The organism is Bacillus canaveralius (genome assembly GCF_002860125.1).
GTDB classification, from domain to species: domain Bacteria; phylum Bacillota; class Bacilli; order Bacillales; family Cytobacillaceae; genus Bacillus_BJ; species Bacillus_BJ canaveralius.
Genome location: NZ_PGVA01000011.1, coordinates 1 through 55920, shown reverse-complemented (window position 1 = coordinate 55920; position 55920 = coordinate 1). Strand labels below are relative to the sequence as shown.

Here is a 55920-nt window from a genome sequence, read left to right as displayed (position 1 = left end):
AAAACACATTGTATTATAATGTTTTTTGTTATGAATATATGAATACATTTGTACCGCAGACAGCAGGTGCCTGGATGGGCTTAATTTCCTGCCGAGGTCATACGATAGATTTTAAAAGACGTTTTTGAAACGGCTATTGTATACTTCCTCCATGTCTGCTTAAGGGACATGGAGTTTTTTTATTTGCCCGGTATGAATGCAAATGATAATACAGGAGGTGTAAGGATGAACAGAGTTATTGAACAAAAGAAACAAATCGTTGAAGAAATTACTGATAAACTTAAAACAAGTAAATCAACAATTGTCGTTGACTACCGTGGTTTATCTGTTGCTGAAGTAACTGAACTTCGCAAGCAACTTCGTGAAGCGGGCGTTGACTTTAAAGTTTACAAAAACAGCATGACGCGCCGTGCCGCTGAATTTGCAGAGCTTGCAGGCTTGAACGAAGCTCTTACAGGTCCTAACGCGATCGCGTTCAGTAACGAAGATGTAGTTGCGCCAGCAAAAATTTTAAATGAGTTTGCCAAAAAACATGAAGCTCTTGAAATCAAAGCAGGTGTAATTGAAGGAACAATCGCAACAGTTGAAGATGTAAAAGCTCTTGCGGATCTACCATCTCGCGAAGGCTTGCTTTCTATGCTACTCAGCGTTCTTCAAGCACCTATCCGCAATTTTGCTCTTGCAACAAAAGCTGTTGCAGACCAGAAGGAAGAGCAAGGCGCGTAAGTTAGCATTCTCGTTTTAGTGTAACAAAAGCAGAGGCGGCTAAACATGGGCCGGAACTGGAAAATAGATTAACCAAAAATAAGGAGGCAACAAATCATGACAAAAGAACAAATCATTGAAGCAGTTAAAAGCATGACTGTTTTAGAACTAAACGACTTAGTAAAAGCAATCGAAGAAGAATTTGGTGTAACTGCTGCAGCACCTGTAGCTGTTGCGGGTGGAGCTGTCGGCGGCGACGCAGCAGCTGAGAAAACTGAATTTGATGTTATCCTTGCTTCTGCAGGCGACCAAAAAATCAAAGTTATCAAAGTTGTTCGTGAAATCACAGGCCTTGGTCTTAAAGAAGCGAAAGAACTTGTTGACAACACTCCAAGAGCTGTTAAAGAAGGCGTTTCTAAAGAAGAAGCTGAAGAAGTTAAAGCTAAGCTTGAAGAAGTTGGAGCTGGCGTTGAAGTTAAGTAATGAAACTATAAAAAAGCTCGCTGTTTAAAGCGGGCTTTTTTTCCTCTTAAATGTTAACAAAAATAGCCGAACTAAAAATGAGCTGGATTTTTGCTTTTTATATTTCTATCCTTTATAATTCGGTTCGAATCAATAAGGCCTCATTTCCCTTCAAGACATTTCTCCGCTGGAGGTGATCTTCTTGTCAGAGCATTACTATTCTAAAACACAAAAGGTAGAAAGTGACCCGAATTACTGGGACTATAACCTTAAAGGCTACTCATTCCGCTTTAAGACAGATAATGGAGTGTTTTCAAAAAAAGATGTGGATTTTGGATCGCGACTGTTGATTGAAACATTTGTGATGCCAAAGCCGGAAGGTCTTGTATTGGATGTGGGCTGCGGCTATGGTCCAATTGGGTTATCAATCGCGAAAAGTTTCCCTGATAGAACGGTCCATATGGTAGACGTCAATGAACGCGCGCTTGCGCTGGCAAAAGAAAATGCAGCGGCCAACAGTGTAAACAATGTTTCTATTTATGAGAGTGACCGGCTCTTAAATGTTGCAGATCTCGGCTTTGCAGCTATTTTAACCAATCCGCCCATCCGTGCAGGAAAAACAGTCGTTCACGACATCTTTGAGCAAAGCTTTAGCCTGCTCGTTTCCGGAGGGGAACTGTGGGTAGTAATTCAAAAGAAGCAGGGGGCACCGTCAGCGATTGATAAATTGAAGGAATTGTACGCTGAAGTTGAGACAGTCGAAAAGAAAAAGGGTTACTGTATAATAAAAGCAAAAAAAACATTGACGTAAATTTTTGACTATGTTAATATTATAAAATGCCAATATATTATATTCAGGATATTAGCTAAATTAAACAATCGTTGTATAAATTTGGTTGTTTAAGGAGAAAATAACAAAATAATAGTTCGTAATATGAAAATGTGGTTTTTGAGTTAAAAACCCTTTTTCTTTTTGTCTTACGGAAGGGACTTGTACCCGGTAAGACGGTATAGATCCAATTATAACGCTTGATTTGAGGGGTGAATCAGTTGACAGGTCAACTAGTTCAGTATGGACGACACCGCCAACGGAGAAGTTATGCACGAATCAGTGAAGTTTTAGAATTACCAAACTTAATTGAGATCCAAACCTCTTCATATCAATGGTTTCTTGATGAAGGTTTGCGTGAAATGTTCCAGGATATTTCACCGATTGAGGACTTTACTGGTAACCTATCGCTTGAATTTATTGACTACAGTCTTGGCGAACCAAAGTATTCAGTTGAAGATTCAAAAGAACGAGATGTAACATATTCAGCACCTTTGCGTGTTAAAGTTCGTCTTGTAAACAAAGAAACAGGCGAAGTAAAAGACCAGGACGTCTTTATGGGTGACTTCCCGCTTATGACTGAAACAGGCACATTTGTGATTAATGGCGCAGAGCGTGTCATTGTTTCCCAGTTAGTCCGCTCTCCGAGTGTTTACTATAGCGGAAAGCTCGATAAAAATGGAAAAAAAGGTTTTACTGCAACAGTAATTCCGAATCGCGGCGCTTGGCTTGAGTATGAAACAGATGCCAAGGACGTCGTATATGTAAGAATAGATCGTACGAGGAAGCTGCCCGTTACGGTTCTTTTGCGTGCTCTCGGGTTTGGCTCCGATCAAGAGATCATCGATTTAATTGGTGATAACGAGTATATTCGCAACACGCTTGAAAAGGATAACACAGAAAGCACAGACAAAGCTCTATTAGAAATATATGAGCGTCTGCGCCCGGGCGAGCCGCCAACAGTCGAAAACGCAAAAAGTTTGCTTGTGTCCCGATTCTTTGACCCAAAACGCTACGATTTGGCAAATGTAGGGCGCTATAAGATTAATAAGAAACTTCATATTAAAAACCGGTTATTTGGGCAGCGTCTTGCGGAAACGCTTGTAGACCCTGAAACTGGTGAAATTATTGCTGAAAAAGGGACGACTTTAGACCGGCGTACACTGGATCGGGTCCTTCCTCATTTAGAAAAGAATATTGGTTTTAAAACTTTCGCTGCTACTGACGGTGTAGTGGATCATGACATTGTGATGCAAACGATTAAGATTTATGCACCGAATGATGAAGGGGAAAAAGAAATCAATGTTTTAGGTAATGCTTATGTTGAAGAGACGGTGAAGAATATTACACCTTCAGATATTTTTGCTTCAATAAGCTATTTCTTTAATCTTCTGCATGGAGTAGGCGATACAGACGATATTGACCATCTCGGCAACAGGCGTTTGCGCTCTGTCGGAGAATTGCTGCAAAATCAATTCCGAATCGGATTGTCCCGTATGGAACGCGTCGTGCGCGAAAGAATGTCGATCCAGGACACAAATACGATCACGCCTCAGCAGCTGATTAATATTCGTCCTGTTATTGCTTCGATCAAAGAATTCTTTGGAAGCTCACAGCTGTCTCAGTTTATGGACCAAACAAACCCGCTTGCAGAATTAACGCATAAAAGGCGTTTGTCTGCATTGGGACCTGGTGGTTTAACGCGTGAGCGTGCAGGCTTTGAAGTCCGCGATGTCCACTATTCGCACTATGGCCGCATGTGTCCAATTGAGACGCCGGAGGGCCCGAATATTGGATTGATTAACTCTTTATCATCGTTTGCAAAAGTAAATCGATTCGGCTTTATTGAAACTCCATATCGCCGTGTTAACCCGGAAACAGGAAAAGTAACCGGGCAGATCGATTACATGACCGCTGATGAAGAAGATAATTATGTAGTTGCCCAGGCGAATGTCCCTCTTGGTGAAGACGGTGCTTTCCTTGATGAGGAAGTCATTGCCCGTTTCCGTGGAGAAAATACAGTCGTTCCAAGAGACCGCGTCGATTATATGGATGTGTCTCCAAAGCAGGTGGTATCTGCTGCAACAGCTTGTATACCGTTCCTGGAAAACGACGACTCTAACCGTGCATTAATGGGTGCAAACATGCAGCGTCAGGCAGTTCCGCTTATGCAGCCGGAAGCGCCACGAGTAGGTACTGGTATGGAATACGTATCGGCAAAAGATTCTGGTGCTGCGGTTATCTGCAAGCATGAAGGAATTGTTGAACATGTTGAAGCCCGCGAGGTTTGGGTGCGCCGAATCAAGGAAGTTGATGGCCAGGAAGTCAAAGGTGACTTTGATAAATATCGGATGTTAAAATTCATCCGTTCAAACCAGGGTACATGTTATAACCAGCGTCCGATTGTCAGTGTCGGCGACCGTGTCGTAAAAGGAGAAATCCTTGCAGACGGCCCTTCGATGGAAAAAGGTGAGCTTGCGCTTGGCCGTAATGTTCTCGTCGCTTTCATGACATGGGATGGCTATAACTATGAAGATGCAATCATTATGAGTGAACGTCTTGTAAAAGACGATGTATATACATCTATCCATATTGAAGAATATGAATCAGAGTCTCGTGACACGAAGCTTGGGCCGGAAGAAATTACCCGTGATATCCCGAACGTCGGGGAAGATGCCCTTCGCAACCTGGATGAGCGTGGAATTATTCGGATTGGTGCTGAAGTGAAAGACGGCGACTTGCTTGTTGGAAAGGTTACTCCTAAAGGTGTAACTGAACTGACTGCCGAAGAACGCCTCCTTCATGCTATTTTTGGCGAAAAAGCCCGTGAAGTAAGAGATACATCCCTTCGTGTGCCACACGGCGGCGGCGGAATTGTTCTCGATGTTAAAGTGTTTAACCGTGAAGATGGCGATGAATTACCACCTGGTGTTAACCAGCTCGTCCGTGCTTATATTGTCCAAAAACGGAAAATTTCCGAGGGTGACAAAATGGCGGGACGCCATGGAAACAAAGGGGTTATCTCAAGAATTCTTCCAGAAGAAAACATGCCGTTCCTTCCAGACGGTACACCTGTCGATATTATGTTAAATCCGCTCGGGGTACCATCAAGGATGAACATCGGACAGGTACTTGAGCTTCATCTTGGCATGGCGGCAAGAAGCCTTGGCATTCACGTTGCTTCTCCAGTATTTGACGGAGCGCGTGAGGAGGACGTTTGGTCAACGATCGAAGAAGCCGGAATGGCCCGTGATGCGAAAACCATTTTATATGATGGACGTACAGGTGAACCATTTGATAACCGCGTTTCTGTCGGTGTTATGTATATGATCAAGCTTGCCCACATGGTTGACGATAAGCTGCATGCCCGTTCAACTGGACCTTACTCACTTGTTACCCAGCAGCCGCTTGGAGGTAAAGCTCAATTCGGCGGACAGCGTTTTGGTGAGATGGAAGTTTGGGCGTTAGAAGCATACGGTGCTGCGTACACATTGCAAGAAATTTTAACCGTTAAATCAGATGATGTCGTTGGCCGTGTGAAAACGTACGAAGCAATTGTCAAAGGTGAAAATGTTCCGGAACCAGGTGTTCCAGAATCATTCAAAGTATTAATGAAAGAACTTCAAAGTTTGGGTATGGATGTTAAAATCCTTTCAGGTGATGAAGAAGAAATAGAAATGCGTGACACGGAAGATGATGAGGAGCTCGGGCAGGCTGAATCATTAACGATCGCACCGGAACCAGAGGACTCTGTATCGGAAAAAGTTGGAATCAAAGAATAATCCCGATTCAGCAATAAGGGTAAAACCTAGAGATCGAAAGGGAGGTAGGCCCCTTGCTAGATGTAAATAATTTTGAGTATATGAAGATTGGTCTTGCGTCACCGGACAAAATCCGTTCATGGTCTTTCGGTGAGGTTAAGAAGCCAGAAACGATTAACTATCGTACATTAAAACCAGAAAAAGACGGCTTGTTTTGTGAGCGTATTTTCGGTCCACAAAAGGATTGGGAATGTCATTGCGGCAAATATAAGCGTGTCCGTTACAAAGGGGTAGTTTGTGACCGATGTGGCGTTGAAGTAACCCGAGCGAAGGTTCGCCGTGAGCGCATGGGCCATATTGAGCTTGCTGCACCTGTATCTCATATTTGGTATTTTAAAGGGATTCCAAGCCGGATGGGACTTGTTCTTGACATGTCCCCCCGGGCACTTGAAGAAGTCATCTACTTTGCCTCTTACGTGGTGACGGAAACTGGCGATACTGCTCTTGAAAAGAAACAGCTCCTTTCTGAAAAAGAATACCGGGCATATCGTGATAAATACGGAAATAAGTTCCAGGCTTCGATGGGTGCTGAAGCGATTAAAAAGCTTCTTTCCGACATTGATTTGGATAAAGATGTCGATACGCTTAAAGAAGAACTGAGAACAGCCCAGGGCCAGCGCCGTACTCGTGCGATTAAACGCCTTGAAGTACTGGAAGCTTTCCGTGGTTCAGGAAATGAACCGTCATGGATGATTTTAGACGTTCTTCCTGTAATTCCGCCTGAGCTTCGTCCAATGGTGCAATTAGATGGAGGCCGTTTTGCAACTTCGGATTTAAACGACCTTTACCGCCGTGTAATCAATCGTAACAACCGTTTAAAGCGCTTGTTGGATTTAGGCGCTCCAAGCATCATTGTTCAAAATGAAAAGCGGATGCTCCAGGAGGCGGTTGATGCACTCATCGATAACGGCCGCCGCGGCCGTCCGGTAACAGGACCTGGTAACCGTCCGTTAAAATCTCTCTCTCACATGCTTAAAGGTAAACAGGGACGGTTCCGCCAAAACCTTTTGGGAAAACGTGTTGACTATTCTGGCCGTTCTGTAATCGTCGTAGGCCCGAATTTAAAGATGTATCAATGTGGATTGCCGAAGGAAATGGCTCTTGAACTGTTTAAACCGTTTGTGATGAAAGAGCTTGTAGAAAAAGGTTTAGCCCATAACATCAAATCGGCTAAGCGCAAAATTGAAAGAGTGTCACCAGAAATCTGGGATGTGCTTGAAGACGTCATTAAAGAGCACCCTGTATTGCTTAACCGGGCCCCAACTCTTCATAGACTTGGTATCCAGGCGTTTGAACCGACATTGGTGGAAGGCCGTGCAATCCGTCTTCATCCGCTTGTATGTACAGCATACAATGCCGACTTTGACGGTGACCAAATGGCAGTTCACGTTCCATTGTCTGCAGAAGCGCAAGCAGAAGCAAGACTTCTCATGCTCGCTGCTCAAAACATCCTGAACCCTAAAGACGGTAAGCCGGTTGTTACTCCATCACAGGATATGGTATTAGGTAACTACTACCTAACGGTCGAGCGCGAAGGTTCTGTCGGGGAAGGCATGATTTTTAAAGATACAAACGAAGCACTGATTGCTTACCAAAACGGCTATGTCCATTTGCATACAAGAGTTGCGGTTCATGCCGGATCGTTAAACAACCAGACATTTACAGAAGAACAAAACAAAAAGCTGATGATTACAACTGTAGGAAAGCTTATCTTTAATGAGATTTTGCCTTCGACATTCCCGTATATTAATGAGCCTACTAAACAAAATCTTGAGGAGAAAACTCCAGAAAGATACTTTGTAGAGCCGGGTTCTGACGTTAAATCAGTCATTAGCGGAATGCCGCTTGTCGATCCGTTTAAAAAGAAAATCCTTGGAAACATTATCGCTGAAGTGTTTAAACGTTTCAAAATCACAGAAACGTCGAAAATGCTTGACCGCATGAAAGACCTTGGATTCAGGCACTCTACCAGAGCTGGAATTACAGTTGGTGTCGCGGATATCGTTGTATTAAAAGAAAAGCAGGAGATTATTCAAGAAGCGCAAGGCAAGGTTGATAATGTCTTAAAGCAGTTCAGACGCGGTCTCATTACTGAAGATGAGCGCTATGACCGGGTTATTTCAATCTGGAGTGCTGCGAAAGATAACATTCAAGCGAAGCTGATGAAATCTCTTGATAAAACGAATCCGATCTTTATGATGAGTGATTCAGGTGCCCGTGGTAACGCGTCTAACTTTACCCAGTTAGCCGGGATGCGCGGTCTGATGGCCAACCCGGCCGGCCGGATTATCGAATTACCGATCAAGTCCAGCTTCCGTGAAGGCTTAACAGTACTGGAGTACTTTATTTCCACACACGGTGCCCGTAAAGGTCTTGCTGATACAGCCCTTAAAACAGCTGACTCAGGTTACTTGACTCGTCGCCTTGTTGATGTCGCCCAGGATGTGATTGTTCGTGAGGATGATTGCGGAACGGACCGAGGCTTGTTGATCAGAGCGCTTAAAGACGGCACGGAAGTAATCGAATCTCTTGAGGAACGATTAATTGGCCGTCATGTAAGAAATGCGATCAGGCATCCTGAAACAAACAATGTGATTGTTGAAGCAAACGGCTTAATTTCCGAAGATATTGCTACAGAGATCGTTGCAGCTAATATTGAAGAAGTAAATATCCGGTCTGCTTTCACATGTAATACCCGCCATGGTGTATGTAAAAAATGTTACGGCCGCAACCTGGCAACCGGCCAAGAGGTTGAAGTTGGCGAAGCAGTTGGTATCATTGCTGCTCAATCAATTGGTGAACCGGGTACCCAGTTAACGATGCGTACTTTCCATACAGGCGGAGTTGCTGGTGACGATATTACGCAGGGTCTGCCTCGTATCCAGGAGCTGTTTGAAGCACGGAATCCTAAAGGGCAAGCGGTTATCTCAGAGCTTGCGGGAACGGTTGTCGGAATTAACGAAGGAAAAGACCGCCAGCATGAGATCGTCGTTCAAGGTGAAGTGGAATCCCGTACGTATAATGCTCCGTACACTGCCCGCTTAAAAGTGGCTGTGAACGATCGAGTCGAGCGCGGAGAGGAACTTACGGAAGGTTCTATTGATCCGAAAGAATTGCTCAAAGTTAGAGATGTTAGAGCTGTTCAGGAATACTTGCTTCGCGAAGTGCAAAAGGTATACCGGATGCAGGGCGTTGAAATCGGCGATAAGCACATCGAAGTAATGGTCCGCCAGATGCTTCGGAAAGTGCGCGTGATCGATGCTGGAGAAACCGATGTTCTTCCAGGAACGCTTCTCGAGATCCATCAGTTTACCGATGCAAACGAAAAAGCACTTCTCTCTGGAAAACTTCCGGCGACAGGAAGACCGGTATTGCTTGGAATCACAAAAGCATCGCTTGAAACAGATTCATTCCTTTCAGCGGCTTCCTTCCAGGAAACAACAAGGGTTCTTACCGATGCTGCGATCAAAGGCAAGCGCGATGAACTTCTAGGCCTGAAAGAGAACGTTATTATCGGCAAGCTTGTACCAGCCGGAACCGGCATGCAGCGGTATCGAAAAGCGGAGCCGCTTCTTAAAGAAGATACGCTTGAAGATGCTATAACGGTTGAGTAAAAAAGCTTAATAATTAAGCGGTACTTGCACGGTCGAACACACCGTAAGTACCGCTTTTATTTCTAAAAAAAGAATTATGATATATAACTTTTTAAAAAAACCTTTTACAATGTTGACATCCTTATAGCAAAATGTTAATATAGCAAAGGTGCTCCTATTTACCTGGTGCTTTGGAGGATATGATAAATGTCTTATGAAAAAGTAATTCAGGCTAAGAAAATTATCGTAGGAACAAAACAGACGGTTAAGGCGCTTCAATCCGGTAAAGCCATTGAACTAGTTGTTGCTGACGATGCTGACCCAAGGGTAATAGCAAAGATCAAGCAAACAGCCACGGAAATGGACATACCGATTTCCCATGTGTGTTCCATGAAAAAACTTGGTAAGGCATGCGGTATTGAAGTGGGTGCCTCAGCGGTCGCAATAATCGTTTAAAAACTGTTTTTGCAGTATGATACATGCAAGAACTTTGTTTTTTGTTTTAAAATGAACCACCTGGATGTGTGGGCTTTAAATGTAGAAATGAAGGGAGGAAAAAATCAATGCCTACAATTAATCAATTAGTGCGCAAACCTCGTAAAACTAAAGAGGAAAAGTCAAAATCTCCTGCGCTTAATAAAGGGTACAACAGCTTCAGGAAAGCACAAACAAATGTATCTTCACCACAAAAACGCGGGGTTTGTACTCGTGTTGGTACTATGACACCGAAAAAGCCGAACTCAGCATTGCGTAAATATGCGCGTGTTCGTTTAACAAACGGTATCGAGGTTACTGCTTACATCCCTGGCATCGGGCATAACCTGCAAGAGCACAGTGTTGTATTGATCCGTGGCGGACGTGTAAAAGACTTACCTGGTGTACGTTATCACATCGTTCGTGGCGCACTTGACACTGCTGGAGTAACTAACCGTATGCAAGGCCGTTCTAAATATGGAACGAAAAAGCCTAAAGCTGCTAAAAAATAATCTATTAAATCTAAGCTTTTTTTGAAAGGAGGAACATCCATGCCTCGTAAAGGACCTGTTGCAAAGAGAGACGTATTACCGGATCCGATTTACAACTCAAAGCTGGTATCTCGCCTGATCAATAAAATGATGGTAGACGGCAAGAGAGGTAAATCACAAGCAATTCTTTATTCTGCATTTGATATTATTAGCGAACGTTCTGGCAAAGAGCCGATGGAAGTGTTTGAACAAGCACTGAAAAACATCATGCCAGTACTTGAGGTTAAAGCTCGCCGTGTAGGTGGTTCTAACTACCAAGTACCGATTGAGGTGCGTCCAGAACGCCGGACAACTCTTGGTCTTCGCTGGTTAGTAAACTACTCACGCCTTCGTGGAGAAAAGACGATGGAAGAGCGTTTAGCTAATGAAATTCTTGATGCTGCCAACAACACTGGAGCATCAGTGAAGAAGCGTGAAGACACACACAAGATGGCTGAAGCAAACAAAGCATTTGCTCACTATCGCTGGTAGAATTATTTGCACTCTAATTAAAACATTGATACTAGGAAGGAGAAAGACCAAATGGCAAGAGAGTTCTCCTTGGACAATACACGTAATATCGGCATCATGGCACACATCGATGCCGGTAAAACAACTACAACTGAGCGCGTGCTTTATTATACTGGCCGTATCCATAAGATCGGTGAAACTCATGAAGGCGCGTCTCAAATGGACTGGATGGAGCAAGAGCAGGAGCGCGGGATTACAATTACTTCTGCTGCAACAACTGCTCAATGGAAAGGCCATCGTGTAAACATTATCGATACACCGGGACACGTAGACTTTACAGTTGAAGTTGAACGTTCCCTCCGTGTACTTGATGGTGCGGTAGCTGTTCTTGATGCCCAATCCGGTGTAGAACCGCAAACAGAAACTGTTTGGCGCCAGGCTACAACATACGGAGTTCCGCGTGTTGTGTTCGTTAATAAAATGGACAAAATCGGTGCGGACTTCTTATACTCTTTGAAAACTTTGCATGACCGTTTGCAGGCAAATGCAGCTGCTATTCAATTGCCAATCGGTGCTGAAGATGCATTCGAAGGCATCATTGACTTAGTTGAAATGAAAGCTACATTCTACGGCAACGATCTGGGCACAGAAGTCGAAGAGCGTGATATCCCTGCAGAATACATGGATCAAGCTGAAGAGTACCGCGAAAAGTTAATTGAAGCGGTAGCTGAGTTTGACGAAGACTTAATGGAGAAATACCTTGGTGGAGAGGAAATCTCTAACGAAGAGCTGAAAGCGGCAATTCGTAAAGGTACAGTAAACGTTGAATTCTACCCGGTAATCTGTGGATCAGCTTTCAAAAACAAAGGTGTTCAACCGATGCTTGATGCCGTAATCGACTATCTTCCATCTCCGCTCGATGTACCAGCAATTAAAGGTACACTTCCTGATTCGGAAGAAGTGATTGAACGCCATTCAAGCGATGAAGAGCCATTTTCAGCTCTTGCATTTAAAGTAATGACAGACCCTTATGTTGGAAAGCTTACATTCTTCCGTGTATACTCTGGTACATTGAGCTCAGGTTCTTATGTACAGAACTCTACTAAAGGCAAGCGTGAGCGTGTAGGACGTATCCTGCAAATGCATGCGAACAGCCGTGAAGAGATTTCACAAGTATATGCAGGGGATATCGCTGCCGCAGTTGGTCTTAAAGATACAACTACTGGTGATACTCTGTGTGATGAAAAGAATCTTGTCATTCTTGAATCTATGGAATTCCCAGAGCCTGTTATCTCGCTTTCAATTGAACCTAAATCAAAAGCGGACCAGGACAAGATGACTACAGCTCTTCAAAAGCTGCAAGAAGAAGATCCAACATTCAGAGCACATACAGATCAAGAAACTGGCCAAGTAATCATCGCCGGTATGGGTGAACTTCACCTTGATATTCTTGTTGACCGTATGCGCCGTGAATTCAAAGTAGAAGCTAATGTTGGTGCACCTCAGGTTGCTTACCGCGAAACTTTCCGCAGTTCAGCACAAGTTGAAGGGAAATTCGCGCGCCAATCTGGTGGACGCGGGCAATACGGACACGTTTGGATTGAATTTGCTCCAAACGAAGAAGGTAAAGGCTTTGAATTCGAAAATGGAATCGTTGGTGGTGTAGTTCCTCGTGAATACATCCCGGCTGTACAAGCAGGTCTTGAAGATGCTCTTGGCAGAGGTGTTCTTGCCGGATATCCATTAGTAGATATTAAAGCAAGATTGTTTGATGGTTCTTACCATGATGTTGACTCCAGTGAAATGGCGTTTAAGATCGCTGCATCAATGGCTCTTAGAAACGCAGCTTCCAAATGTAACCCTGTTATCCTTGAACCTGTCATGAAGGTTGAAGTTGTCATTCCAGAGGAATACATGGGAGATATCATGGGAGATGTTACTTCCCGTCGTGGACGTGTAGAAGGTATGGAAGCACGCGGAAACGCTCAAGTTGTTCGCGCAATGGTTCCACTTTCTGAAATGTTCGGCTATGCAACATCATTGCGTTCAAATACGCAAGGACGTGGAACATTCTCAATGCACTTTGACCATTACGAAGAAGTACCAAAATCAATTTCTGAAGAAATCATCAAAAAAAATAAAGGTGAATAATTGATTTTCACCCTTTAATAAAGTATAACTACTATGTAAGCATGGAGCTGTGACTAAAGCCTAAACTTATTCACAGCCCATAAATATACTTAATTTTAATATCCAAAGGAGGATTTTCCTAATGGCAAAAGCTAAATTCGATCGCTCAAAGCCACACGTTAACATCGGTACAATTGGTCACGTTGACCATGGTAAAACAACTTTAACTGCTGCAATCACTACTGTTCTTGCTAAAGCTGGTGGTGCAGAAGCTCGTGCATACGATCAAATCGACGCAGCTCCTGAAGAGCGTGAGCGTGGAATCACAATCTCAACTGCACACGTTGAGTATGAAACAGCTAGCCGTCACTATGCACACGTTGACTGCCCGGGACATGCTGACTATGTTAAGAACATGATCACTGGTGCTGCTCAAATGGACGGCGGAATTCTTGTTGTTTCTGCTGCTGATGGCCCAATGCCACAAACTCGTGAGCACATCCTTCTTTCTCGTCAAGTAGGTGTACCTTTCCTTGTTGTTTTCATGAACAAGTGTGACATGGTTGACGACGAAGAGCTACTTGAATTAGTAGAAATGGAAGTTCGTGACCTTCTTTCTGAATATGATTTCCCTGGTGACGATATTCCTGTAATCAAAGGTTCTGCCCTTAAAGCTCTTGAAGGAGATGCTGCTTGGGAAGAAAAAATCGTTGAACTTATGGCTGCTGTTGACGAATACATCCCAACTCCAACCCGTGACACTGACAAGCCTTTCATGATGCCTGTTGAGGACGTTTTCTCAATCACAGGACGTGGAACTGTTGCGACAGGTCGTGTTGAGCGCGGACAAGTTAAAGTTGGTGACGTTATCGACATCATCGGTTTAACTGAAGAGCCAAAATCAACTACGGTAACTGGAGTTGAAATGTTCCGTAAGCTTCTTGACTTCGCTGAAGCTGGTGACAACATTGGTGCCCTTCTTCGTGGTGTTGCACGTGAAGAAATCCAACGTGGCCAAGTATTAGCAAAGCCAGGTTCAATCACTCCACACGTAAAATTCAAAGCTGAAGTTTACGTTTTATCAAAAGAAGAAGGTGGACGTCATACTCCATTCTTCACAAACTACCGTCCTCAGTTTTACTTCCGTACAACTGACGTAACTGGTATTTGTAACCTTCCTGAAGGCGTAGAAATGGTTATGCCTGGCGACAACATCGAAATGACAGTTGAGCTTATCGCTCCTATCGCAATCGAAGAAGGAACTAAGTTCTCTATTCGTGAAGGTGGACGTACAGTAGGCGCTGGCGTTGTTGCTACAATCACAGAATAATTTTCGTTTATAAAAAGCAGATGGGTGACGACCCATCTGCTTTTTTGGTGTATCGGAATATAAATACTGCTGATAGGCCTATTTTAAAACATTAAAGTAGCGTGCCTCCGGGTGTGCAAACACGATGGCTGTTACAGAAGCTTCCGGCTCCATCATAAATCCGTCTGTTAAATGAATACCGATCTCTTCTGGACGTATAAGCTTAAACAACTTTGCTTGATCCTCAAGATTTGGGCAGGCCGGATATCCAAAAGAAAAACGTTGCCCCTGATACTTTGCTGAAAATCGATCTTTCATTGTCATTTCTGTCGGATCAGGAAAACCCCAGCGATCGCGCATCTGCCGGTGAATCAACTCTGCCAGACCTTCGGCAGTTTCCAAAGCGAGTGCTTGCAGTGCATGGCTTTCCAGGAAACGGCCTTCCTTCTTTAACCTTTCGGCTGCTTCGCGAATTCCTCTGCCAGCTGTTACCGCAAAAAAACCAACATAGTCGATTTCCGGGCTTTCGGACGATTTTAAATAGTCTGCTAAACAAAGGTAAGGATCAGCTTCCTGTCTAGGGAAGTCAAATACGTCGAGCACCTCGCTATGCTGCTCAGGGCTGTAAACAACAACGCGGTTACCATCTGACTTTGCCGGAAAAAATTGATAAACAGCCGCAGGCTGAATCCAATCTTTTTCCAGCGACTCCTGTATCAAACTATCCACCACTGCTTTAACTTTTAACGCTTTTTCATCTTGTTCCTCAAGCAGTCTGGAGACCTTTCCTTTAACCCCTAAATGGTGGCCAATCAGCATTTGTTGATTTATATAAGGAAGAACATAGGACAGGGAATAGTTTTTCAATATATGCCTCTTTGTATCCTTGGGGATAAAAACCGGCTCTGGCTTAACGGTTACTTCAGGAATCGACTTGATGGCAGTGGAAACGGAGGCTTGAGTTCGCCAATCCTCCACCATGGCCGTTATCTTTTCCTGTTTGTCGGCCAACAACTTATCATAACTATCAGGAGTTTGCAGCTGATTGGCAAGAGTTAGTCCGGTCATCGCATCCTTAGCGTACAGGACGATTCCGTCATATTCTCTGGAAATTTTTGTATCTGTAAATTTACGCGATAAGGCAGCGCCGCCTACTAAAATTGGCACAGAAATCCCGGCTTGCTTCATATCATGGGCAGTTAACACCATTTGCTGGGCAGACTTAACAAGCAGACCAGACAGCCCGACTATATCGGGTTGTTCGGTTCGAATCGCCGCGACAAGATCCGTTGGTGACACTTTTATGCCAAGATCAACAACGTGAAAACCGTTATTGCTCAAAATAATCTCAACCAGGTTTTTGCCAATATCATGAACATCACCTTTAACGGTCGCTAATATTATTTTACCTTTCGAAGAGGAAACGGCGCCCTTTTCCATAAACGGCTCCAGAAAAGCTACAGATGCTTTCATCACTTCAGCGCTTTGGAGGACTTCTGCAACGATTAATTGATTATCGTTGAAAAGGCGGCCGACTTCCTTCATTCCCTCCATTAACGGGCCATTAATAATATCAAGCGGTGCCGGATAATTACTGAGGGCCTTTTCCAGATCAGGCAGCAGTCCTTCTTTCGTTCCCTCAACAATGTAATAGGACAGTCGTTCAGCTAAGCTCATTGCTGGTAATTTGCTTTTCGACTCCTTCTTTTTACCACGATAAAATTCAGTAAATTTTGCTAAAGATTTGTCATCAGTTTTGAATAAAAGTGATTCTGCCAATGCGACTTCCTGCTTTGGAATCGACGGGAATCTCTCGAGTTTTTCCGTGTTCACAAGCGCGTAATCAAGCCCGGCCTGTGTACAATGGTACAGAAACACAGAATTCAGAATTTCCCTGCCGACGGGAGGCAGGCCAAAAGATATATTGCTGATTCCCAAAATGGTCTGTGTGTCCGGAAGCTGCTCTTTTATTAAACGGATCCCTTCAACGGTAGCCTTAGCTGAACCAATATATTGTTCATCTCCCGTACCGACTGGGAAGACGAGTGGATCAAAAATTATATCCTCCGCGCGAATCTGGTATTTGTGAACAAGCAAGTCATAAGAGCGCTTCGCGATTTCAAGCTTGCGTTCAGCTGTTACGCCCATTCCTTTTTCGTCAATCGTGCCAACCACTACTGAAGCACCATATTTATGAATGAGCGGACAGATCGCTTCAAAACGTTCCTCACCGTCTTCAAGATTAATTGAATTAATGATCGCTTTCCCTTGCGAGTAGGTTAACGCCTTTTCGATTACTTTTTCATCGGTTGAATCAATTACTAACGGGACCTTTACCTTTTTAACAGCTTCGATAATAAATTGTTCCATATCGAACAGCTCATCCCGGTCCGGGTCGGCGAGGCATATATCAATGACATGAGCACCGCCCTTGACCTGGGCTCTGGCAATTTCAGATGCTTCTTCATATTTGCCTTCGCTGATTAACCTTTTGAACTTTCGGGAGCCAATCACATTGGAACGTTCACCGACCATGATCGGACGAAGTGACGGGTCATCATAGATTAATGGTTCAATTCCGGAAACCTTATGGCTGTGGTCCTGGTTTATAGTTCTTGGTTTAAAATCCTTCATCGCAGCAGCAATCGCTCTTATATGGTCGGGTGTCGTACCACAGCAGCCACCGACTATATTCAGCCAGCCCTGCTCGGCAAAACCGGCGAGCTTCTTTGCGAGCGTTTCAGGTGTTTCATGATATTGTCCTTCTTCGTCAGGCAAACCGGCATTCGGGTAACAGCTGACTGCGGTTGAAGACAGGTTGGCAAGCGACCTGATATGATCCTGCATAAATTCCGGACCTGTCGCACAATTCAACCCAACAGCGGCTGGTTTCATATGCTCGACTGAAATATAAAATGCCTCAATTGTTTGGCCGGCGAGGGTCGTTCCCATTGGCTCAATCGTACCGGATATCATTAACGGAAGCGTCGTGCCGGTTTTCGCAAATGCTCTTTCAATACCGATGTATCCTGCCTTGACATTGAGAAGATCCTGGCTTGTTTCAAGGAGCAGAAGATCAACACCACCATCAATTAAACCAATTGCTTGTTCTTCGTATGTTTCGATTAATGCAGCAAACGTCGTCCCGCCGGTGACGCTTAACGTTTTTGTTGTCGGCCCCATTGATCCGGCAACATAACGCGGCCGGCCTGTCGCAGAAGCTCTGTCTGCGGCCTTTTTGGCAATTTGCGCAGCAACTTTGTTAAGTTCATAGGCTTTATGGCCAAGTTGATACTCATTGAGGACCAGGCTTGTTGCGCCAAACGTATTTGTTTCAATAATATCTGCTCCTGCCTCCAAGTATTCATAATGGATTTGCTCAATAACATCGGGGACAGTTAAATTTAAATATTCATTGCAGCCGTCATACTGCTCACCGCCAAAATCTTCCGCTGTAAGGCCAGCTCTTTGCAGCATCGTTCCCATGGCCCCATCCATAATAAGGATTCGCTCTTTGATTTGATCAGAGAATATTGGTTTGGACATGGTCGTTCCTCCCAGTTAAGGCGTTGTGATGGCGCCGGGCATAATACGATAATTCTACTGTCAATTCATACCGTAGAAATGGCGTGATTAAATAAATGCCATTAAATAACTCAAGAGCAGCATCAATTAAAGATTTTGAAATCTCGAGCCCCTCCCTGGAAGCGTCAGCAGGAAGGTCTTTAAAACGAGCCATTCTTTCCCTGATACTTTCTGATATTTTGATACCGGGGACTTCGTTATGCAGGTATTCAGCATTTTTACTGCTGATTAGGGGCATGATTCCAATATAAATCGGTGCTTCAATATGTTCAGTTGCGTCATGGATTTCAATCAGTTTTTCTTCAGAAAAAACGGGCTGCGAAATAAAATAATCGGCTCCGCACGCGATTTTCTTTTCAAGGCGTTTAACGGCTTTATCCAATGAGCGAACATGGGGATTAAAAGCACCGCCAACGGAAAAAGCAGTTTTTTGTCCCAGTTCCTTTCCGGAAATGGATAGCCCTTCATTTAATTGCTTAATCATTTGAATCAATTCAAACGATGACATATCGTATACCGAAGATGCACCGGGAAAATCACCGACTCTGGCCGGGTCTCCGGTTACGGCTAACACATCGTGTAAACCGAGTGTATAAAGTCCCATAAGGTGGGACTGCAGCCCGATGATATTGCGGTCCCGGCATGTAATGTGAATGAGCGGCCTCAGGCCCAGTTTCTGTTTCACGAGATGCCCTAATGCTTCATTCGCGATTCTTGGAGTAGCAAGTGAATTATCGGCCAGTGTTATGGCGTCGATCCCGGCATCCTGAAGGGCCTTAGCTCCCTCGAAAAATTTCCCCGTATTAAGCTTTCTCGGCGGATCCAGCTCGACGATCACCGAACGTCTTTGTTTGACGACGTGATCGAGGGGAGGCTCCTCCCTTTTTACTATAGCTGTTTCTACGATAATTTTCTTTTCTTTTAATTTAACGATTTTGTTTGTTACAGGGGCTTTATCTTTCAGTTCTTCAGCAAAGGCGCGGACATGCTCCGGCGTTGTCCCACAGCAGCCGCCGAGCAGCCTGACTCCCTGTTCCCGGAAAGGTTGTGCCGATTTTCTGAAATATTCTGCATCTCCTTCGTAATGAAATTTGCCATCGACATAGGCAGGAAGACTGGCGTTTGGATAGGCAGAAAGATAGGCATGCTTTGGCAGCGCCACCTGTTCGAGCGTCAACAACATATGATGTGGGCCAAGCCGGCAGTTAAGCCCGATAATATCAGCACCTGCTAGCTCTAATCTTTCAAAAGCTTCATTGATTGGTGTCCGGTCCTGCAGTATTCCTGTTTCTTGAAGGGATACCTGGGCAATGATTGGGAGAGCAGTTTCTCTCCTGGCAATCGACAAAACGGTCTCAAGCTCTTTCAGGTCATAATACGTTTCAAGGAGCAGGCCGTCTACCCCTGCCAAAAGAAGACAGTATAATTGTTCACGAAAACTCCTTTTTATTTCTTCAATCGAAATCGAATGGGGCTTTATCCCGCGGTTCCCGCCGATTGTTCCGAGTACGTATGCTTTGTCCTGTGCTGCATTCCTGGCAACTTTCACAGCAGCACTATTAATTTCCTTAACTGAATCCTCCAGTCCATATCGCTGCAGCTTCAAGTAGTTGGCTGCATAAGTATTCGTTTGGATAAGGTCCGCGCCTGCATTGATATACGCTTTGTGAATATTTAGGATCTGTTCCGGCTCGGAAAGGTTCAGTTCCTCAAAACAGCAGTCCGTGCCATAAGAGTACAAAAGTGTACCCATCGCACCATCTGCTATCAATATTTGATTTTCCATTTTTTTAAGAAAGCTCATAGTTTCACTCCTTGGTGAGCGAAATGTTGCATCGTTGTTTCCAACGCAGCTGAAAAGTCTTTAATGATGTCTGCAGGATTTTCGAGACCGACTGATAAGCGCAGCAGACTATCGCTGATTCCTCGTTTTTTCCTTTCTTCAATCGGCATCGATGCATGCGACATTTTTGCCGGATAGGATAAAATTGACTCGACTGCGCCGAGACTGACAGCAAAAACAGGGATTTCAACATTCGAGACAAATTGGTAAAGTGCCTCTTTTCCGGCTAATTCAAACGAGAGAATCGCCCCTGCTCCGTTTGCCTGCCTGTGCTGGAGATCATACTGTGGATGGTCCTCAAATCCCGGGAAATACACCTTATGAATGGCAGGGTGAGTTCTTAAAAAACAGGCAATTTGGGCTGCACTTTTTAAAGATTGTTCCAGCCTGACATGAAGCGTTTTTAACCCTCTCAATACCAGCCAGGCGTCCTGGACACCAAGAACGGCACCAATCGTATTTTGCAGGAAATAAAGTCGCCCGGCCAATTCCTCATCTTTGACGACAGCGAGTCCGGCGACAACATCACTATGGCCGGATAAAAATTTTGTTGCACTGTGCAGGACGACGTCGGCTCCCAATAACAAAGGTTTCTGCAGAGCCGGGGTCAGGAACGTATTGTCGACAAAAATTAATGCGTTGTGCTCTTTTGCCAGTTCACTGACCGCTCGTATATCGGTAACTTTTAAGAGGGGATTTGAAGGTGTCTCAACATAAAAAACCTTTGTATTAGTCTGAACGGCCTCCCGGACGGCGTGAAGATCTGTCATATCGGCAAACGTATATTCAATTCCCATTCTCGAAAGAACTTCTGTAACCATGCGGTATGTTCCTCCGTAAACATCCTCGGAAATCACGACATGGTCACCAGAAGACAAAAGAAGGAAGGCTGTCGAGATTGCTGCCATTCCGGATGAAAAGGCAAAGCCTCTTGTGCCTTCTTCCAGAGCGGCGATTGCCTGCTCAAGAGCTTCGCGTGTCGGGTTGGAACTCCGGCTATAATCGTATTTTCCGAAGTTTTCAATATCGAATTGATGAAAAGTGGAGGCATGGTGAATCGGAACACTTACAGCACCAGTTGCCTGATCCGTTTTCTGGCTATTATGCAGAAGCCTCGTTTCAAAATGTATTTCCCTGCTCACTTTCATAAGGTAGCCTCCTCAACGACGGAAGTGAATGCTTGCTCAAGGTCATCAATTAAATCATCCACAGCTTCTATGCCAACGGAAAATCTTAATAAACGGTTGCAGACCCCGGTTTCGATTCTGATTTCCTCCGGGATATCCGCATGTGTTTGCGTTGCGGGATAAGTAATAAAGCTTTCGACACCGCCAAGGCTTTCAGCAAATGTGATCAAGGATAATCCTTTTAAAAAAGGGTTCACCCATGTCTCATCCTTGATTCTGAAAGAAATCATCCCGCCTCTCCCGGGGTAAAGGACATCTGTTACACTTTCATGGATTGAAAGGTACTGAACAAGCTTCTTTGCATTCTCCTCGTGTTTTTCAATCCGGAGCGCTAAAGTTTTCATGCCGCGGATTAACAGCCATGAATCAAAAGGGCTGAGCACTGCGCCCACTGCATTATGGTGGAATTCAAGAGCTTCACATAAATCGTTACCTTTGGCAACAATCAACCCGGCCAGCACATCATTATGACCGCCGAGGTACTTGGTTGCGCTATGTATGACAATGTCAGCGCCGAGAAGGAGGGGCTGCTGGAGAATGGGTGTATAAAATGTGTTATCGACAATCAGCAATAATCCATGCTTTTTGGCCAGCTCTGAAATAGCGCCAATATCGGTTTGCTCCATTAGGGGATTGGTTGGGGTTTCAATAAAAATGGCTTTCGTTTTTAGAGTTATTTTTTTATCCAACTCCTCAACACAGCTTGTGTTGAGATATTGACACGTTAATCCCCACTTCCTGAAACCGTGTTCAAGCAATCGATATGTGCCACCGTATAAATCTTTGCTGACAATCCACTCATCGCCTGATTGAAACAATGATAGCAATGTGGCAATCGCTGCCATGCCCGAACTGCAGGCAAAACCCTGGTCACCATGTTCAAGGTCTGCGATCGCTTTTTCGAGGAGCTGGCGGGTTGGGTTGCCTGTTCGGATATAGTCATAGCCGGATGATTCGCCGATCCCTTCATGCATGTATGCCGTAGAGAAGTAAACAGGCGGACTTACCGATCCTGTAATATCGCTCCTGTTGCCGATTTGGGCCAGCTTCGTATCAATTTTGTACATTGCCACCACTCCTTTAAGAAATAAAAAAAGCCTTCAAGAAGAAGACTTTGTATGCTGGACGCAGCCGTTCTTCTCATCTTTCAAGTTCATAAAAAACTTGCAGGATTTAGCACCTTTTCAATGCGTTTAAGGGCATTGATGGTTGCTGAGGTGTCTTCGGGCCATTCCCTCAACCTCTCTCGATAAGAAATCGTTTGTATTCAATTGACTAAAATTTACAACATCCAAATACTTGTGTCAACCATTTTTTAAAAATTAAGAAAATCACTCTTTTTTAAAATAGGGTGGACGTAGAGAATTGAGATAGTCTTTCAGGACGGTTTACGAGCCGCTAAAAATGTCAAATCATCAGATTTTGAAAAAAATTTAAATTGTATGTATTGCATCATATGTACGCACCGGGGAAAGAGAAACTTAAAAATTACGATTGACAACTAAACTGGTATCCTGTTAATTTAAATAGAACTCATCGGAATTATAGGATTTAATCTTTTTCGTAGCTTTGCTCGGTTCTACCGGACTAAATTCCTATTTTTCATTTCAGTACTTTAAAGTATTGACATGGAATTCCTTTGTGTTAAAATTTAGAAAAAATAAACTTATCCAGAGCGGCGGAGGGAATTGGCCCGATGAAGTCCGGCAACCTGCTGAACAAGCAAGGTGCTAAATCCAACAAAATGTGAAACCATTTTGGAAGATAAGGTAAACATATTCTTACCTGATGAGTCTTTCCGAAGTGGAAAGGTTTTTTTATTTAGAAGGAGGGGCTTGCTTGGGAAAGAAAGTAAATCAGTTCGATGAAATTTATTCGCATTTGCAGGAAATCCTGGCGGGGATGAAGTACGGTTCAATCACACTGGTTGTTCAGGACGGTGTAGTCGTGCAAATTGAAAAAAATGAAAAACTTAGAATTAAGTGAGCTTGCTGACTAGATAAACTAGAGGCAGTTTTAACCTTACCGGTTAGAACTGTCTCTTTTTTTGGAATTTGGAGGGATTGATTTGGCGCAATTAATCACGTATCAAAATTTTGATACAGTTTCGGCACTGGACTTTTCGTATGATAACGAGACAAAAGGGGCCTTAGACGTTCTTAAGTGGGCGTATTCGCATTATGGAGAGGGAAACCTTGTTTATGCCTGCAGTTTTGGGATTGAAGGGATTGTCTTAATCGATTTGATCTCCAAAGTGAATGAAACAGCAAGAATCGTTTTTCTCGATACAGAACTTCATTTCGCGGAGACTTACAAGTTAATTGACCAAGTGAAGGAGAAATATCCGCAATTAGTCATTGAATTGAACAAACCCGATTTGTCTCTGGAAGAACAGGCGCACACATACGGAGATGAACTATGGAAGAGCGACCCGAACAAATGCTGTGAACTTCGAAAAGTTATTCCGCTTAACAGCGTGCTCTCAGGAACAGCGGCCTGGCTGTCGGGATTAAGAAGAGAACAATCCGAAACAAGGAAACATACACAATTTATCAACAAGGACCACCGCTTTCAATCGGTGAAGATTTGCCCGCTCATCCATTGGACGTGGAAGGATATTTGGCGTTACGCCCACAAAAACAATTTGCCGTATAACATTCTCCATGATCATGGTTACCCAAGTATCGGCTGCAAGACGTGCACTGCACCTGTTTTCAACAGTGGGGACTTAAGGTCAGGCCGATGGACCGGCCAGAATAAAATTGAATGCGGACTTCACCAATAAGAGGTAATCAATATGATCCTAACTTATATAACTTGTATCGTCGCCCTGTTTTTTGCGATGAATATTGGAGCGAGCGGGGCAGCGGCTTCGATTAGCATCGCATACGGTTCGGGCGCTATTCCAAGCAGGAGAAAGGCATTGGTATTGTGCGGAATTGCTATTTTTGCCGGGGCTGCCGTGGGCGGGAGTGAAGTGGTCAAAACGATTGGAACAGACATTATTCCGCAGTCGCTGCTGACCGTAAAAGTGGTGTTGATTATCCTATCCTCAGCAGCCATATCTTTATTTATCGCCAACCTGATGGGGATACCGCTCTCGACCAGTGAAATTACCGTTGGATCTGTTGTCGGTGTGGGAATTGCCTATCAGGCTTTGTACATCAATAATATTTTGGTCATCGTCAGCTTTTGGATTATCGTTCCTGCTGCAGGGTTTGCGATTGCACTTCTGTTAGGAAAGTTTATAAAAAAGCTGGAGAAGCACTATCCGGGCTTGAAAAATGAAAAGATGCAAAAAACGCTCGCTGTATTTGTGATCATTGTTGGATTCTTTGAAGCTTTTTCAGCGGGCATGAACAATGTTGCCAATGCGGTTGGGCCGTTGGTAGGCGCTGGAATCGTACCGATTCATACAGGTATTCTCATTGGCGGCTTATTTATCGCCCTCGGTGCGATATTTATGGGCGGGGGTGTCTTGCAAACAAATGGGAAAAAGATTACTAACTTCTCCTTGCTGGAAGGAGGCGCGATTTCAGGAACCGGGGCATTCCTGGTTATCCTTGCTTCCATTTACGGCCTGCCCGTTCCGCTGACACAGGTAACCAGCACAGCTATTATTGGAATCGGCGCATCGCAAAATGGATGGGGTATTTTGAAAAAGAAAATCATCAACAAAATTCTTAAAGTATGGATCGTTTCGCCAATCGTCTCGCTGGTGGTTTCATACAGCTTTGTGAAGATATTTGTCGAGAGTGACCTATATTCTGTGATTGTTTTATTCAGTGTTTGTGCTGCAACGCTTGGAACGCTTAGCTTGGCGAAAACAATAAGAGAAGACGGCAGGATTATTTATGAAAAAGGCGGAGGCATCTAGCTGAAAAACCTATTTTTCCTATAAGGATACTTGATTTTGAAAAGGACAGGAGGAAATTAATATGACATTAAGCTTTCCGCATGGGGGAACATTAATCAATCGCTGGAATCCTTCATTTGATTATAAAAAAATTGCCAAACAGATTGAGCTGGATGGAATCGCATTAAGTGATCTTGAATTGATTGGTACAGGCGCGTACAGTCCGTTAGATGGGTTTATGAGAAAGGAAGATTACGAATCTGTTTTACATAGAATGCGCCTCTCGGATGGTACAGTGTGGAGTATTCCCATTACGCTGCCGGTTACGGAACAAGAAGCAATCAAGCTTTCACTCGGCGATGAAGTGCGGCTGGTCAGCAAGGACGAGACATACGGAATCATGACGATCTCCGATATCTATTATTCGGATAAGCATGAAGAAGCGCAATCTGTCTACCGGACACGAGAGCTTAAACATCCAGGGGTAAACAAACTTTTCCAAAGAGGTGATGTCTATATCGGCGGGCAGATTACCCTTATAAAACGGATCGAGCGGAACGATTTTCAGTCATTCTACTTAGATCCGCAGGAAACGAGAGAAATATTTGCGGATAAGGGCTGGAAAACCGTCGTTGGATTTCAAACGAGGAATCCCGTCCACAGGGCCCATGAATATATCCAAAAGACGGCGCTCGAAACGGTTGATGGATTATTTTTAAATCCGCTCGTTGGTGAAACAAAATCGGATGATATTCCCGCTGATGTCAGAATGAAAAGCTATCAAATTTTACTTGAAAACTATTATCCGCTCGATCGTGTGTTTCTGGCTGTATTTCCAGCAGCGATGCGGTACGCAGGGCCGCGTGAAGCGGTGTTCCACGCAATCGTCCGGAAAAATTATGGCTGTACCCATTTTATAGTCGGCCGTGATCACGCCGGGGTTGGCGATTATTATGGCACTTATGATGCACAGAAGATTTTCAGCGAATTTAATCAGGAAGAACTGGGGATTACCCTATTATTTTTTGAACACAGCTTTTATTGCTCTAAATGCGAAAATATGGCGTCAGCGAAAACATGCCCGCACTCAAGCGCGGACCATGTCATTCTTTCGGGAACAAAGGTAAGAGAGTTGCTGCGAAATGGCGAAACCCCTCCAAGTACCTTCAGCCGCAAAGAAGTGGTCGAAGTGTTAATTGCAGGATTACAGGAAAATGCAGTGAGAGCATAACGGATCGGGGAGGATTATTTTTGAGTAAAAGTTCACATATCACCTGGCATGATTTATCGCTTTCAAAAGAGTTAAGAAGAGAGCAAAACGGTCATCACAGTTTTGTCATCTGGTTTACTGGCTTATCGGGATCAGGAAAATCGACTGTTGCCAATGAGGTAGCGAAAAGGCTCTTTGACCAGCGAATCAATAACTATGTGTTAGATGGTGACAACATCCGTCATGGATTGAATAAGGATCTTGGTTTTAGCGACCTTGATCGAAAAGAAAATATTAGAAGGATAGGAGAAGTTTCCAGGCTGTTTATTGATAGCGGCCACGTGATTTTAACGGCTTTTATTTCCCCTTTTCTAGAGGACAGGCAGCTTGTCAGAAGCCTTCTCGAACAGGATGAGTTCATTGAAGTATATATTAAATGCCCGCTTGAAGAATGTGAAAGGCGCGATCCAAAAGGCCTTTACCAAAAAGCGAGAGATGGTCTTATCCGGGATTTTACCGGGATAACTTCTCCCTATCAGGAACCGGTTGAACCTGAGATTACAATTGAAACAGACCTTTATACAGTCGAAGAAAGTGTTGAACAGATCATTGATTATCTTAGATTAAAAAAATTTATATAAACTGGGGGAATTGAAATGGCTTATGAAAAGTTCTGGGCGGGCAATCCTGCAATCAACAAGACTGAAACGAGGAAGCTCGAAAAAGACGGCTTAAAGATTTATGATGATATCCCTTATTATGCCGAGCATGGTTTCGCATCGATCCCAACAGAAGAATGGGATATGTTCAAATGGGCCGGATTATACTTACAGCGCCCTAAGGAAGACGGTTATTTCATGATGCGTGTTTGTGTTCCATCAGGGATGTTAACCTATGACCAGACTGTTACACTTGCTAATATTGCGAAGGATTACGGGCGGGGAGTCTATGATGTCACGACAAGGCAGGCGATCCAGTTTCACTGGCTGACGATTGAACAAATGCCCGATATATTCGCAAGGCTGGACAAAGTAGGGCTGTCCAGTGCAGGTGCATGCGGGGATATTACGAGAAATATTGTCGGTAATCCGCTGACCGGAATCGATCCAAATGAATTGTTTGATACGAGCAGCATCGTGAAGGAAGTCTATGAATACTTCCAATTCAATGAGGATTTTTCAAATCTGCCAAGGAAATACAAGCTGTCGATCAGCTCAAATGTGCACAATGCTTCGAATGCGGAAATTAATTGTTTGTCTTTTATACCGGCTTATAAAGAATTAAATGGGGAAAGAGTTGCTGGTTTTCACGTTAAGGTGGGCGGAGGTTTATCAGCTGTTCCTTTTCTGGCTGAGACCCTTGATGTGTTTGTTACCCGAGACAGGACACTTGATGTTGCGGTAGCAATTACAACGATTTTCCGTGATTACGGTTACCGTGAAAAACGTCACCGCGCCCGTCTTAAATTTCTCGTTGCCGATTGGGGCACTGAAAAATTGAAGGAAAAGCTCATTGAACTGACCGGGCCGCTTCCTGAAAAAGGGGAAGATGCGACAAAAGGATGGAATGCCGGTTACTTTTATGGAATTCATCAACAAAAGCAGGCGGGGCTTAACTATGTCGGTATAAACGTACCTGTGGGCCGCTTGACTCCAGATGAAGTTTTAGAATTAGCGCGAATTTCAAAAAAATACGGAAATGGCGAAATTAGAAACTGCAACTCTCAAAATGTCATTATTCCGAATATACCCGATCAACATGTCGAAGCACTTCAAAGCGAGGAAATTTTTAAAAAGTTCCCGATCGCTCCGAGCAAGTTTATCGGCTATGCCGTTTCCTGTACCGGTATAGAATATTGCAATCTTGCGCTTGTTGAAACGAAGGAGCGAATGAAAAGAATTGCCGAACAGTTGGATAAGCAAGTAGAACTTGATGTCCCGGTAAGGATCCACATGGTCGGCTGCCCAAATTCTTGCGGACAGCGGCAAATTGCCGAGATCGGGCTTCAGGGTATTAAAATGAAGAACAAAGATAAGGTGATGGTTGAAGCCTTTGAAATTTATGTCGGTGGCACGCTTGATAACGGCGGTAAATTAAACGCTAAACTAAAGGGAAAAGTGGAAGCAAATCAGCTCGATTTTGTTCTTAAAGAGATTTTAATCTATTTTAAAGATACAAAAATAGCAGGTGAATCGTTTTTCGATTATGTTGAGCGAATCGGGACGGAGCCATTGCAGGAGCGCTTAAACGTCATAATTGGCAGTGTCGCTGTTTAATAAAGAAAGGTGACGTAAACATGAATCTATACCGATTTGAAGTAACGATCGATCAAGAGGTGACCCATGTCATCATTGCAGCTGAAAATGATGAAGCGGCCTTTCGCCTTGTCGATGTTGAACTGGAGAAGCATTTTTTAAAGGAAAGGGAAGTCAACGACGTTTCTCTATATGAAAAGAAAAAAATCCGCAACGGCAACGGTTTTGTATTATCGCGATTTGAAACAATTCTTTAATGATGAGGGGTGAGGTACATGCAATCGGGGAAAGTCTATCTGGTAGGGGCCGGTCCTGGAGACCCGGAGTTAATCACGGTAAAAGGATTGAACAGCATTAAAGAAGCGGATGTGATTCTGTATGACCGACTGGTAAATGCTGAGATGCTGCAGTATGCAAAGCCGACAGCAGAGCTGATTTATTGCGGGAAACTTCCGAACTATCATTCGCTGCGACAGGAAACGATTAACCATTTTCTCGTTAAGCATGCCAAGAAGGGAAAAGTCGTAACCCGTTTAAAAGGCGGCGATCCGTTCGTGTTTGGCAGGGGAGGAGAGGAAGCGGAAGTGCTTGCTGCAAACGGCGTCGAGTTCGAAATTGTTCCCGGTATCACAGCAGGAATCGCAGCACCGGCGTATGCCGGCATCCCCGTAACGCACCGGGACCACAGTTCATCCTTTGCGATTGTTACCGGACATCGGAAGAAAGGCGAAGATGACAACATCAAGTGGGAGCTTCTCGCGAAAGGGATCGATACGCTTGCAATCTATATGGGTGTCAAAAACCTTCCTTATATAAGAGAGAAACTTCTCCACTATGGGAAACGGGAAGATACACCGGTCGCGCTTATTAACTGGGGGACATTACATGCACAAAAAACTGTCGTCACTACACTTGGTGACGTAGTGCAGGCCGCTCTTAAGGGGAAAGTAGAAAATCCTTGCATGATCATTGTCGGAGATGTTGTTAATATGCGCGACAAAATCAATTGGTTTGAAAATAAACAAATAAAAGAAAGCCTGTTTGCAAGCGAGGCATATTAATGGAAGCTATTTTATATATTTGCCATGGAAGCCGGGTTCCGGCAGCACAACAACAAGCAGTCGCTTTCATTGAAAAAACGATGACAGAAAGCCCGGCACCGATAAACGAGTTTTGCTTCCTTGAACTTGCGCAGCCGAATATTGCGGAAGCGTACAAACGCTGCATTGAACAAGGGGCAACGAAAATCGCAGCAGTCCCAGTATTACTGCTGACGGCCGTTCATGCTAAAGAAGATATTCCCAATGAGCTAAATAGAATAGCTTCCCAGTTTCCTGAAGTGCAGTTGAACTACGGGCGCCCAATTGGCGTCCATCCAAAAATGGTTGAAACCTTGATCGAACGCATTGAAGAAACAAACGAGCCCCTTACCGATGACTCCATGGTCCTGATAATAGGAAGAGGAAGTTCAGATCCTGATGTTAAGCGGGATCTAGGCGACATTGCCAAGCTGCTGAAACAACGCAGTGGCATAAGACGAGTCGATACGTGCTACTTAACAGCTGCCGATCCTGGTCTGGAAGAAGGACTGAAAATCGCAGCTGAAAGTCCCTTCAGTAAAGTTTTTGTCATTCCCTATTTGTTGTTCACAGGAATTTTGATGAAAACAATTGAAAATACGATTAAAAATCATAGTCAAAATGATTATAAACAATATATTTTAAGCAATTACTTGGGATACCATCCTCATATAGAAAGTATATTACACGAGCGTGCCTATCAACTCTAGGGCGAACAGGAGCAAAAAGGAAACGAGCTGTTAAGATATATATAATAGAAGATAAAAGATTCGGAGTAAGCAAGATTGAAATCGGGCCACCAGGCCTGATTTTTGTTTTTAACTAGAATGTATCCACTATATTTGCAACACATAAAAAATATTATTTTACCGTTTCCCTTAAATCATCCTGGAAATTTCAGCGGGATTTTTACATTGCAGAATCTCCATATCAGGAAAAATTATTGGAAACAAGGAATCTCTTGAAAAGAGGTACGGACATCGCTATAATAAAAAAGTGTGTGAAACATAAAGAATTCAAAGAACAGCTTGCGTTTGCTTTATGATTTCTGTATAATAGACAATGTTGGTCTTTGACTGCGATGATGTGGAAGGTTGCTGACACACCCGGCCGCTTTGCCATGGCGAGTGTGTGGGAAATTTCCACGGAGAATGTCTATTTTAAAATAGGCGAAAAGGAGGGAAAGTAATGGCAAAACAAAAGATTCGTATCCGTTTAAAAGCGTATGATCACAGGATTCTTGATCAATCCGCAGAGAAAATTGTTGAAACAGCGAAACGTTCCGGTGCAGCAGTATCAGGTCCGATCCCGCTTCCGACAGAAAAGTCAATCTACACTATTCTTCGTGCGGTGCATAAGTACAAGGATTCTCGTGAGCAGTTTGAAATGCGCACACACAAACGTCTAATCGACATCATTAACCCAACACCACAAACTGTTGACTCATTAATGCGGTTAGACTTGCCATCAGGCGTAGATATCGAAATTAAACTTTAATGAAATAAACCACACAATTATTTAGGAGGTGTGACTGAAATGACCAAAGGAATCTTAGGAAGAAAGATTGGTATGACTCAAGTGTTTGCTGAAAACGGGGACCTTATTCCGGTAACAGTTGTTGAAGCGGGAGCGAACGTTATTCTTCAAAAGAAATCAGTTGAAACTGACGGCTATGAAGCGGTTCAACTAGGTTTTGAAGACAAGCGCGAAAAGCTTTCCAACAAACCTGAAAAAGGACATGTTGCAAAAGCGAATACTGCTCCTAAGCGCTTCGTTCGTGAATTACGCGGAGTTAACTTAGCAGAGTATGAAGTTGGTCAAGAAGTCAAAGTTGATATTTTTGCAGAAGGCGATACAGTTGATGTAACTGGTATCTCAAAAGGTAAAGGTTTCCAGGGTTCAATTAAGCGCCATGGACAATCTCGCGGACCAATGGCACACGGATCTCGTTATCACCGTCGCCCTGGTTCAATGGGACCTGTTGCTCCAAACCGTGTATTCAAAGGTAAAGCATTACCTGGACGTATGGGCGGAGAGCAAATCACTGTACAAAACCTTGAAATCGTTAAGGTTGACGCTGAGCGCAACTTGCTTTTAGTGAAAGGTAACGTACCTGGAGCCAGAAAAGCATTGCTTAAGATCAAAACTGCGGTAAAAGCATAATATCTTCACAGGAAAGGAGGAAACAAAATGCCTAAAGTAGCATTATACAGCCAAGACGGATCACAAGTTGGTGAAATCGAGCTTAATGAATCTGTATTTGGCATCGAGCCTAATAACCATGTGTTGTTTGAAGCTGTGATCATGCAAAGAGCATCATTGCGTCAAGGAACTCATAAAACTAAAATTCGTTCTGAAGTAGCCGGCGGCGGACGCAAGCCATGGCGCCAAAAAGGAACTGGACGTGCACGTCAAGGATCGATCCGTTCTCCACAATGGCGCGGCGGTGGTACTGTATTTGGACCTGTTCCACGCAGCTACAGCTACAAACTACCGAAAAAAGTACGTCGTTTAGCGATTAAATCTGCACTATCTTCTAAAGTGATAGATGAAAATATCCTAGTATTAGAAAACCTTGCTTTCGAAGCACCAAAAACAAAAGACTTCAAAGGACTCCTTAAAGGTCTTTCAGTTGAATCAAAAGCGCTTATCGTTACAGCTGACCTCGATGAGAACGTAGCATTATCTGCTCGCAACATCCCTGGTGTAACTGTTGTAACTGCTTCTGGAATCAACGTTTTAGATGTTTTGAATCATGATAAGTTAATCATGACGAAAGCAGCGGTTGAAAAAGTAGAGGAGGTGCTTGCATAATGGATGCACGAGAAATCATTAAGCGCCCCGTAATCACTGAAGCTTCTTCTGATGCCATGGCTGAGAAGAAATACACATTCGAAGTCGATGTTAGAGCGAACAAAACCCAAGTTAAAGACGCTGTTCAAGAAATCTTTGATGTGAAAGTTGAGAAAGTCAACATCATGAACTACAAAGGTAAATTCAAGCGCATGGGTAAATTTGGCGGCTATACAAACAAACGTCGCAAAGCTATTGTGAAACTAACTGAAGACAGCAAAGAAATTGAAATTTTTGAGGCTTAATATTTTTAACTAGAAGAGGAGGGAAATAAAATGGCGATTAAAAAGTACAAACCTACCTCCAACGGTCGTCGCGGCATGACTAGTTCTGATTTCGCTGAAATCACAACTGACAAACCGGAAAAATCCTTGCTTGCTCCTTTAACAAGAAAAGGCGGCCGCAACAACCAGGGTAAGTTAACTGTTCGTCATCAAGGTGGCGGCCATAAGCGTCAATACCGTCTAATCGACTTTAAGCGCGATAAAGATGGCATTCCAGGACGCGTTGCCACTATTGAGTATGATCCAAACCGTTCCGCAAACATTGCATTGATTAACTATGTAGATGGAGAAAAACGTTACATCCTAGCTCCTAAAAACCTCGAAGTAGGTTTAGAGGTTATGTCAGGTCCTGAAGCTGACATTAAAGTAGGAAACGCTCTTCCGCTATCAAACATTCCTGTGGGTACAGTTATCCACAATATCGAGTTAAAGCCTGGTAAAGGCGGACAATTGGTACGTTCAGCTGGAACAAGCGCGCAGGTGCTTGGTAAAGAAGGCAAATACGTATTGGTTCGTTTAAACTCAGGTGAGGTTCGCATGATTCTTGCTACTTGCCGCGCTTCAATCGGCCAGGTGGGCAACGAGCAGCACGAACTAATCAACATTGGTAAAGCAGGTCGTTCACGCTGGTTAGGCAAGCGCCCGACAGTTCGTGGATCTGTAATGAACCCTAACGATCACCCACACGGTGGTGGTGAAGGACGCGCCCCTATCGGACGTAAATCACCAATGTCTCCATGGGGCAAACCAACCCTTGGATTCAAAACACGCAAGAAAAAGAACAAATCAGATAAATTTATCGTACGTCGCCGTAAAAAATAACGGGATTGAACTACGGTTCACACATAGAGCCGTAGCACAATCACGAAGGGAGGTTCACCCATGGGTCGCAGCTTAAAAAAAGGACCTTTTGTTGATGAGCATTTAATTAACAAGATCGAAAAGTTAAATGAGACTGAAGGCAAGCAAGTTGTAAAAACTTGGTCTCGCCGTTCTACGATCTTCCCGCAATTCATCGGACACACTGTTGCTGTTTATGACGGTCGCAAACATGTGCCTGTATACATCACTGAAGACATGGTAGGTCACAAGCTTGGAGAATTCGCTCCATCTCGTACTTATAAAGGCCATGCAAGTGACGATAAGAAAACAAGACGTTAATGAGAGGAGGGCATTCAGATGCAAGCAAAAGCTGTTGCAAGAACAGTTCGTATTGCTCCTCGTAAAGCTCGTTTAGTCGTAGATTTAATTCGAGGAAAGCAAGTGGGAGAAGCGGTTGCAATTTTAAACCACACTCCAAAAGCTGCTTCACTGATCGTTGAAAAGGTATTAAAATCAGCTGCTGCCAACGCAGAGCATAACTATGAACTGGATATAAACAACCTGATCGTAGAACAAGCTTATGTAGACGAAGGACCAACATTGAAACGTTTCCGTCCTCGTGCAATGGGCCGTGCAAGCGCAATTAACAAACGCACTAGTCATATCACTATCGTTTTATCAGAAAAGAAGGAGGGATAATCAGTGGGTCAAAAAGTAAATCCAGTCGGTTTGCGTATCGGAATCATCCGTGATTGGGAATCCAAGTGGTACGCTGGAAAAGACTATGCGGATCTATTACACGAAGACATCAAAGTTCGCGAATATATCACTAAGCGTTTAAGTGATGCTTCTGTTTCTAAAATAGAAATCGAACGTGCTGCCAATCGTTTAAATATCACTATCCACACTGCTAAGCCAGGTATGGTTATTGGTAAAGGCGGTACAGAAGTTGAAGCACTTCGTAAAGCTCTAAACTCACTTACAGGCAAACGTGTACACATCAACATTCTCGAAATTAAAAGAGCAGATATTGATGCTAAATTAGTTGCTGAAAACATTGCTCGTCAATTAGAAAACCGTGTTTCATTCCGCCGTGCTCAAAAGCAAGCGATCCAACGTGCAATGCGTGCCGGTGCAAAAGGAATCAAAACAATGGTTTCTGGTCGTTTAGGCGGAGCGGACATCGCTCGTTCTGAACACTATAGCGAAGGAACAGTTCCACTTCATACTCTTCGTGCTGACATCGACTATGCTACAGCTGAAGCTGATACCACTTATGGTAAGCTTGGCGTAAAAGTATGGATCTATCGTGGAGAAGTCCTTCCTACCAAGAAGAAGACTGAGGAAGGAGGCAAATAATATGTTAATGCCAAAACGCGTTAAATATCGTCGTGATCATCGCGGGAAAATGCGCGGACGCGCGAAAGGCGGAGCAGAAGTAACATTTGGTGAATTTGGTTTGCAGGCTACAGAAGCTAGCTGGATTACAAACCGCCAAATCGAAGCTGCTCGTATTGCCATGACTCGTTACATGAAACGTGGCGGTAAAGTTTGGATTAAAATCTTCCCTCATAAACCATTTACTGCAAAGCCTCTTGAAGTCCGGATGGGTTCAGGTAAAGGTGCTCCTGAAGGATGGGTAGCTGTTGTTAAGCCAGGGAAAATAATGTTTGAAATTGCCGGTGTACCTGAAGAGGTCGCTCGCGAAGCATTGCGTCTTGCGGCACACAAGCTTCCAATTAAGTGCAAGTTTGTGAAACGAGAAGAAATTGGTGGTGAATCAAATGAAAGCTAATGAAATTCGTGACCTAACCACTGCTGAAATAGAACAAAAAGTTAAATCATTGAAAGAAGAGCTTTTCAACCTTCGCTTTCAATTGGCGACTGGACAACTTGAAAACACTGCTCGCATTCGTGAAGTACGTAAATCGATTGCCCGCATGAAAACAGTTATTGGTCAAAGAGAAATTGGCCTTAGCAAGTAGAAAACCTGAGAGGAGGTTCGCACAATGAGTGAACGCAACCAACGCAAAGTTTACACAGGGCGCGTTGTTTCAGACAAGATGGATAAAACCGTATCTGTTCTTGTTGAAACACATAAAAAGCATTCTTTATACGGTAAACGCGTTAAATACTCTAAGAAATTCAAAGCTCATGATGAGCAAAATGAAGCGAAAATTGGCGATGTAGTCCGTATTATGGAAACTCGTCCACTTTCTGCAACTAAGCGCTTCCGCTTAATAGAAATAGTAGAAAAAGCCGTAATTATTTAATTGTTCGGAGTATGTTGATTCCGAAGGGAGGTTACACTCATGATTCAACAAGAAACACGTTTGAAAGTTGCTGACAACTCTGGTGCTCGTGAAGTCCTAACGATTAAAGTTCTTGGTGGTTCTGGCCGCAAGACTGCTAATATTGGTGACGTGATCGTTTGTACAGTCAAACAAGCAACACCAGGTGGCGTTGTTAAAAAAGGTGACGTTGTTAAGGCGGTTATCGTCCGTACAAAGAGCGGGGTTCGTCGTAAAGATGGCACATACATTCGTTTTGATGAAAACGCATGTGTAATTATCCGTGATGATAAAGGCCCTCGTGGGACTCGTATCTTCGGACCGGTTGCTCGTGAACTGCGCGACAACAACTTTATGAAAATTGTATCACTAGCTCCAGAAGTACTATAATTTAAATTTCAATGCCTTTAAGGAGGTGCGACAGATGCATGTGAAAAAAGGTGACAAAGTTATGGTCATCTCAGGCAAAGATAAAGGCAAAACAGGAACTATCCTGGCAGCTTTTCCAAAGCAAAGCCGAGTACTTGTAGAAGGAATTAATGTTGTGAAGAAGCACTCAAAACCTTCTCAAGTCAATCCGCAAGGCGGAATTATCAGCCTGGAGGCACCTATTCATGTATCAAACGTAATGCCTATCGATCCTAAATCCGGAGAACCAACCCGTGTTGGATTCAAAGAGGTTGACGGCAAAAAAGTCCGCATTGCGAAAAAATCTGGTGAATTTTTAGATAAATAGTTTATTAAGAAGGGAGGTACAATGAAGTGAACCGCCTAAAAGAAAAATTTTCTAAAGAAATAACTCCTGCTCTGATGAGCAAGTTCAACTATACATCTGTAATGGAAGTACCGAAGCTTGAAAAAATTGTAATCAACATGGGTGTTGGTGATGCTGTTGCGAACGCAAAGGCACTGGACAACGCTGTTGAAGAGCTTGCAACAATCACAGGTCAAAAACCGGTTGTTACTCGTGCGAAAAAGTCAATCGCTGGTTTCCGCCTTCGTGAAGGCATGCCAATCGGCGCGAAAGTAACTCTTCGCGGTGAGCGCATGTATGAGTTTCTTGACAAGTTGGTATCTGTATCTCTTCCGCGTGTACGTGACTTCCGCGGGGTTTCCAAAAAGTCATTTGATGGCCGTGGAAACTACACTCTTGGTGTGAAAGAGCAGTTAATCTTCCCTGAAATTGATTATGATAAAGTAAGCAAAGTACGTGGTATGGATATCGTTCTTGTTACTACGGCTAACACTGATGAAGAAGCTCGTGAGCTTTTAACTCAATTCGGAATGCCATTCCAAAAATAAGGGAGGCGAAAACGTGGCTAAAAAGTCAATGATTGTGAAACAAAAACGCACGCATAAACACAAAGTACAAGAGTACACACGCTGCGAACGTTGCGGACGTCCACACTCTGTATACCGTAAATTTAAGCTTTGCCGTATCTGTTTCCGTGAATTAGCATACAAGGGACAAATTCCTGGTGTCAAAAAAGCTAGCTGGTAAAACCCAAGTCTGGGAAGGAGGTAAAAACAATGGTCATGACAGATCCAATTGCAGATTTGCTTACACGTATTCGTAATGCGAATATGGTACGTCACGAAAAATTAGAAGTACCTGCTTCTAACATCAAAAAAGAAATCGCTGAGATTTTGAAGCGTGAAGGCTTCGTTCGTGATGTAGAGTTTATCGAAGACAACAAACAAGGTATCATCCGTATCTTCTTAAAGTACGGTGCAAGCAACGAGCGTGTTATCACTGGTTTAAAACGTATCAGCAAGCCTGGACTTCGCGTATACGCAAAATCAACCGAAGTCCCCCGCGTACTGAACGGTCTTGGTATCGCACTTGTTTCAACTTCTCAAGGTGTTTTAACTGACAAAGAAGCTCGCGCTAAGCAAGTTGGCGGCGAAGTATTAGCATACGTTTGGTAATACAGTTTCTGAAAGAATGGAGGTGCAATAAATGTCTCGCGTAGGTAAAAAACCAATTGATATTCCAACTGGTGTTACAGTCACTGCTGATAACGGCACTGTGACAGTTAAGGGTCCTAAAGGCGATCTTACTCGCTCTTTTAATCCTGAGATTGAAATTAAAGTCGAAGAGAATGTAATCAACATTTCTCGTCCATCTGATATGAAAGAACATCGCGCATTGCACGGAACTACTCGCGCAGTTATCGCAAATATGGTGGAAGGTGTATCCAAAGGCTTCGAAAGAAACCTTGAGTTAATCGGTGTTGGTTATCGTGCTCAAAAGCAAGGTAAAAAACTAGTATTAAACGTAGGATATTCTCATCCGGTTGAAATTGAACCAGAAGAAGGCATTGAAATCGATGTTCCTGCAAATACAAAAATCATAATTAAGGGTACTGACAAAGAACGCGTTGGTGCGTTGGCTGCCAATATCCGCCAGGTTCGTCCTCCAGAGCCGTACAAAGGCAAAGGAATTCGTTATGAAGGCGAATATGTGCGTCGTAAAGAAGGTAAAACTGGTAAGTAATGCCGCATAGGTAAACGAAAGGAGTGACGTTAATGATTACGAAGCTTGATAAAAACGCCGTTCGCTTGAAAAGACATGCTCGTGTCCGTTCAAAGCTTAGCGGTACTGAAGCTCGTCCTCGTTTAAATGTGTTCCGTTCAAATAAACACATTTATGCGCAACTAATTGACGATGTTAATGGAGTTACTTTAGCAAGTGCCTCTACAATGGACAAAGAAGTTTCTTTAGAGACTACCGCTAATGTTGAAGCTGCTCAAAAGGTCGGAGAATTAATTGCAAAACGTGCAGTGGAAAAAGGCGTTAAATCTGTAGTATTTGATCGTGGAGGCTATCTGTACCATGGACGTGTTCAGGCATTGGCAGATGCAGCCCGCGAAAACGGCTTAGAATTTTAATAACAAAGGAGGGACACAAAAAGATGCGTCGTATTGATCCAAACAAACTTGAACTTGAAGAGCGCGTAGTTACAGTTAATCGTGTAGCGAAAGTTGTTAAAGGCGGACGTCGTTTCCGTTTCTCTGCTCTTGTAGTAGTTGGCGACAAAAACGGTCACGTTGGGTTCGGAACTGGTAAAGCGCAAGAAGTGCCAGATGCTATTCGCAAGGCAATTGAAGATGCTAAGAAAAACTTAATCGAAGTGCCTATGGTTGGAGGAACTACTCCTCACCTTGTAATCGGCCGCTTTGGCGCTGGTGAAATCCTGATCAAACCTGCTTCTGCCGGTACAGGAATCATCGCTGGTGGTCCGGTTCGTGCGGTACTTGAATTAGCTGGTGTAGCTGATATCCTATCCAAATCATTAGGAACTAACACTCCAATCAACATGGTTCGTGCAACGATTGACGGATTAAAACAATTAAAACGTGCTGAAGACGTAGCGAAGCTGCGTGGTAAATCAGTAGAAGAACTGTTAGGATAAGGAGGGAAACCAAATGGCTAACAAATTGCAAATTACCCTCACTCGCAGCGTGATTGGTCGCCCGCAGGACCAACGCGAAACAGTTAAAGCTTTAGGATTACGGAAAATGCACCAAACAGTTGAGCAGCAAGATAACGCCGCTATCCGCGGCATGATCAATAAAGTTGCTCACCTTGTGACGGTTAAAGAACAATAAATCCATTCTTCTTTGAATAAGGAGGTGCCAAACAATGAAACTTCATGAATTAAACCCTGCAGAAGGTTCTCGTCAAGAACGTAAACGTAAAGGTCGCGGTATTGGTTCTGGTAACGGCAAAACTGCCGGTAGAGGTCATAAAGGTCAAAACGCCCGTTCCGGCGGCGGTGTTCGTCCCGGCTTTGAGGGTGGTCAAACACCTCTTTTCCAACGCTTGCCTAAACGTGGATTCACGAATATCCACCGTACAGAATATGCAGTCGTGAACCTTGAGACGCTTAACCGCTTTGAAGACGGTACTGAAGTTACTCCAGAACTTCTGATCGAAACAGGTGTAGTAAGCAACGAGAAAGCAGGAATTAAGATTCTTGCAAAAGGAAATGTTGAGAAAAAGCTTACAGTTAAAGCTCATAAATTCTCCTCTGCTGCTAAGGAAGCGATTGAAGCTGCCGGCGGTCAAACTGAGGTGATCTAATGTTTCAGACAATCTCCAATTTTATGCGCGTGGGTGAAATAAGACGAAAGATCATATTCACCCTTTTAATGTTGATTGTTTTTCGCATCGGTGCATTTATACCTGTACCGAATGTGAATGCTGATATTTTAAAAGCACAAGATGAACTTAATGTTTTTGGCGTGCTAAACACATTTGGAGGCGGAGCGTTATTTAACTTCTCAATTCTTGCGATGGGAATCATGCCGTATATTACAGCCTCGATTATCGTTCAGCTTTTACAGATGGATGTCGTGCCCAAGTTTACGGAATGGTCAAAGCAAGGGGAGGTTGGACGCCGTAAATTAGCCCAGTTTACCCGCTATTTTACGATTGTGCTTGGTTTAATCCAGGCTGTTGGTATGTCTTATGGTTTCAATACGATGGCTAACGGCTTGTTAATTGAAAACCCCGGCGTGACAACTTATCTGCTGATTGCGATTGTTCTTACCGCTGGTACTGCATTCTTAATGTGGCTCGGCGAACAAATCACAGCAAAAGGTGTCGGCAACGGCATTTCAATTATCATTTTTGCAGGTATTGTTGCCGGAATTCCGACAGCGGTCAATCAAATTTACGCGCAGCAGTTTGAGAATGCAGGCGAAGAATTATTTCTTCGGATTGTGACCGCATTGTTGATTGTTCTTGCTGTCATCGCGATTATTGTTGGAACGATTTTTATTCAACAAGCATTGCGTAAAATCCCGATTCAGTATGCGAAAAGGATGGCAGCGGCAGGCCGTCAGACAGGTGGCCAATCAACGCATCTACCGTTAAAAGTAAATGCAGCGGGCGTTATCCCGGTCATTTTCGCGGTCTCTTTTGTTGTTACTCCGCCGACGATTTCTTCGTTTTTCGGCTCGAATGATGTAACCAGATGGATCCAAGATACGTTTGATTACACAAGTCCGATCGGGATGAGCCTATATGTGGCATTGATTATCGCCTTTGCATATTTTTATGCCTTCATACAGGTGAATCCTGAGCAGGTTGCTGAAAACCTTAAAAAGCAAGGCGGTTATATTCCTGGAATACGTCCTGGAAAAAGCACTCAAGAGTACTTGACCGGGGTTTTATATCGGTTGACATTAGTCGGTTCGATTTTCCTAGCGCTTATTGCTGTTCTGCCGGTATTCTTTACCCAATTTGCCGGACTGCCTCAATCTGCTCAAATTGGTGGAACGAGCTTGCTTATCGTTGTAGGGGTTGCCTTAGAGACGATGAAGCAGCTTGAAGCTCAGCTTGTAAAGCGCCATTACAAAGGCTTTATTAAATAATTTGGTTTTGGGGACTTTTGTTCCCTAAAGCCTATTAGAGACTGAGGGGGATACTGATGAATCTAGTTTTAATGGGGCTTCCGGGTGCAGGAAAAGGCACGCAAGCCGAAAAAATTGTTGCCAAATACGACATCCCTCATATCTCAACAGGAGATATGTTCCGTTCAGCCATTAAAGATGGAACGGAGCTGGGTTTAAAAGCAAAATCATTTATGGATAAAGGCGAGCTTGTTCCCGATCAGGTAACAATCGGCATTGTCCGTGAACGATTAAGCAAGGATGACTGTAAAAAAGGTTTCTTATTAGATGGGTTTCCAAGAACAGTAGCTCAAGCGGAAGCACTTGAGGATATGCTATCAGGCTTGGGAATGAAAATAGATTACGTCATCAATATTGATGTCGATCAAGCCATTCTAATGGAACGTTTAACGGGTCGGCGCATCTGTAAAAACTGTGGTGCTACCTATCACCTTGTTTTTAATCCTCCTGCTGTCGAGAATGTGTGTGATCGCTGTGGCGGTGAATTGTATCAGCGCGCAGATGATAATTCAGAAACAGTTAAAAATCGCCTGGATGTAAACATTCAACAATCCAAGCCTTTATTAGACTTTTATGAGACAAAAGGCTATTTACGCAACATCGATGGTCAGCAGGATATCGATTTAGTTTTTGCTGATATTGATAAGTTGCTTGGAGGCTTAAAGTAATGATTATTTGTAAAACTCCCCGTGAAATAGAGATCATGAAGGAAGCTGGACGGATAGTGGCACTAACCCACCAGGAACTGAAAAAATATATTGTTCCCGGCGTAACAACGAAAGAGTTGGATGCAATTGCCGACCGGTTTATCCGTGCGTCTAATGCTTATCCTTCTTTTAAAGGGTACAACGGATTTAGTGGCAGTATTTGCACTTCTGTTAATAATGAGCTTGTTCACGGGATACCAGGTAGCCGTGTCCTCAACGAGGGCGACATAATCAGCATTGATATCGGTGCGAAGTTTAACGGGTATCATGGTGACTCAGCCTGGACCTACCCTGTTGGAAAAATAGATGAAGAAACGGTGCGTCTATTGGACGTAACCGAAGCTTCTCTCTATGAAGGTCTGAAGGAAGCTAAACCAGGCGAACGTCTATCAAACATCTCCCATGCGATCCAAACGCATGCTGAAACAAACGGTTTTTCCATTGTGCGTGAGTATGTCGGTCACGGAATCGGGCAAGACTTACATGAGGACCCGCAAATTCCTCATTACGGTCCGCCGAATAAAGGACCGCGCTTACGGCCTGGCATGGTACTTGCTGTTGAGCCGATGGTGAATGCAGGCAGTCGATATGTAAAGACATTAGCGGACGATTGGACAGTGGTTACAGTAGATGGAAAGATGTGTGCACATTTTGAGCATACGATTGCGATTACTGAAGCTGGCTATGAGATTTTAACAAAAGTCTAGATCCAATTGCCTGGAAATGTGCGATTCGCAGTTTTGGATAGAATTCCGATAAAAATGCGGGCGTATAATCATTCAATATGCTATAATTATAAGGTTGGAAAATGAAAGGTTGAACGATTTATTCATCTCAGCATAAGCTATCATTTATGCTGAAGCAAAATGAGGATCACAACCATTTTCTGCTAAAAAATTGTGCATCACCAAATATATTCACAGCAGGAAGCTGCAGGCTGTAAAAGATGAAAACCACGCGTTGCTCTGCAAAACTTTTGGAAGAATACGTGTTGAAAGAAGAAGGGAGACGAGTTCGATGGCTAAAGATGATGTAATCGAAGTAGAAGGCACCGTTATTGAAACTTTGCCTAATGCCATGTTTAAGGTAGAATTAGAAAATGGTCATACTGTGTTGGCTCATGTCTCGGGCAAAATCCGCATGCACTTTATTCGTATTTTACCGGGTGATAAAGTAACTGTTGAGCTTTCTCCATATGACTTAACACGCGGAAGAATTACGTACCGCTTTAAATAATCTGATGCACTCCGTACTATCAAGGAGGTTAGAATAATGAAAGTTAGACCATCTGTTAAGCCGATCTGCGAAAAATGTAAAGTTATTCGTCGACGCGGCAAAGTTATGGTTATCTGCGAAAACCCTAAACATAAACAAAAACAAGGCTAATATAGAAGGAGGTGCTTGTATAGATGGCACGTATTGCTGGAGTGGATATCCCACGTGAAAAGCGTGTAGTTATCTCTTTAACTTACATTTTTGGTATCGGTAAAAACACTGCACAAAAGGTTTTAGCTGAAGCTGGTGTTTCTGAAGACACTCGTGTTCGTGACTTAACGGAAGAAGAGTTAAATAAAATCCGTGAAAATATTGATAAATTAAAGGTAGAAGGTGACCTTCGCCGTGAAGTTTCCCTTAATATTAAGCGTTTAATGGAAATTGGAAGCTATCGTGGGTTACGTCACCGCCGTGGTTTGCCCGTTCGCGGACAAAATACGAAAAACAATGCTCGTACGCGTAAAGGTCCTCGTAAGACTGTAGCGAACAAGAAGAAATAATCGGTAAAGGAGGTACTATTAATGGCTCGTAAAACTAATACACGCAAACGCCGTGTGAAAAAGAATATTGAAGCAGGCGTTGCACATATTCGTTCAACTTTCAATAACACAATCGTAACCATTACTGACGTACATGGTAACGCGATTTCTTGGTCAAGTGCCGGAGCTCTTGGCTTTAAAGGTTCTCGTAAGTCTACTCCTTTTGCTGCTCAAATGGCGGCAGAAACTGCGGCGAAAGCTTCTCAAGAACATGGCATGAAAACTCTTGAAGTAACAGTTAAAGGACCTGGTGCAGGCCGTGAAGCTGCGATCCGTGCTCTTCAAGCTGCTGGTCTTGAAGTAACAGCAATCAGAGACGTAACTCCAGTTCCTCATAATGGATGCCGTCCACCAAAACGCCGCCGAGTATAATTTTTCTGTATAGATTTTGTATCCCTGTCTATAATGGGATATGATACAATTTTTTTATGTTCGTACAGAAACATTAACTCCAGTTGTTGTGCACAAACGGGAACGTAGACATGGGGGAAGTTTCGGTAGGGAAAATCCAGCCGGGGTTCCGACGTTTTGAAGGAGGGTATATATTTGATGATCGAAATAGAAAAACCAAAAATCGAAACGGTTGAGATCAACGATGATGCCAAGTACGGGAAGTTCGTTGTGGAACCACTTGAGCGTGGATATGGTACAACTTTGGGTAACTCCTTACGTCGTATCCTATTATCCTCACTCCCGGGTGCCGCTGTCACATCGATTCAAATCGATGGAGTGCTACATGAATTTTCAACAATTGAAGGCGTCGTGGAAGATGTTACATCTATCATACTAAACATTAAAAAACTAGCACTGAAAATCTATTCTGATGAAGAAAAGACGCTTGAGATCGACGTTCAGGGCGAGGGAAATGTAACTGCAGCTGAGATTACGCATGACAGTGATATTGAGATTCTGAATCCTGATCTTCACATTGCTACCCTTGGATCGAACGGTCACCTGCGCATGCGTTTAACGGCTAGAAGAGGCCGTGGTTATACCCCAGCTGATCAGAACAAGAGAGAAGATCAGCCTATCGGCGTTATTCCTATTGACTCTATCTATACACCAGTTTCACGCGTTCAATATCAGGTGGAAAATACACGTGTTGGCCAAATGACAAACTATGATAAGTTGACATTTGATGTTTGGACAGATGGAAGCACAGGTCCCAAAGAGGCGATTGCTCTTGGGGCGAAAATTTTGACCGAGCATTTAAACATCTTTGTTGGTTTAACTGACGAAGCACAAAATGCTGAGATTATGGTTGAAAAAGAAGAAGACCAAAAAGAAAAAGTTCTGGAAATGACCATTGAGGAGCTTGATCTTTCGGTTCGTTCATATAATTGCTTAAAGCGTGCCGGCATCAATACCGTTCAGGAATTAGCCAACAAAACGGAAGAAGATATGATGAAAGTACGTAATTTAGGACGCAAATCTCTTGAAGAAGTAAAGCACAAACTAGAAGAGCTTGGACTAGGCTTGCGTAAAGATGACTGACTAGTTAACAATGTGTTTAACTAGGCATTTTTGCTGTTAGCTTCTGATTATGATAAGACTTCAACAAAGGAGGGAAACTCTCATGGGATACAGAAAGTTAGGACGCACAAGCGCACAGCGTAAAGCTATGTTACGTGACTTAGCTACAGACTTAATCATCAATGAGCGCATTGAAACAACTGAAACTCGTGCGAAAGAGCTTCGTTCAGTTGTAGAAAAAATGATCACTCTAGGAAAGCGTGGAGACTTACATGCACGCCGCCAGGCAGCTGCTTTCATTCGCAATGAAATAGCAGATGCTGAAACAAACCAGGATGCACTGCAAAAACTATTTGCTGACGTTGCTCCACGCTATGGAGAGCGCCAGGGTGGATATACTCGCATCATGAAACTAGGCCCTCGCCGCGGAGACGGTGCGCCAATGGTTATCATTGAGCTAGTTTAATATTGCACATTTAACAAGGGCGGCGGACAGTTTTAAAGAACTTGTTCTATGCCCTTTTTTTAAAAATTAGAAAAGCACAGGAATAAGCTGGTGTTAGTTCCAAAGAAGCTTATGCTTTTCTTATAAAAATCTCCAGCAAAGCCAAAATAGAGCGTTATAATGAGCAGGAGTGACATTTAGGCCGGGCTTTCAGGCATATCAGATGCGCAAGTAAAGCTATACCGGATGTAAATGTCATATGCCGCCTTTATACTGAAGGCGAAATGCATTCTGCAAGCAAGTTTTGTTTGGAAACAAGCTGAAAACCTGCGGACACAAGCTAAAACCCGCTTGTTCCTATTGCTGTCCTGTCTCGTCTAGCTCATGCACCTCCCCCTATTCCTTTTGGAATATCGTGGCCAACGCGAAAAGTCTTTTCGCCCGGGGAGAGGTGCAGGCTTTTTTTATATTTTCAGCAATTTGTTCCGATTGTTTAAGCAAAAAGAGATGAGTGAAGCTTTTCGGAGATGAGAGGAGGAGCAGTGATGGAAAAGCCGCTGATTGTGTTGGAAAATGTATCTTTCCAATATGAAGGGCAACAGGAATTGGCACTTAACGATGTCTCATTTACATTATTTGAAGGTGAATGGCTGGCGATTGTCGGGCATAACGGCTCTGGAAAATCAACGCTGGCAAAGCTGTTGAACGGACTTCAATTCCCGAAACAAGGAACGATTGAAGTTTGTGGCATGGAGCTCACTGAGGAAACAGTCTGGGACATCCGTAAACAGCTTGGAATGGTTTTCCAGAATCCTGATAATCAATTTGTTGGAACAACAGTTCAGGATGATGTGGCTTTTGGTTTAGAAAACCATGGGATCGAAAGAGATGTGATGGTTAAACGTGTTCAAGAAGCATTAGAAAGAGTCAAGATGGCACCATTTCTTGATCAAGAGCCGCACCATCTGTCGGGGGGACAAAAACAACGCGTTGCGATTGCCGGAATCCTGGCACTGCGGCCGGCGATTATTCTTCTCGATGAAGCAACCTCAATGCTTGATCCGCGCGGACGGGAAGAAGTATTGAATACTGTGCGACAATTGAAAAACGAAAAGCATTTGACCGTTATTTCAATTACCCATGATCTTGAAGAAGCCGCAAAAGCAGACCGGATTTTAGTAATGAACAAAGGACAAATACATCGGGAAGGCACACCTGAAGATATATTTGAACTTGACGAGGAATTAATCGATCTTGGCCTTGATATTCCATTTCCGGTGAAGGTCAGCAAAGCATTGCGGAATAAGGGTATTCCTGTGCCGAAACAATTTCTATCCGAAGAAGAGTTGGTGACTGAGCTATGGACATCTCGCTACAGCAAGTAGAATACTCATACCAGGCAAATACCCCTTTTGAGCGGCTGGCGATCAAGGATGTCAACCTGGATATCCCTTCAGGCTTATATATGGCGATCATTGGCCATACAGGCTCAGGGAAATCGACAATCCTCCAACATTTAAATGCCCTGTTAAAACCGACAAAAGGGAAAGTCTTAATCGGGGATAGGGAAATTACAGCTGATAAAAAAGAAAAAAATCTGCGCCCGATTCGCCAGAAGGTAGGCATTGTCTTTCAATTCCCCGAGCATCAACTGTTTGAGGAAACGGTCGAAAAGGATATCTGCTTCGGGCCATTGAACTTTGGCGTGCCGGAACATGAGGCAAAAAAGCGGGCCCGCGAAACGATTAAACAGGTGGGGCTGTCGGAGGATATCCTCGAAAAGTCGCCATTTGACCTATCAGGCGGGCAGATGAGGCGAGTCGCGATTGCCGGAGTTTTAGCGATGGACCCCGAAGTCATTGTTCTCGACGAACCGACGGCCGGACTGGATCCGCGAGGACGAAGAGAAATTATGGAGATGTTTTACAGGCTGCATCAGGAAAGAGGCCTGACAACGATACTAGTCACTCACAGCATGGAAGATGCCGCACGCTATGCTGACGAAATTGTGATTATGAACGACGGGAAAGTATTCAAAAAGGGGACGCCGGAAACGATTTTCTCGAACCCTGCTGAACTGATTAATCTTGGCCTTGATGTTCCGGAAGTGGTCCGGTTTCAGCATAAAATAGAAGAAGTTTTCCAGATGAAATTTGCTAAAACATACCTTTCAATGGAGCAATTAACGGATGAGATTGCGCATTTTTGGAAGGGGGAGACACCGAAATGATGGAAAAAATGATTTTCGGCCGTTATGTCCCTGCCGAATCTGCGATTCATCGCATGGATCCCCGCTCCAAAATATTGATTGTCTTTTTGTTTGTCTGTATTGTTTTCATCGCCAATAATTTTTTAACTTACGCCATTCTTGCTGCCTATACGGTTTTTATGGTCGCAATGTCAAAAATACCGGTTCGCTTCCTTTATGGAGGGTTAAAACCTGTTCTCTGGCTTGTTCTTTTTACGCTTATGCTCCATGTTTTTTTAACAAAAGAAGGACAGCTCCTGTTTGAACTTGGGCCAATTAAAATATATGAAGAAGGCTTAAGGCAGGGGGTATTCATTTCATTGCGTTTCTTCCTGCTGATTTTGATTACCTCGTTGCTGACGCTGACGACAACACCAATCGAAATTACCGACGGATTGGAAAGCCTATTAAACCCGCTAAACAAGATAAAGTTTCCGGTTCATGAATTAGCACTTATGATGTCCATTTCCCTGCGGTTTATTCCGACTCTAATGCAGGAAACAGATAAAATAATGAAAGCCCAAGCGGCAAGAGGAGTCGATTTTACAGGCGGTCCAATCAAGGACCGGATCAAGGCGATTGTCCCGCTGTTAATCCCGCTGTTTGTCAGTTCGTTCAAGCGGGCGGAAGAATTGGCAGTAGCGATGGAAGCGCGTGGTTACCACGGCGGTGAAGGACGGACGAGATACCGGCAGCTAAGATGGACAGGCCTTGATACGGCGATGATTGCTCTCCTTCTCGCTATCACTGTGCTGCTTAGCATATATCGATCATAATGGAGCTGCTGCAAAATGCAACGTTATCAATGTACCCTTTCATATGATGGATCGCAGTTTTCCGGTTACCAGGTTCAGCCCAATGCTCGAACGGTTCAGAAAGAATTGGAAACTGCGCTCGCAAAACTGCATAAAGGAAATTCAGTGCCTGTCACCGCATCCGGCCGGACCGATGCGGGCGTGCATGCGAAGGGTCAGGTCATTCACTTTGATTCTCCTTTGCACATTCCTGTTTCAAAATGGGAGCTGGCTTTAAATACTTTGCTTCCGGGAGACATTGCTGTCAACAGGATTGAAAAGGCAGCGGCGGGCTTCCATGCGAGATTCGATACAGTCGGCAAGGAATATCGTTATTTCGTGCATTTATCAGCGCGGCGGGATCCATTTAAGCGTAATTATGCCTATCAGTTTTCTTATCCAATCGACTATGTAGCGATGAAAGAAGCTTTGAAATTTTTTATCGGGAGCCATGATTTTACTTCGTTCTGTTCCGCGAAGACGACGATCGAAGACAGAGTCAGGACGATTAAGGAAATTGAGTTTTTTGAAGAAGGGGATCTGCTCGTATTCCGCCTGGTTGGGAACGGATTTTTGTATAATATGGTCCGCATCATTGTCGGTACTTTGTTGGAAATTGGCTCAGGAGAACGAAGCCCGTATCAGATTCCGGAAATCCTTGAAAAACGGGACCGCACACTTGCCGGAAAGACAATCCCGGGACATGGCTTGTATTTATGGAAAGTCTTCTATTGAGGAAGCACAAAAACGTCCATGACAACTAATCCTGGTGTTGACAAATTGGAAACAACAAGGTATTATATCATATGGTATGTATTTTAGCCCCACGATAAGCCCCGGAAAGTGAATCGTGCTTGAAAATATATGAAACCAATAATGTAATTGATTTTATTAGGAGGGTAAATCATGCGTACAACGTTTATGGCAAATGCCAATAATATCGAGCGTAAATGGTACGTAATTGATGCTGAAGGCCAAACTTTGGGCCGTCTTGCTAGTGAAGTAGCATCAATTCTACGTGGAAAAAACAAACCAACTTTTACACCACATGTTGACACTGGTGATCATGTAATCATCATAAATGCTTCAAAAATCGAGTTAACTGGTAAAAAACTTACTGACAAAATCTACTACCGTCACACAATGCATCCAGGTGGACTAAAACAAAGAACGGCTCTTGAAATGCGTACAAATTACCCTGAGAAAATGCTGGAACTTGCAATTAAAGGCATGCTTCCAAAGAATTCTCTTGGCCGTCAAATGTTTAAAAAGCTGAACGTATATGCTGGCAGCGAGCATCCGCATCAAGCACAACAACCGGAAGTTTACGAACTTCGCGGATAATTTTAAAGGGAGGTTATTAATATGGCACAAGTTCAATATATTGGTACTGGCCGTCGTAAGAGCTCCGTTGCTCGTGTACGTTTAGTGCCTGGTGATGGACAAATCATCATCAACGATCGTGATATCCAGGAATACATTCCATTCGCAGCTTTACGTGAGGTTGTTCAGCAGCCGCTAGTAGCAACTGAAACAGTTGGCAGCTACAACATCATCGTTAACGTAAACGGCGGCGGCTACACTGGCCAAGCTGGCGCTATCCGCCACGGTATCGCTCGTGCGCTACTGCAAGCTGATCCAGAATACCGTCCAACATTAAAGCGCGCAGGACTATTAACTCGTGACGCACGTATGAAAGAACGTAAAAAATACGGTCTTAAAGGTGCCCGTCGTGCTCCTCAGTTCTCAAAGCGTTAATTATATCTGTTACAAGCCTCGAATCCTACTTGGATTTGGGGTTTTTTCATTTCTTATTGTTAAACCAAATGTGATTTTGATTCATGAATTTTCGGGTTACGCCATGTTTTTGCTTTAATCGAAAATTATCTGCTGAAGTCAATAGATCTTCATAAATTTAACCAAAAAAACTGGAAGAGGAAAGGCTGCTCGGGCCTGCATGTCTCGTCTTTTCAGGATGAACAATATCTTCAAGGGGTGAAATATCTTGAACGTCATTACTTCCTTTAAAGAAAAGAAACATGCTAAACAGATGAAATATGAACGCTCATTACTGCGTGAAATATCGGTCAACTTGTTAAAGAAAAAGGTGCAACAATATTTTGGATCGTCGAGGTTTGTTACGGGATTGCTGATGAACGCCGGCCTTGAGGAAGCTTTATATGATGTCGCGATCGAATCATATTTGCTGGGCGCAAACTTTAGTAAATTCGGCTACTACGGTGAAGGGATCGAAGTGGCGCGGAAAAGGTGTACAGAAGAAGAACAGCATTTAACGGACACGCTTTACCATTTCCTACTGTTTTGGGGGAAGGGTGAAGAAGGCGTGTATGATGAAACATTATTATCGATGTGTGAGCAATATGTAGAAACATGGTGGAAAGAGGGTTATTTAAAAGGAGAGCGGCGCTTTAAACTGCGTCTCCATTAATACCGTTCTAAAATCGCTCCCTGTCCCATATATTCAGTGGTAAAGGGACGAGCAGGAGAGTGATTTGGACGATGAAAAAAAAGCTTAGAATGGGCATATTCATGGCAGGACTTCTCGTATTGTTTTTGATATGGCAATACGATTTTATAGAAAACAGTTCATGGAAATCTTGGAATCTGCCCCTGTCCGGGAAAATTATTTTACTTGATCCAGGTCATGGCGGCCCCGATGGCGGTGCAGGTACTAAACAAGTGCTCGAAAAAGACATCGCTTTAAAAGTCTCATTAAAAATCAGGGAATACCTGCAGGAGCAGGGAGCATTAGTAATCTTGACAAGGGAGACCGATACAGACCTTGCAGACAAAGGAACGAGAGGCTACAGTCGGCGAAAAGTTGAGGATTTGAAAAAAAGGCTGGAGATGATCAATGAATCGGAAGCCGATTTTTATGCGAGCATCCACTTAAATGCAATTCCTTCCTCACGCTGGAGCGGTGCACAAACATTTTATTCGCCAAAAATAAAAGAAAATAAGAAAGCTGCCAAATTTATTCAAGATGAGCTGAAGCGCAACCTGGAAAATACGGACAGGAGAGCAAAGCCACTAAGCAATGTGTATATATTAAAGCATGCAAAAAAACCGGGTGTCCTCGTTGAGATTGGTTTTCTTTCGAACCCGGGCGAAAGAGCAAAGCTGCAAAAGGACGCCTATCAGGAAAAAGTGGCAGCATCGATCTATGAAGGGATTTTGCGGTATTATGCAAATGAAAGCGAATTGCAAGACGAGGAATGGTAAGGAAGGCGAAATTTATTCAGCCTTCTTTATTGTTTTATGGCCGATTTTATTTTACAATTTGGAAAAACTGCTTGTTCCAGATGTGATTGAGTTAACAGCCAGATGGCAGGTTTGTGTTATACTTCTATTGAAAACGAATACAAAAGGCGGGTGTTTATGAATGATCACAGAAGGAAAAGTTCGGGAAGCGTTATCGGGTTTAAAGGAACCTTTTTTACATAAATCGCTTGGAGAGCTCAATGCGATTCAAGAGATTAAAATTAAGGAAGAAAAAGACCATGTCAGTGTAAAGATTGCGATTGCGAAAACTGGCACTGCAGAGCAGCTTCAGCTTCAGCAGCAAGTTGTTGCGGTTTTAAAAGAGGCTGGTGCCGAGTCTGTTGGGATTCGTTTTGCAGAGCTTCCAGAAGAGGTGCTGGCTCAGTTCCGTTCTGAAGTCCCTGCTGAGGAAGCAGGCCTGCTTTCACCGGCAAGCAGTACAACCTTTATTGCGGTTGCGAGCGGAAAAGGCGGAGTCGGAAAATCTACGGTTTCAGTTAATTTAGCTGTGTCGCTGGCCCGGCTTGGCAAAAAAGTTGGATTGATTGATGCAGACATTTACGGATTCAGTGTTCCGGATATGATGGGGATCACAAAGCGCCCTGTTGTTAGGGGCGAACGAATTTTGCCTGTAGAACGATTTGGCGTTAAGGTGATCTCAATGGGTTTCTTTGTTGAAGACAATGCGCCGATTATTTGGCGCGGGCCGATGCTTGGAAAAATGCTGAATAGCTTCTTTAACGAAGTTGAGTGGGGCGAAGTCGATTATATTCTTCTTGACCTTCCGCCTGGTACAGGGGATGTAGCGCTTGATGTACATACGATGCTGCCGGCCTGCAAAGAAATCATCGTGACAACGCCGCATCCAACCGCGGCATTCGTGGCCGCGCGGGCAGGGGCGATGGCATTAAGGACAGAACATGAAATCCTTGGTGTTATTGAAAACATGTCCTATTTTGAAAGTAAAACGGGCGATAAGGAATATGTATTTGGCGAGGGCGGTGGCGAAAAGCTGGCAGACGAACTGCAGACAAAGCTGCTCGGACAGCTTCCTCTATCACAGCCGGATTGGAATGAAGAGGATTTTTCCCCATCCGTTTATCAGGAGGATCACAAATTGGGAGTTATTTATCGGCAAATTGCAGAAAATGTTATCACCAGTTTAGAAAGAAAATAAAACAAGGCTGGCGTTCCGTTGCGGAAAGGCCAGCCTTTATTTGCTTACAACATGCTTATAAAACCATTAAGCGCCACCGCCACCACCACCGCTCTGGTTTCCACTGCTGCCCTGATCACCGCCACCGCCGCCACCCTGGGCTTGCTTACCTCCTTGCGGTTTATTTGCTGCTTTTAAAAGTATGTCCTGGATTCTAGCCTGATACAAAGGACTTTCAAATGTTTCGGCAACTACGGTTTGAAGATGAGTCCGGTAATCATTGCTTTTCAAAATATCGGTGACATCGCTTTGAATCGCCGGGTCTTTCAGTATTTCCACCATCATTGCACGGTATTCCGGGTCCTTCATTAAATTTTTTAGTAGTTTCTCGTTTTCCTTTTGCATGCTTTTGGCCATGCTTTCCGCAAACTTAGGATCGTCAAACGATTTTTGCAAAAATTGTGTTCCTTTATCTGATGTTAATGTAGTTTGGATCGTATCAGAAACCGTTGCTTGTTCCATGACAAGATTTTGCTTCATTCCATCACTTGTCATAACCTCTTCAATTGCTTTTCTTCCATCATCTGTGTGTAATATATCGACAACCATTTTCTTCGTTTCTTCATAATCAACTTGACCGCCGCCTGACTCATTTTGCGCACAGCCTGAAATTAGACCTATTACAAGAAAAGGCAGGAGCAGATGATAAGTTTGATTCATATTTAAGCTCCTTTCGTATTACTATCCATGCTTTTATGATGAGAAAAACTCAGAAAAATTATTCGTTTAAGACTGAATACCTAGATTTTTCAAGGCTCAGTTTGGTACAATCAGGAGTGAATTGAATTGTATGGGGGAAAGCTTGTGACTAGCCGTAACTTGGTCAGGTTATTTATGTCCACGCTGTTAATCGGCGGGATTACAACTGGAATTGTTGGGTTTATTGTTCGTTGGAGTGAATTCAAACCCACATTCGTTGATTTTGATCTAATTGAAGTTTTATCGATATTATTTTGGTTGGTTGGCGTTGGCTTGATTTTCAGTATCATCAGTCAGATGGGTTTTTTTGCGTACTTAACGATACACCGCTTCGGTTTGGGAATATTTAAAGCGCTTTGGGCGCCGGTGCAAGTGGTATTAATTGCATTCGTTCTGTTTGACCTTGTTTATTTTCGATATCAGGCTTTTGGAGAAGGAACAAGCGTGCTTCCTTATGTGATAGTAGCAGTCTTTATTCTGGCCGTCGGATTAGTAGTGGCAAATAGGAAGGCAAGACAAACTAATAAAGCTGCTTTTATCCCGGCTTTATTTTTCATGACAGTCGTTACTGTGGTAGAATGGGTTCCGGCCTTGCGAGTGAATGAAGAAGGCTGGCTCTATTTAATGCTTTTCCCGCTGTTAGTATGTAATGCGTATCAATTGCTGATTCTTCATAAGCTGAACGAAAGTTCGGAGCTGCGCAGGCAAGAAATTCAGAAAAAGCCGTCCAAATCATAAGTGGACGGCTTTTATCATGTTATTTGATCTCTTTCGATTCGGCCTCTCCATTCATGATCATTTCGGAGACACTGACAAGCTTCAGGTTTTTTTGCCTAATATCTGCGAGGACAAGCGGCAGTGCTTCAGCTGTTTGCTTAGCAGAGTCGGAGGCGTGTAATAGAACGATGTCGCCCTTTTTGGCGTTTGAGACATTTTGTCGAATTAATTCAATCCCGGGATTTTGCCAATCATTTGAGTTTATACTCCAGTGAACAACTGTAAGCCCGAGCCGATCAGCGATTTTTAATGTTTTTTGATCAAAGTGTCCGGTTGGGGGTCTGGTTAATTTGATGTTTTTAACATTTAACTTTTTAAAAGCCTCCCTGGCAAGGATAAGATCCTTTCTGATTTCGGCTTCTTCTAAATCGGTATAATCCTTATAGGCATATCCGAGCATCCCGATTTCAAACCCTTCTTTAACGATGCGGCTGACTAAATCCGGATGTCTTTCTGCCCAGGAACCGGAAAGGAAAAAAGTCGCAGCTTTAATATTTTCCCTTTGTAAAGTATCGAGAATTGGCTCGGCCTTCTCATCACCCCACCCGATGTTAAAGGTCAATGCAATATCCTTTTCCCCTTTGAAGACAGCCTTTGGTCCATCCTTCCCTGAAAAAGCAGGAATTTGAACAATCGATTCCATATACAAAAACCAGGCAGTGAAAAAAGCAGCAAAAACGATGAGCATAAACTGTTTTACAGATTTTCCATTCAAGACAAAAAAGAAATTCATATCCTTCACCTCGTCCAATGCACTCCTTGTCTCCATCCTATGCGCGGAAAAAATGAATATGATCAAAAACTGTGTTTATAAAATAGGAGATATTCGAAAAGACTACAAGAACAGAAGTAGCCAGAAAGGAAGTGTCGGGATGCTTGGAATGATCATAAACGAAAAAGAACACAAGGAACTGCAATATTTATTGAAGAGAGAAATGGATGAGATTATATTTGATCGAAATGATGAGCGGATTGAACCACTGATAAAGCGGGCGATGCAGGAGCGCTATCATTTGTTATTTAATTTATTTAAGCGAATCGCTGATCCGTATGAATACATGAAATACATGCCGACGAAAAACAGAATTAAAAAGGTATGAAATTTAACGTATGCAATTTACGGTATGAAATTTAATCTGATTTTCTTTAATAAGGTGTTGACTTTGTTTTTGTATCCTGGTATATTAAAAAACGTCGCTGCCTGCGGGTTGATCGAAACCCAGTAGTGGCGAAGGTAGTTTCTTGAAAAAAGTTATTGACATCAATTGGCCTGCATGTTATATTAATAAGGTCGCTTCTGAACGAAAAAACAAAATTTAAGCAGTTTTTTCGCCGGTATCGACTTTATAGTTTCTTATCAAAAACAAGCAGATCATATTTGATCAAAACACCAGTATTGCTCTTTGAAAACTGAACAAGCAAGCAAAAACGTCAACGTTAAGTTTATTTTTATTT

At 43.4% G+C, this 55920-nt stretch carries 66 protein-coding genes, 2 riboswitches and 1 other annotated feature; of the genes, 60 read left to right on the top strand and 6 right to left on the bottom strand.

What is annotated here, in order from left to right; all coding sequences use genetic code 11:
* The first annotated feature begins 35 nt into the window (after nucleotides 1–35).
* Nucleotides 36–190, top strand: a sequence feature (ribosomal protein L10 leader region).
* A 35-nt stretch (nucleotides 191–225) separates the two neighbouring features.
* From rplJ to tuf, 10 genes are all read left to right on the top strand, one after another.
* Nucleotides 226–726, top strand: a complete 501-nt coding sequence (rplJ, locus tag CU635_RS05790; protein ID WP_101576234.1) for a 50S ribosomal protein L10 — start codon at nucleotides 226–228, stop codon at nucleotides 724–726.
* 96 nt (nucleotides 727–822) lie between these two features.
* A complete protein-coding gene (gene rplL, locus CU635_RS05785) occupies nucleotides 823–1188 on the top strand; it encodes a 50S ribosomal protein L7/L12 (RefSeq protein WP_101576233.1) in 366 nt (121 codons plus the stop codon).
* Nucleotides 1189–1369: 181 nt separating this feature from the next.
* Nucleotides 1370–1978 (top strand): class I SAM-dependent methyltransferase, encoded by a 609-nt coding sequence (locus CU635_RS05780; protein WP_101576232.1) that lies wholly within the window; start codon nucleotides 1370–1372, stop codon nucleotides 1976–1978.
* Between the two features lie 239 nt (nucleotides 1979–2217).
* Nucleotides 2218–5778, top strand: coding sequence for a DNA-directed RNA polymerase subunit beta (gene rpoB, locus CU635_RS05775; protein WP_101576231.1), 3561 nt, complete (start codon nucleotides 2218–2220; stop codon nucleotides 5776–5778).
* A gap of 53 nt (nucleotides 5779–5831) precedes the next feature.
* Nucleotides 5832–9431: a DNA-directed RNA polymerase subunit beta' gene (gene rpoC, locus CU635_RS05770; RefSeq protein WP_101576230.1), complete on the top strand. Its 3600-nt coding sequence runs from the start codon at nucleotides 5832–5834 to the stop codon at nucleotides 9429–9431.
* Between the two features lie 186 nt (nucleotides 9432–9617).
* Nucleotides 9618–9866 carry a 50S ribosomal protein L7ae-like protein gene (locus CU635_RS05765; protein ID WP_101576229.1) on the top strand — a complete coding sequence of 83 codons (249 nt, stop codon included), beginning with the start codon at nucleotides 9618–9620 and terminating at the stop codon, nucleotides 9864–9866.
* Nucleotides 9867–9973: 107 nt separating this feature from the next.
* Nucleotides 9974–10396, top strand: a complete 423-nt coding sequence (rpsL, locus tag CU635_RS05760; protein ID WP_101576228.1) for a 30S ribosomal protein S12 — start codon at nucleotides 9974–9976, stop codon at nucleotides 10394–10396.
* Nucleotides 10397–10435: 39 nt separating this feature from the next.
* On the top strand, nucleotides 10436–10906 hold the full coding sequence (gene rpsG, locus CU635_RS05755) for a 30S ribosomal protein S7 (protein WP_101576227.1): 471 nt from the start codon (nucleotides 10436–10438) through the stop codon (nucleotides 10904–10906).
* Between the two features lie 51 nt (nucleotides 10907–10957).
* The gene (gene fusA / locus CU635_RS05750) at nucleotides 10958–13036 is read left to right on the top strand and encodes an elongation factor G (RefSeq protein WP_101576226.1); all 2079 of its coding nucleotides are present in this window, start codon (nucleotides 10958–10960) and stop codon (nucleotides 13034–13036) included.
* A 121-nt stretch (nucleotides 13037–13157) separates the two neighbouring features.
* Nucleotides 13158–14345, top strand: a complete 1188-nt coding sequence (gene tuf / locus CU635_RS05745; protein ID WP_101576225.1) for an elongation factor Tu — start codon at nucleotides 13158–13160, stop codon at nucleotides 14343–14345.
* Nucleotides 14346–14423: 78 nt separating this feature from the next.
* On the opposite strand, the gene metH is transcribed toward tuf, so the two are convergent.
* Genes metH through CU635_RS05725 form a run of 4 tightly spaced genes read right to left on the bottom strand, consistent with a single transcriptional unit; the run spans nucleotide 14424 to nucleotide 22006 of the window.
* Nucleotides 14424–17870 carry a methionine synthase gene (metH, locus tag CU635_RS05740; RefSeq protein WP_101576224.1) on the bottom strand — a complete coding sequence of 1149 codons (3447 nt, stop codon included), beginning with the start codon at nucleotides 17868–17870 and terminating at the stop codon, nucleotides 14424–14426.
* A complete protein-coding gene (locus tag CU635_RS05735; RefSeq protein ID WP_101576223.1) occupies nucleotides 17848–19713 on the bottom strand; it encodes a bifunctional homocysteine S-methyltransferase/methylenetetrahydrofolate reductase in 1866 nt (621 codons plus the stop codon). Before CU635_RS05735 ends, metH begins: the two co-directional genes overlap by 23 nt.
* Nucleotides 19710–20900, bottom strand: coding sequence for a cystathionine beta-lyase (gene metC / locus CU635_RS05730; protein WP_101576222.1), 1191 nt, complete (start codon nucleotides 20898–20900; stop codon nucleotides 19710–19712). The genes CU635_RS05735 and metC overlap by 4 nt, the downstream gene beginning before the upstream one ends.
* Complete coding sequence (locus CU635_RS05725) at nucleotides 20897–22006, bottom strand: methionine biosynthesis PLP-dependent protein (RefSeq protein ID WP_101576221.1); 1110 nt, start codon at nucleotides 22004–22006, stop codon at nucleotides 20897–20899. Before CU635_RS05725 ends, metC begins: the two co-directional genes overlap by 4 nt.
* A 70-nt stretch (nucleotides 22007–22076) precedes the next feature.
* Nucleotides 22077–22195, bottom strand: a riboswitch (SAM riboswitch).
* A 407-nt stretch (nucleotides 22196–22602) separates the two neighbouring features.
* A riboswitch (SAM riboswitch) is annotated at nucleotides 22603–22710 on the top strand.
* Between the two features lie 98 nt (nucleotides 22711–22808).
* Here CU635_RS05725 and CU635_RS05720 point away from each other — a divergent pair.
* The 48 genes from CU635_RS05720 (at nucleotide 22809) to CU635_RS05480 (ending at nucleotide 52950) form a co-directional block, all read left to right on the top strand.
* Nucleotides 22809–22925: a YezD family protein gene (locus tag CU635_RS05720; RefSeq protein WP_373270841.1), complete on the top strand. Its 117-nt coding sequence runs from the start codon at nucleotides 22809–22811 to the stop codon at nucleotides 22923–22925.
* Nucleotides 22926–23019: 94 nt separating this feature from the next.
* A complete protein-coding gene (locus CU635_RS05715; RefSeq protein WP_373270842.1) occupies nucleotides 23020–23724 on the top strand; it encodes a phosphoadenylyl-sulfate reductase in 705 nt (234 codons plus the stop codon).
* A 12-nt stretch (nucleotides 23725–23736) separates the two neighbouring features.
* The gene (locus CU635_RS05710) at nucleotides 23737–24816 is read left to right on the top strand and encodes a sulfate permease (RefSeq protein WP_101576218.1); all 1080 of its coding nucleotides are present in this window, start codon (nucleotides 23737–23739) and stop codon (nucleotides 24814–24816) included.
* Between the two features lie 61 nt (nucleotides 24817–24877).
* Nucleotides 24878–26026, top strand: a complete 1149-nt coding sequence (gene sat / locus CU635_RS05705) for a sulfate adenylyltransferase (RefSeq protein WP_101576217.1) — start codon at nucleotides 24878–24880, stop codon at nucleotides 26024–26026.
* Nucleotides 26027–26046: 20 nt separating this feature from the next.
* Nucleotides 26047–26646: an adenylyl-sulfate kinase gene (gene cysC / locus CU635_RS05700; RefSeq protein WP_101576216.1), complete on the top strand. Its 600-nt coding sequence runs from the start codon at nucleotides 26047–26049 to the stop codon at nucleotides 26644–26646.
* 15 nt (nucleotides 26647–26661) lie between these two features.
* Nucleotides 26662–28281 carry a nitrite/sulfite reductase gene (locus tag CU635_RS05695; RefSeq protein WP_101576215.1) on the top strand — a complete coding sequence of 540 codons (1620 nt, stop codon included), beginning with the start codon at nucleotides 26662–26664 and terminating at the stop codon, nucleotides 28279–28281.
* A 20-nt stretch (nucleotides 28282–28301) separates the two neighbouring features.
* The gene (locus CU635_RS05690; protein ID WP_101576214.1) at nucleotides 28302–28517 is read left to right on the top strand and encodes a DUF3906 family protein; all 216 of its coding nucleotides are present in this window, start codon (nucleotides 28302–28304) and stop codon (nucleotides 28515–28517) included.
* Between the two features lie 18 nt (nucleotides 28518–28535).
* Nucleotides 28536–29321, top strand: a complete 786-nt coding sequence (cobA, locus tag CU635_RS05685; protein ID WP_101576213.1) for a uroporphyrinogen-III C-methyltransferase — start codon at nucleotides 28536–28538, stop codon at nucleotides 29319–29321.
* Nucleotides 29321–30049 (top strand): sirohydrochlorin chelatase, encoded by a 729-nt coding sequence (locus CU635_RS05680; RefSeq protein ID WP_101576212.1) that lies wholly within the window; start codon nucleotides 29321–29323, stop codon nucleotides 30047–30049. The genes cobA and CU635_RS05680 overlap by 1 nt, the downstream gene beginning before the upstream one ends.
* Nucleotides 30050–30527: 478 nt before the next feature.
* Nucleotides 30528–30836 carry a 30S ribosomal protein S10 gene (gene rpsJ / locus CU635_RS05675; RefSeq protein ID WP_009791329.1) on the top strand — a complete coding sequence of 103 codons (309 nt, stop codon included), beginning with the start codon at nucleotides 30528–30530 and terminating at the stop codon, nucleotides 30834–30836.
* Between the two features lie 39 nt (nucleotides 30837–30875).
* The gene (rplC, locus tag CU635_RS05670; protein ID WP_101576211.1) at nucleotides 30876–31502 is read left to right on the top strand and encodes a 50S ribosomal protein L3; all 627 of its coding nucleotides are present in this window, start codon (nucleotides 30876–30878) and stop codon (nucleotides 31500–31502) included.
* A gap of 27 nt (nucleotides 31503–31529) precedes the next feature.
* Entirely contained in the window at nucleotides 31530–32153 is a 624-nt protein-coding gene (gene rplD / locus CU635_RS05665) for a 50S ribosomal protein L4 (protein WP_101576210.1), read from the top strand.
* Nucleotides 32153–32437: a 50S ribosomal protein L23 gene (rplW, locus tag CU635_RS05660; protein ID WP_101576209.1), complete on the top strand. Its 285-nt coding sequence runs from the start codon at nucleotides 32153–32155 to the stop codon at nucleotides 32435–32437. Before rplD ends, rplW begins: the two co-directional genes overlap by 1 nt.
* A gap of 30 nt (nucleotides 32438–32467) precedes the next feature.
* A complete protein-coding gene (rplB, locus tag CU635_RS05655; protein WP_101576208.1) occupies nucleotides 32468–33298 on the top strand; it encodes a 50S ribosomal protein L2 in 831 nt (276 codons plus the stop codon).
* Between the two features lie 60 nt (nucleotides 33299–33358).
* On the top strand, nucleotides 33359–33637 hold the full coding sequence (gene rpsS, locus CU635_RS05650; RefSeq protein ID WP_101576207.1) for a 30S ribosomal protein S19: 279 nt from the start codon (nucleotides 33359–33361) through the stop codon (nucleotides 33635–33637).
* A gap of 18 nt (nucleotides 33638–33655) precedes the next feature.
* The gene (gene rplV / locus CU635_RS05645) at nucleotides 33656–33997 is read left to right on the top strand and encodes a 50S ribosomal protein L22 (protein WP_101576206.1); all 342 of its coding nucleotides are present in this window, start codon (nucleotides 33656–33658) and stop codon (nucleotides 33995–33997) included.
* A gap of 3 nt (nucleotides 33998–34000) precedes the next feature.
* Nucleotides 34001–34657 (top strand): 30S ribosomal protein S3, encoded by a 657-nt coding sequence (rpsC, locus tag CU635_RS05640; RefSeq protein WP_101576205.1) that lies wholly within the window; start codon nucleotides 34001–34003, stop codon nucleotides 34655–34657.
* Between the two features lies 1 nt (nucleotide 34658).
* A complete protein-coding gene (gene rplP, locus CU635_RS05635) occupies nucleotides 34659–35093 on the top strand; it encodes a 50S ribosomal protein L16 (RefSeq protein WP_101576204.1) in 435 nt (144 codons plus the stop codon).
* Entirely contained in the window at nucleotides 35083–35283 is a 201-nt protein-coding gene (gene rpmC, locus CU635_RS05630; RefSeq protein WP_101576203.1) for a 50S ribosomal protein L29, read from the top strand. The genes rplP and rpmC overlap by 11 nt, the downstream gene beginning before the upstream one ends.
* Nucleotides 35284–35307: 24 nt before the next feature.
* Nucleotides 35308–35571, top strand: a complete 264-nt coding sequence (gene rpsQ, locus CU635_RS05625; RefSeq protein ID WP_101576202.1) for a 30S ribosomal protein S17 — start codon at nucleotides 35308–35310, stop codon at nucleotides 35569–35571.
* Between the two features lie 39 nt (nucleotides 35572–35610).
* The gene (rplN, locus tag CU635_RS05620; protein ID WP_101576201.1) at nucleotides 35611–35979 is read left to right on the top strand and encodes a 50S ribosomal protein L14; all 369 of its coding nucleotides are present in this window, start codon (nucleotides 35611–35613) and stop codon (nucleotides 35977–35979) included.
* A 34-nt stretch (nucleotides 35980–36013) separates the two neighbouring features.
* Entirely contained in the window at nucleotides 36014–36325 is a 312-nt protein-coding gene (gene rplX, locus CU635_RS05615; RefSeq protein WP_101576200.1) for a 50S ribosomal protein L24, read from the top strand.
* Between the two features lie 26 nt (nucleotides 36326–36351).
* A complete protein-coding gene (gene rplE, locus CU635_RS05610) occupies nucleotides 36352–36891 on the top strand; it encodes a 50S ribosomal protein L5 (protein ID WP_101576199.1) in 540 nt (179 codons plus the stop codon).
* A 13-nt stretch (nucleotides 36892–36904) separates the two neighbouring features.
* Complete coding sequence (locus CU635_RS05605) at nucleotides 36905–37090, top strand: type Z 30S ribosomal protein S14 (RefSeq protein ID WP_101576198.1); 186 nt, start codon at nucleotides 36905–36907, stop codon at nucleotides 37088–37090.
* A 29-nt stretch (nucleotides 37091–37119) separates the two neighbouring features.
* Nucleotides 37120–37518 (top strand): 30S ribosomal protein S8, encoded by a 399-nt coding sequence (gene rpsH, locus CU635_RS05600; protein ID WP_101576197.1) that lies wholly within the window; start codon nucleotides 37120–37122, stop codon nucleotides 37516–37518.
* Nucleotides 37519–37549: 31 nt separating this feature from the next.
* Nucleotides 37550–38086 (top strand): 50S ribosomal protein L6, encoded by a 537-nt coding sequence (rplF, locus tag CU635_RS05595; RefSeq protein WP_101576196.1) that lies wholly within the window; start codon nucleotides 37550–37552, stop codon nucleotides 38084–38086.
* A 32-nt stretch (nucleotides 38087–38118) separates the two neighbouring features.
* Nucleotides 38119–38481: a 50S ribosomal protein L18 gene (gene rplR, locus CU635_RS05590; protein WP_101576195.1), complete on the top strand. Its 363-nt coding sequence runs from the start codon at nucleotides 38119–38121 to the stop codon at nucleotides 38479–38481.
* 23 nt (nucleotides 38482–38504) lie between these two features.
* Nucleotides 38505–39005, top strand: a complete 501-nt coding sequence (gene rpsE, locus CU635_RS05585; protein WP_101576194.1) for a 30S ribosomal protein S5 — start codon at nucleotides 38505–38507, stop codon at nucleotides 39003–39005.
* A 13-nt stretch (nucleotides 39006–39018) separates the two neighbouring features.
* The gene (rpmD, locus tag CU635_RS05580) at nucleotides 39019–39201 is read left to right on the top strand and encodes a 50S ribosomal protein L30 (RefSeq protein WP_101576193.1); all 183 of its coding nucleotides are present in this window, start codon (nucleotides 39019–39021) and stop codon (nucleotides 39199–39201) included.
* Nucleotides 39202–39235: 34 nt separating this feature from the next.
* A complete protein-coding gene (rplO, locus tag CU635_RS05575; RefSeq protein WP_101576192.1) occupies nucleotides 39236–39676 on the top strand; it encodes a 50S ribosomal protein L15 in 441 nt (146 codons plus the stop codon).
* Nucleotides 39676–40971, top strand: coding sequence for a preprotein translocase subunit SecY (gene secY / locus CU635_RS05570; RefSeq protein ID WP_101576191.1), 1296 nt, complete (start codon nucleotides 39676–39678; stop codon nucleotides 40969–40971). The genes rplO and secY overlap by 1 nt, the downstream gene beginning before the upstream one ends.
* Nucleotides 40972–41027: 56 nt before the next feature.
* Nucleotides 41028–41678 (top strand): adenylate kinase, encoded by a 651-nt coding sequence (locus tag CU635_RS05565; protein ID WP_101576190.1) that lies wholly within the window; start codon nucleotides 41028–41030, stop codon nucleotides 41676–41678.
* Nucleotides 41678–42424, top strand: coding sequence for a type I methionyl aminopeptidase (map, locus tag CU635_RS05560; protein ID WP_101576189.1), 747 nt, complete (start codon nucleotides 41678–41680; stop codon nucleotides 42422–42424). The genes CU635_RS05565 and map overlap by 1 nt, the downstream gene beginning before the upstream one ends.
* Nucleotides 42425–42734: 310 nt before the next feature.
* On the top strand, nucleotides 42735–42953 hold the full coding sequence (gene infA, locus CU635_RS05555; RefSeq protein ID WP_010191517.1) for a translation initiation factor IF-1: 219 nt from the start codon (nucleotides 42735–42737) through the stop codon (nucleotides 42951–42953).
* A gap of 36 nt (nucleotides 42954–42989) precedes the next feature.
* Nucleotides 42990–43103, top strand: a complete 114-nt coding sequence (gene rpmJ / locus CU635_RS05550) for a 50S ribosomal protein L36 (RefSeq protein ID WP_000868344.1) — start codon at nucleotides 42990–42992, stop codon at nucleotides 43101–43103.
* Nucleotides 43104–43126: 23 nt separating this feature from the next.
* The gene (gene rpsM, locus CU635_RS05545) at nucleotides 43127–43492 is read left to right on the top strand and encodes a 30S ribosomal protein S13 (protein ID WP_101576188.1); all 366 of its coding nucleotides are present in this window, start codon (nucleotides 43127–43129) and stop codon (nucleotides 43490–43492) included.
* Nucleotides 43493–43513: 21 nt separating this feature from the next.
* Entirely contained in the window at nucleotides 43514–43903 is a 390-nt protein-coding gene (gene rpsK, locus CU635_RS05540) for a 30S ribosomal protein S11 (protein WP_101576187.1), read from the top strand.
* A 177-nt stretch (nucleotides 43904–44080) separates the two neighbouring features.
* Nucleotides 44081–45025: a DNA-directed RNA polymerase subunit alpha gene (locus tag CU635_RS05535; protein ID WP_101576255.1), complete on the top strand. Its 945-nt coding sequence runs from the start codon at nucleotides 44081–44083 to the stop codon at nucleotides 45023–45025.
* 82 nt (nucleotides 45026–45107) lie between these two features.
* Nucleotides 45108–45470 carry a 50S ribosomal protein L17 gene (gene rplQ / locus CU635_RS05530; protein WP_101576186.1) on the top strand — a complete coding sequence of 121 codons (363 nt, stop codon included), beginning with the start codon at nucleotides 45108–45110 and terminating at the stop codon, nucleotides 45468–45470.
* 524 nt (nucleotides 45471–45994) lie between these two features.
* The gene (locus CU635_RS05525) at nucleotides 45995–46834 is read left to right on the top strand and encodes an energy-coupling factor ABC transporter ATP-binding protein (protein WP_101576185.1); all 840 of its coding nucleotides are present in this window, start codon (nucleotides 45995–45997) and stop codon (nucleotides 46832–46834) included.
* Entirely contained in the window at nucleotides 46810–47679 is an 870-nt protein-coding gene (locus CU635_RS05520) for an energy-coupling factor ABC transporter ATP-binding protein (protein ID WP_101576184.1), read from the top strand. The genes CU635_RS05525 and CU635_RS05520 overlap by 25 nt, the downstream gene beginning before the upstream one ends.
* Nucleotides 47676–48473 (top strand): energy-coupling factor transporter transmembrane component T family protein, encoded by a 798-nt coding sequence (locus CU635_RS05515; protein WP_101576183.1) that lies wholly within the window; start codon nucleotides 47676–47678, stop codon nucleotides 48471–48473. Before CU635_RS05520 ends, CU635_RS05515 begins: the two co-directional genes overlap by 4 nt.
* Before the next feature lie 15 nt (nucleotides 48474–48488).
* The gene (gene truA / locus CU635_RS05510; RefSeq protein WP_101576182.1) at nucleotides 48489–49226 is read left to right on the top strand and encodes a tRNA pseudouridine(38-40) synthase TruA; all 738 of its coding nucleotides are present in this window, start codon (nucleotides 48489–48491) and stop codon (nucleotides 49224–49226) included.
* Between the two features lie 171 nt (nucleotides 49227–49397).
* The gene (gene rplM / locus CU635_RS05505; protein ID WP_101576181.1) at nucleotides 49398–49835 is read left to right on the top strand and encodes a 50S ribosomal protein L13; all 438 of its coding nucleotides are present in this window, start codon (nucleotides 49398–49400) and stop codon (nucleotides 49833–49835) included.
* Nucleotides 49836–49856: 21 nt separating this feature from the next.
* On the top strand, nucleotides 49857–50249 hold the full coding sequence (gene rpsI / locus CU635_RS05500) for a 30S ribosomal protein S9 (RefSeq protein WP_101576180.1): 393 nt from the start codon (nucleotides 49857–49859) through the stop codon (nucleotides 50247–50249).
* Nucleotides 50250–50496: 247 nt separating this feature from the next.
* Entirely contained in the window at nucleotides 50497–50940 is a 444-nt protein-coding gene (locus tag CU635_RS05495) for a DUF2521 family protein (RefSeq protein WP_101576179.1), read from the top strand.
* A gap of 71 nt (nucleotides 50941–51011) precedes the next feature.
* Nucleotides 51012–51734: an N-acetylmuramoyl-L-alanine amidase CwlD gene (gene cwlD / locus CU635_RS05490; RefSeq protein ID WP_101576178.1), complete on the top strand. Its 723-nt coding sequence runs from the start codon at nucleotides 51012–51014 to the stop codon at nucleotides 51732–51734.
* Between the two features lie 160 nt (nucleotides 51735–51894).
* A complete protein-coding gene (locus CU635_RS05480) occupies nucleotides 51895–52950 on the top strand; it encodes an Mrp/NBP35 family ATP-binding protein (protein ID WP_101576176.1) in 1056 nt (351 codons plus the stop codon).
* A 66-nt stretch (nucleotides 52951–53016) separates the two neighbouring features.
* On the opposite strand, the gene gerD is transcribed toward CU635_RS05480, so the two are convergent.
* Nucleotides 53017–53649 carry a spore germination lipoprotein GerD gene (gene gerD, locus CU635_RS05475; protein WP_101576175.1) on the bottom strand — a complete coding sequence of 211 codons (633 nt, stop codon included), beginning with the start codon at nucleotides 53647–53649 and terminating at the stop codon, nucleotides 53017–53019.
* Nucleotides 53650–53793: 144 nt separating this feature from the next.
* On the opposite strand from gerD, the gene CU635_RS05470 reads away from it, so the two are divergent.
* Nucleotides 53794–54426 (top strand): KinB-signaling pathway activation protein, encoded by a 633-nt coding sequence (locus CU635_RS05470; protein ID WP_101576254.1) that lies wholly within the window; start codon nucleotides 53794–53796, stop codon nucleotides 54424–54426.
* Nucleotides 54427–54445: 19 nt separating this feature from the next.
* Here the strand turns inward: CU635_RS05470 and pdaB are convergent, their stop codons facing one another.
* Nucleotides 54446–55198, bottom strand: coding sequence for a polysaccharide deacetylase family sporulation protein PdaB (gene pdaB, locus CU635_RS05465; protein WP_101576174.1), 753 nt, complete (start codon nucleotides 55196–55198; stop codon nucleotides 54446–54448).
* Nucleotides 55199–55337: 139 nt separating this feature from the next.
* On the opposite strand from pdaB, the gene CU635_RS05460 reads away from it, so the two are divergent.
* Nucleotides 55338–55565: a hypothetical protein gene (locus CU635_RS05460; RefSeq protein WP_101576173.1), complete on the top strand. Its 228-nt coding sequence runs from the start codon at nucleotides 55338–55340 to the stop codon at nucleotides 55563–55565.
* Nucleotides 55566–55920 lie beyond the last annotated feature (355 nt).

What these genes read in the sequence shown, in the direction of transcription:
- rplJ (WP_101576234.1), top strand. Translation starts at nt 226, where the DNA reads ATGAACAGAGTTATTGAACAAAAGAAACAAATCGTTGAAGAAATTACT.
- rplL (WP_101576233.1), top strand. Translation starts at nt 823, where the DNA reads ATGACAAAAGAACAAATCATTGAAGCAGTTAAAAGCATGACTGTTTTA.
- CU635_RS05765 (WP_101576229.1), top strand. Translation starts at nt 9,618, where the DNA reads ATGTCTTATGAAAAAGTAATTCAGGCTAAGAAAATTATCGTAGGAACA.
- rpsL (WP_101576228.1), top strand. Translation starts at nt 9,974, where the DNA reads ATGCCTACAATTAATCAATTAGTGCGCAAACCTCGTAAAACTAAAGAG.
- rpsG (WP_101576227.1), top strand. Translation starts at nt 10,436, where the DNA reads ATGCCTCGTAAAGGACCTGTTGCAAAGAGAGACGTATTACCGGATCCG.
- fusA (WP_101576226.1), top strand. Translation starts at nt 10,958, where the DNA reads ATGGCAAGAGAGTTCTCCTTGGACAATACACGTAATATCGGCATCATG.
- tuf (WP_101576225.1), top strand. Translation starts at nt 13,158, where the DNA reads ATGGCAAAAGCTAAATTCGATCGCTCAAAGCCACACGTTAACATCGGT.
- metH (WP_101576224.1), bottom strand. Translation starts at nt 17,870, where the DNA reads ATGTCCAAACCAATATTCTCTGATCAAATCAAAGAGCGAATCCTTATT.
- CU635_RS05735 (WP_101576223.1), bottom strand. Translation starts at nt 19,713, where the DNA reads ATGAGCTTTCTTAAAAAAATGGAAAATCAAATATTGATAGCAGATGGT.
- metC (WP_101576222.1), bottom strand. Translation starts at nt 20,900, where the DNA reads ATGAAAGTGAGCAGGGAAATACATTTTGAAACGAGGCTTCTGCATAAT.
- CU635_RS05725 (WP_101576221.1), bottom strand. Translation starts at nt 22,006, where the DNA reads ATGTACAAAATTGATACGAAGCTGGCCCAAATCGGCAACAGGAGCGAT.
- CU635_RS05710 (WP_101576218.1), top strand. Translation starts at nt 23,737, where the DNA reads ATGATCCTAACTTATATAACTTGTATCGTCGCCCTGTTTTTTGCGATG.
- sat (WP_101576217.1), top strand. Translation starts at nt 24,878, where the DNA reads ATGACATTAAGCTTTCCGCATGGGGGAACATTAATCAATCGCTGGAAT.
- CU635_RS05695 (WP_101576215.1), top strand. Translation starts at nt 26,662, where the DNA reads ATGGCTTATGAAAAGTTCTGGGCGGGCAATCCTGCAATCAACAAGACT.
- CU635_RS05690 (WP_101576214.1), top strand. Translation starts at nt 28,302, where the DNA reads ATGAATCTATACCGATTTGAAGTAACGATCGATCAAGAGGTGACCCAT.
- cobA (WP_101576213.1), top strand. Translation starts at nt 28,536, where the DNA reads ATGCAATCGGGGAAAGTCTATCTGGTAGGGGCCGGTCCTGGAGACCCG.
- CU635_RS05680 (WP_101576212.1), top strand. Translation starts at nt 29,321, where the DNA reads ATGGAAGCTATTTTATATATTTGCCATGGAAGCCGGGTTCCGGCAGCA.
- rpsJ (WP_009791329.1), top strand. Translation starts at nt 30,528, where the DNA reads ATGGCAAAACAAAAGATTCGTATCCGTTTAAAAGCGTATGATCACAGG.
- rplC (WP_101576211.1), top strand. Translation starts at nt 30,876, where the DNA reads ATGACCAAAGGAATCTTAGGAAGAAAGATTGGTATGACTCAAGTGTTT.
- rplD (WP_101576210.1), top strand. Translation starts at nt 31,530, where the DNA reads ATGCCTAAAGTAGCATTATACAGCCAAGACGGATCACAAGTTGGTGAA.
- rplW (WP_101576209.1), top strand. Translation starts at nt 32,153, where the DNA reads ATGGATGCACGAGAAATCATTAAGCGCCCCGTAATCACTGAAGCTTCT.
- rplB (WP_101576208.1), top strand. Translation starts at nt 32,468, where the DNA reads ATGGCGATTAAAAAGTACAAACCTACCTCCAACGGTCGTCGCGGCATG.
- rpsS (WP_101576207.1), top strand. Translation starts at nt 33,359, where the DNA reads ATGGGTCGCAGCTTAAAAAAAGGACCTTTTGTTGATGAGCATTTAATT.
- rplV (WP_101576206.1), top strand. Translation starts at nt 33,656, where the DNA reads ATGCAAGCAAAAGCTGTTGCAAGAACAGTTCGTATTGCTCCTCGTAAA.
- rplP (WP_101576204.1), top strand. Translation starts at nt 34,659, where the DNA reads ATGTTAATGCCAAAACGCGTTAAATATCGTCGTGATCATCGCGGGAAA.
- rpmC (WP_101576203.1), top strand. Translation starts at nt 35,083, where the DNA reads ATGAAAGCTAATGAAATTCGTGACCTAACCACTGCTGAAATAGAACAA.
- rpsQ (WP_101576202.1), top strand. Translation starts at nt 35,308, where the DNA reads ATGAGTGAACGCAACCAACGCAAAGTTTACACAGGGCGCGTTGTTTCA.
- rplN (WP_101576201.1), top strand. Translation starts at nt 35,611, where the DNA reads ATGATTCAACAAGAAACACGTTTGAAAGTTGCTGACAACTCTGGTGCT.
- rplX (WP_101576200.1), top strand. Translation starts at nt 36,014, where the DNA reads ATGCATGTGAAAAAAGGTGACAAAGTTATGGTCATCTCAGGCAAAGAT.
- rpsH (WP_101576197.1), top strand. Translation starts at nt 37,120, where the DNA reads ATGGTCATGACAGATCCAATTGCAGATTTGCTTACACGTATTCGTAAT.
- rplF (WP_101576196.1), top strand. Translation starts at nt 37,550, where the DNA reads ATGTCTCGCGTAGGTAAAAAACCAATTGATATTCCAACTGGTGTTACA.
- rplR (WP_101576195.1), top strand. Translation starts at nt 38,119, where the DNA reads ATGATTACGAAGCTTGATAAAAACGCCGTTCGCTTGAAAAGACATGCT.
- rpsE (WP_101576194.1), top strand. Translation starts at nt 38,505, where the DNA reads ATGCGTCGTATTGATCCAAACAAACTTGAACTTGAAGAGCGCGTAGTT.
- rpmD (WP_101576193.1), top strand. Translation starts at nt 39,019, where the DNA reads ATGGCTAACAAATTGCAAATTACCCTCACTCGCAGCGTGATTGGTCGC.
- rplO (WP_101576192.1), top strand. Translation starts at nt 39,236, where the DNA reads ATGAAACTTCATGAATTAAACCCTGCAGAAGGTTCTCGTCAAGAACGT.
- secY (WP_101576191.1), top strand. Translation starts at nt 39,676, where the DNA reads ATGTTTCAGACAATCTCCAATTTTATGCGCGTGGGTGAAATAAGACGA.
- CU635_RS05565 (WP_101576190.1), top strand. Translation starts at nt 41,028, where the DNA reads ATGAATCTAGTTTTAATGGGGCTTCCGGGTGCAGGAAAAGGCACGCAA.
- map (WP_101576189.1), top strand. Translation starts at nt 41,678, where the DNA reads ATGATTATTTGTAAAACTCCCCGTGAAATAGAGATCATGAAGGAAGCT.
- infA (WP_010191517.1), top strand. Translation starts at nt 42,735, where the DNA reads ATGGCTAAAGATGATGTAATCGAAGTAGAAGGCACCGTTATTGAAACT.
- rpmJ (WP_000868344.1), top strand. Translation starts at nt 42,990, where the DNA reads ATGAAAGTTAGACCATCTGTTAAGCCGATCTGCGAAAAATGTAAAGTT.
- rpsM (WP_101576188.1), top strand. Translation starts at nt 43,127, where the DNA reads ATGGCACGTATTGCTGGAGTGGATATCCCACGTGAAAAGCGTGTAGTT.
- rpsK (WP_101576187.1), top strand. Translation starts at nt 43,514, where the DNA reads ATGGCTCGTAAAACTAATACACGCAAACGCCGTGTGAAAAAGAATATT.
- CU635_RS05535 (WP_101576255.1), top strand. Translation starts at nt 44,081, where the DNA reads ATGATCGAAATAGAAAAACCAAAAATCGAAACGGTTGAGATCAACGAT.
- rplQ (WP_101576186.1), top strand. Translation starts at nt 45,108, where the DNA reads ATGGGATACAGAAAGTTAGGACGCACAAGCGCACAGCGTAAAGCTATG.
- CU635_RS05525 (WP_101576185.1), top strand. Translation starts at nt 45,995, where the DNA reads ATGGAAAAGCCGCTGATTGTGTTGGAAAATGTATCTTTCCAATATGAA.
- CU635_RS05520 (WP_101576184.1), top strand. Translation starts at nt 46,810, where the DNA reads ATGGACATCTCGCTACAGCAAGTAGAATACTCATACCAGGCAAATACC.
- CU635_RS05515 (WP_101576183.1), top strand. Translation starts at nt 47,676, where the DNA reads ATGATGGAAAAAATGATTTTCGGCCGTTATGTCCCTGCCGAATCTGCG.
- truA (WP_101576182.1), top strand. Translation starts at nt 48,489, where the DNA reads ATGCAACGTTATCAATGTACCCTTTCATATGATGGATCGCAGTTTTCC.
- rplM (WP_101576181.1), top strand. Translation starts at nt 49,398, where the DNA reads ATGCGTACAACGTTTATGGCAAATGCCAATAATATCGAGCGTAAATGG.
- rpsI (WP_101576180.1), top strand. Translation starts at nt 49,857, where the DNA reads ATGGCACAAGTTCAATATATTGGTACTGGCCGTCGTAAGAGCTCCGTT.
- cwlD (WP_101576178.1), top strand. Translation starts at nt 51,012, where the DNA reads ATGAAAAAAAAGCTTAGAATGGGCATATTCATGGCAGGACTTCTCGTA.
- CU635_RS05480 (WP_101576176.1), top strand. Translation starts at nt 51,895, where the DNA reads ATGATCACAGAAGGAAAAGTTCGGGAAGCGTTATCGGGTTTAAAGGAA.
- gerD (WP_101576175.1), bottom strand. Translation starts at nt 53,649, where the DNA reads ATGAATCAAACTTATCATCTGCTCCTGCCTTTTCTTGTAATAGGTCTA.
- pdaB (WP_101576174.1), bottom strand. Translation starts at nt 55,198, where the DNA reads ATGAATTTCTTTTTTGTCTTGAATGGAAAATCTGTAAAACAGTTTATG.
- CU635_RS05460 (WP_101576173.1), top strand. Translation starts at nt 55,338, where the DNA reads ATGCTTGGAATGATCATAAACGAAAAAGAACACAAGGAACTGCAATAT.